The sequence below is a fragment of the Fibrobacter sp. UBA3629 genome (genome assembly GCF_002374005.1).
In the GTDB taxonomy this organism is placed as follows: Bacteria; Fibrobacterota; Fibrobacteria; order Fibrobacterales; family Fibrobacteraceae; genus Fibrobacter.
In genome coordinates, this window is record NZ_DFLC01000002.1 from 1 (window position 1) to 49,372 (window position 49,372).

Annotated in this window: 48 protein-coding genes and 1 tRNA gene; 38 read left to right on the forward strand and 11 right to left on the reverse strand. The window is 54.9% G+C overall.

Going from position 1 to position 49,372, the window contains the following annotated elements; translation table 11 throughout:
• From B2310_RS00215 to B2310_RS00250, 8 genes are all read left to right on the forward strand, one after another.
• Positions 1-204: hypothetical protein (locus B2310_RS00215; RefSeq protein WP_290727816.1), on the forward strand; the 204-nt coding region annotated here is incomplete at its 5' end.
• Positions 201-986, forward strand: coding sequence for a ParA family protein (locus B2310_RS00220; RefSeq protein WP_173366526.1), 786 nt, complete (start codon positions 201-203; stop codon positions 984-986). The genes B2310_RS00215 and B2310_RS00220, both read left to right, overlap by 4 nt.
• A gap of 33 nt (positions 987-1,019) precedes the next feature.
• Positions 1,020-1,964, forward strand: a complete 945-nt coding sequence (locus B2310_RS00225; RefSeq protein WP_290727818.1) for a ParB/RepB/Spo0J family partition protein — start codon at positions 1,020-1,022, stop codon at positions 1,962-1,964.
• A gap of 10 nt (positions 1,965-1,974) precedes the next feature.
• Positions 1,975-2,775, forward strand: a complete 801-nt coding sequence (locus B2310_RS00230; RefSeq protein ID WP_173381333.1) for a M23 family metallopeptidase — start codon at positions 1,975-1,977, stop codon at positions 2,773-2,775.
• Positions 2,776-2,784: 9 nt separating this feature from the next.
• Entirely contained in the window at positions 2,785-3,147 is a 363-nt protein-coding gene (locus tag B2310_RS00235) for a bactofilin family protein (protein WP_173366529.1), read from the forward strand.
• A 356-nt stretch (positions 3,148-3,503) separates the two neighbouring features.
• Positions 3,504-4,238: a metallophosphoesterase gene (locus tag B2310_RS00240; RefSeq protein ID WP_290727820.1), complete on the forward strand. Its 735-nt coding sequence runs from the start codon at positions 3,504-3,506 to the stop codon at positions 4,236-4,238.
• A gap of 59 nt (positions 4,239-4,297) precedes the next feature.
• Positions 4,298-4,369: transfer RNA gene (locus tag B2310_RS00245), tRNA-Met, on the forward strand.
• 18 nt (positions 4,370-4,387) lie between these two features.
• Positions 4,388-4,810, forward strand: a complete 423-nt coding sequence (locus B2310_RS00250) for a hypothetical protein (RefSeq protein ID WP_290727822.1) — start codon at positions 4,388-4,390, stop codon at positions 4,808-4,810.
• 80 nt (positions 4,811-4,890) lie between these two features.
• Here the strand turns inward: B2310_RS00250 and B2310_RS00255 are convergent, their stop codons facing one another.
• Entirely contained in the window at positions 4,891-6,648 is a 1,758-nt protein-coding gene (locus B2310_RS00255; protein ID WP_290727824.1) for a hypothetical protein, read from the reverse strand.
• 10 nt (positions 6,649-6,658) lie between these two features.
• Positions 6,659-7,033 carry a hypothetical protein gene (locus B2310_RS00260; protein ID WP_290727826.1) on the reverse strand — a complete coding sequence of 125 codons (375 nt, stop codon included), beginning with the start codon at positions 7,031-7,033 and terminating at the stop codon, positions 6,659-6,661.
• A 322-nt stretch (positions 7,034-7,355) separates the two neighbouring features.
• Between B2310_RS00260 and B2310_RS00265 the strand changes: the two genes are divergently transcribed.
• Entirely contained in the window at positions 7,356-7,805 is a 450-nt protein-coding gene (locus B2310_RS00265; protein ID WP_290722938.1) for a hypothetical protein, read from the forward strand.
• Positions 7,806-7,869: 64 nt separating this feature from the next.
• Here B2310_RS00265 and rpe read toward each other — a convergent pair whose 3' ends face one another.
• Positions 7,870-8,520 (reverse strand): ribulose-phosphate 3-epimerase, encoded by a 651-nt coding sequence (gene rpe / locus B2310_RS00270; protein ID WP_290727828.1) that lies wholly within the window; start codon positions 8,518-8,520, stop codon positions 7,870-7,872.
• Positions 8,521-8,661: 141 nt separating this feature from the next.
• On the opposite strand from rpe, the gene B2310_RS00275 reads away from it, so the two are divergent.
• The 10 genes from B2310_RS00275 to B2310_RS00320 all read left to right on the forward strand — a co-directional run bounded on the left by B2310_RS00275 (position 8,662) and on the right by B2310_RS00320 (position 19,188).
• On the forward strand, positions 8,662-9,069 hold the full coding sequence (locus B2310_RS00275) for a glycogen-binding domain-containing protein (protein WP_073115016.1): 408 nt from the start codon (positions 8,662-8,664) through the stop codon (positions 9,067-9,069).
• Positions 9,070-9,149: 80 nt separating this feature from the next.
• Positions 9,150-9,674 (forward strand): hypothetical protein, encoded by a 525-nt coding sequence (locus B2310_RS00280; RefSeq protein WP_290727830.1) that lies wholly within the window; start codon positions 9,150-9,152, stop codon positions 9,672-9,674.
• A 177-nt stretch (positions 9,675-9,851) separates the two neighbouring features.
• Entirely contained in the window at positions 9,852-11,114 is a 1,263-nt protein-coding gene (gene lysA / locus B2310_RS00285; RefSeq protein ID WP_290727832.1) for a diaminopimelate decarboxylase, read from the forward strand.
• Between the two features lie 186 nt (positions 11,115-11,300).
• Positions 11,301-12,134 (forward strand): TIGR02147 family protein, encoded by an 834-nt coding sequence (locus B2310_RS00290; RefSeq protein ID WP_290727834.1) that lies wholly within the window; start codon positions 11,301-11,303, stop codon positions 12,132-12,134.
• Between the two features lie 5 nt (positions 12,135-12,139).
• A complete protein-coding gene (locus B2310_RS00295) occupies positions 12,140-13,882 on the forward strand; it encodes a carbohydrate binding domain-containing protein (protein WP_290727836.1) in 1,743 nt (580 codons plus the stop codon).
• A 23-nt stretch (positions 13,883-13,905) separates the two neighbouring features.
• Positions 13,906-15,477 carry a hypothetical protein gene (locus B2310_RS00300; RefSeq protein WP_290727838.1) on the forward strand — a complete coding sequence of 524 codons (1,572 nt, stop codon included), beginning with the start codon at positions 13,906-13,908 and terminating at the stop codon, positions 15,475-15,477.
• A 27-nt stretch (positions 15,478-15,504) separates the two neighbouring features.
• Complete coding sequence (locus B2310_RS00305) at positions 15,505-16,530, forward strand: hypothetical protein (RefSeq protein WP_290727840.1); 1,026 nt, start codon at positions 15,505-15,507, stop codon at positions 16,528-16,530.
• Positions 16,531-16,536: 6 nt separating this feature from the next.
• Positions 16,537-16,791: a hypothetical protein gene (locus tag B2310_RS00310; RefSeq protein WP_290727842.1), complete on the forward strand. Its 255-nt coding sequence runs from the start codon at positions 16,537-16,539 to the stop codon at positions 16,789-16,791.
• 219 nt (positions 16,792-17,010) lie between these two features.
• Positions 17,011-17,325 (forward strand): nucleotidyltransferase domain-containing protein, encoded by a 315-nt coding sequence (locus B2310_RS00315; protein ID WP_173366768.1) that lies wholly within the window; start codon positions 17,011-17,013, stop codon positions 17,323-17,325.
• Positions 17,326-17,367: 42 nt separating this feature from the next.
• A complete protein-coding gene (locus tag B2310_RS00320) occupies positions 17,368-19,188 on the forward strand; it encodes a penicillin-binding protein activator (RefSeq protein WP_290727844.1) in 1,821 nt (606 codons plus the stop codon).
• Positions 19,189-19,255: 67 nt separating this feature from the next.
• Here the strand turns inward: B2310_RS00320 and B2310_RS00325 are convergent, their stop codons facing one another.
• The gene (locus B2310_RS00325; protein WP_290722913.1) at positions 19,256-19,495 is read right to left on the reverse strand and encodes a hypothetical protein; all 240 of its coding nucleotides are present in this window, start codon (positions 19,493-19,495) and stop codon (positions 19,256-19,258) included.
• Between the two features lie 348 nt (positions 19,496-19,843).
• Here B2310_RS00325 and B2310_RS00330 point away from each other — a divergent pair, with 348 nt between their 5' ends.
• Positions 19,844-20,779 carry a tetratricopeptide repeat protein gene (locus B2310_RS00330; RefSeq protein WP_290727846.1) on the forward strand — a complete coding sequence of 312 codons (936 nt, stop codon included), beginning with the start codon at positions 19,844-19,846 and terminating at the stop codon, positions 20,777-20,779.
• Positions 20,780-20,871: 92 nt separating this feature from the next.
• Positions 20,872-21,501: an NYN domain-containing protein gene (locus B2310_RS00335; RefSeq protein ID WP_173366771.1), complete on the forward strand. Its 630-nt coding sequence runs from the start codon at positions 20,872-20,874 to the stop codon at positions 21,499-21,501.
• A 55-nt stretch (positions 21,502-21,556) separates the two neighbouring features.
• Here the strand turns inward: B2310_RS00335 and B2310_RS00340 are convergent, their stop codons facing one another.
• Positions 21,557-22,414 (reverse strand): hypothetical protein, encoded by an 858-nt coding sequence (locus B2310_RS00340; protein ID WP_173381714.1) that lies wholly within the window; start codon positions 22,412-22,414, stop codon positions 21,557-21,559.
• A gap of 170 nt (positions 22,415-22,584) precedes the next feature.
• On the opposite strand from B2310_RS00340, the gene B2310_RS00345 reads away from it, so the two are divergent.
• The 7 genes from B2310_RS00345 (at position 22,585) to B2310_RS00375 (ending at position 30,622) form a co-directional block, all read left to right on the forward strand.
• Positions 22,585-23,901: an ABC transporter substrate-binding protein gene (locus tag B2310_RS00345; RefSeq protein WP_290722905.1), complete on the forward strand. Its 1,317-nt coding sequence runs from the start codon at positions 22,585-22,587 to the stop codon at positions 23,899-23,901.
• Between the two features lie 2 nt (positions 23,902-23,903).
• Positions 23,904-24,707 carry a cyclic nucleotide-binding domain-containing protein gene (locus B2310_RS00350; protein WP_290722903.1) on the forward strand — a complete coding sequence of 268 codons (804 nt, stop codon included), beginning with the start codon at positions 23,904-23,906 and terminating at the stop codon, positions 24,705-24,707.
• 40 nt (positions 24,708-24,747) lie between these two features.
• Positions 24,748-25,773: a phosphoribosylformylglycinamidine cyclo-ligase gene (gene purM / locus B2310_RS00355; protein WP_173381712.1), complete on the forward strand. Its 1,026-nt coding sequence runs from the start codon at positions 24,748-24,750 to the stop codon at positions 25,771-25,773.
• Between the two features lie 231 nt (positions 25,774-26,004).
• A complete protein-coding gene (locus B2310_RS00360) occupies positions 26,005-27,573 on the forward strand; it encodes a glycosyl hydrolase family 5 (protein ID WP_290727848.1) in 1,569 nt (522 codons plus the stop codon).
• A gap of 24 nt (positions 27,574-27,597) precedes the next feature.
• Complete coding sequence (locus tag B2310_RS00365) at positions 27,598-28,977, forward strand: glycosyl hydrolase family 5 (protein ID WP_290727850.1); 1,380 nt, start codon at positions 27,598-27,600, stop codon at positions 28,975-28,977.
• A 134-nt stretch (positions 28,978-29,111) separates the two neighbouring features.
• Entirely contained in the window at positions 29,112-29,468 is a 357-nt protein-coding gene (locus B2310_RS00370) for a hypothetical protein (RefSeq protein WP_173381710.1), read from the forward strand.
• A gap of 104 nt (positions 29,469-29,572) precedes the next feature.
• The gene (locus B2310_RS00375; RefSeq protein WP_290727852.1) at positions 29,573-30,622 is read left to right on the forward strand and encodes a hypothetical protein; all 1,050 of its coding nucleotides are present in this window, start codon (positions 29,573-29,575) and stop codon (positions 30,620-30,622) included.
• Here B2310_RS00375 and B2310_RS00380 read toward each other — a convergent pair.
• Positions 30,581-30,964: a hypothetical protein gene (locus B2310_RS00380; protein ID WP_290727854.1), complete on the reverse strand. Its 384-nt coding sequence runs from the start codon at positions 30,962-30,964 to the stop codon at positions 30,581-30,583. The genes B2310_RS00375 and B2310_RS00380 overlap by 42 nt on opposite strands.
• A gap of 94 nt (positions 30,965-31,058) precedes the next feature.
• A complete protein-coding gene (locus B2310_RS00385) occupies positions 31,059-32,141 on the reverse strand; it encodes a histidine phosphatase family protein (RefSeq protein WP_290727856.1) in 1,083 nt (360 codons plus the stop codon).
• 168 nt (positions 32,142-32,309) lie between these two features.
• Between B2310_RS00385 and B2310_RS00390 the strand changes: the two genes are divergently transcribed.
• Genes B2310_RS00390 through B2310_RS00420 form a run of 7 tightly spaced genes read left to right on the forward strand, consistent with a single transcriptional unit; the run spans position 32,310 to position 42,209 of the window.
• Positions 32,310-33,608: a hypothetical protein gene (locus B2310_RS00390; RefSeq protein ID WP_290727858.1), complete on the forward strand. Its 1,299-nt coding sequence runs from the start codon at positions 32,310-32,312 to the stop codon at positions 33,606-33,608.
• A gap of 53 nt (positions 33,609-33,661) precedes the next feature.
• Positions 33,662-35,902: a hypothetical protein gene (locus tag B2310_RS00395; RefSeq protein ID WP_290727860.1), complete on the forward strand. Its 2,241-nt coding sequence runs from the start codon at positions 33,662-33,664 to the stop codon at positions 35,900-35,902.
• Entirely contained in the window at positions 35,899-38,532 is a 2,634-nt protein-coding gene (locus tag B2310_RS00400) for a hypothetical protein (RefSeq protein WP_290727861.1), read from the forward strand. The genes B2310_RS00395 and B2310_RS00400 overlap by 4 nt, the downstream gene beginning before the upstream one ends.
• Complete coding sequence (locus tag B2310_RS00405) at positions 38,529-39,140, forward strand: hypothetical protein (protein WP_290727863.1); 612 nt, start codon at positions 38,529-38,531, stop codon at positions 39,138-39,140. The genes B2310_RS00400 and B2310_RS00405 overlap by 4 nt, the downstream gene beginning before the upstream one ends.
• Before the next feature lie 2 nt (positions 39,141-39,142).
• Positions 39,143-39,634, forward strand: a complete 492-nt coding sequence (locus tag B2310_RS00410) for a DNA-deoxyinosine glycosylase (protein ID WP_290727865.1) — start codon at positions 39,143-39,145, stop codon at positions 39,632-39,634.
• Positions 39,635-39,673: 39 nt separating this feature from the next.
• Entirely contained in the window at positions 39,674-41,242 is a 1,569-nt protein-coding gene (locus B2310_RS00415; RefSeq protein ID WP_290727867.1) for a phosphomannomutase, read from the forward strand.
• Positions 41,243-41,261: 19 nt separating this feature from the next.
• A complete protein-coding gene (locus B2310_RS00420; RefSeq protein ID WP_290727868.1) occupies positions 41,262-42,209 on the forward strand; it encodes a PorV/PorQ family protein in 948 nt (315 codons plus the stop codon).
• 8 nt (positions 42,210-42,217) lie between these two features.
• Here B2310_RS00420 and B2310_RS00425 read toward each other — a convergent pair whose 3' ends face one another.
• A complete protein-coding gene (locus tag B2310_RS00425; RefSeq protein ID WP_173381699.1) occupies positions 42,218-43,135 on the reverse strand; it encodes a sigma 54-interacting transcriptional regulator in 918 nt (305 codons plus the stop codon).
• Between the two features lie 260 nt (positions 43,136-43,395).
• Here B2310_RS00425 and B2310_RS00430 point away from each other — a divergent pair, with 260 nt between their 5' ends.
• The 3 genes from B2310_RS00430 to B2310_RS00440 all read left to right on the forward strand — a co-directional run bounded on the left by B2310_RS00430 (position 43,396) and on the right by B2310_RS00440 (position 45,949).
• Positions 43,396-44,718, forward strand: coding sequence for an aspartate kinase (locus B2310_RS00430; protein WP_290722874.1), 1,323 nt, complete (start codon positions 43,396-43,398; stop codon positions 44,716-44,718).
• A 179-nt stretch (positions 44,719-44,897) separates the two neighbouring features.
• Positions 44,898-45,149 (forward strand): hypothetical protein, encoded by a 252-nt coding sequence (locus B2310_RS00435; protein ID WP_143151793.1) that lies wholly within the window; start codon positions 44,898-44,900, stop codon positions 45,147-45,149.
• Between the two features lie 8 nt (positions 45,150-45,157).
• Positions 45,158-45,949 carry a hypothetical protein gene (locus B2310_RS00440; protein WP_290727871.1) on the forward strand — a complete coding sequence of 264 codons (792 nt, stop codon included), beginning with the start codon at positions 45,158-45,160 and terminating at the stop codon, positions 45,947-45,949.
• Positions 45,950-46,104: 155 nt separating this feature from the next.
• Here the strand turns inward: B2310_RS00440 and B2310_RS00445 are convergent, their stop codons facing one another.
• The 3 genes from B2310_RS00445 to B2310_RS00455 form a co-directional block, all read right to left on the reverse strand.
• Positions 46,105-47,271: a DUF4434 domain-containing protein gene (locus tag B2310_RS00445; protein ID WP_290727873.1), complete on the reverse strand. Its 1,167-nt coding sequence runs from the start codon at positions 47,269-47,271 to the stop codon at positions 46,105-46,107.
• Positions 47,272-47,380: 109 nt separating this feature from the next.
• Positions 47,381-47,725 (reverse strand): hypothetical protein, encoded by a 345-nt coding sequence (locus B2310_RS00450; protein ID WP_290727875.1) that lies wholly within the window; start codon positions 47,723-47,725, stop codon positions 47,381-47,383.
• A 106-nt stretch (positions 47,726-47,831) separates the two neighbouring features.
• The gene (locus B2310_RS00455; RefSeq protein WP_290727877.1) at positions 47,832-49,256 is read right to left on the reverse strand and encodes an ATP-binding protein; all 1,425 of its coding nucleotides are present in this window, start codon (positions 49,254-49,256) and stop codon (positions 47,832-47,834) included.
• Between the last annotated feature and the right edge of the window lie 116 nt (positions 49,257-49,372).

Below are 49,372 nucleotides of genomic sequence, written 5' to 3' on the forward strand. Positions count from 1 at the left end.
TTCATCAGCTGCCGCGCCCTCTCGACTTTCGAAAACGACTGGGAACGTGCGCAGCCCGCCCTCAAGAAGGGTGGACTCTTCGTCACATTAAAAAGTTTCAACAGCATTTCACACCTGGAAAACGACCCGGCAGTCAACATCTGGAAATACAAGCTGCCGAACGAAGAACAGGATTACGCCTTAGTCACTCGAGGTAATAAATGAGTAAAGTGATAGCAGTATGCAACCAGAAGGGCGGCGTGGGCAAAACCACGACGGCCGTGAACCTGGCTGCAAGTTTTGCCGCTCTCGAAAAGAAGACACTCCTTATCGACATGGACCCGCAGGGCAACGCCTCGCAGGGTCTCGGCTTTACCGAGTCGCAGGAGATGGACATCCACGAAATTTTGGATATGGCCGAAAACCCTGACAACATGACTCTCGAAAACATCATGCCGGCCGTCTCGGATACATCGCTGGATTTCTTGAAAGTCATCACTTCGGGACCGGACCTCGCTGTCATGGAAATTGAACTCGTGAACGCCATGAGCCGCGAACACAGGCTCGAACGCGTCCTCAACGTGCTCAAGAACCAGTTCGAATTCATCATCATCGATGCTCCCCCGAGCCTGAACCTCCTTACGCTGAACGTGCTCACGGCCGCGACCAGCGTGCTCATTCCGGTGCAGTGCGAATACTACGCCCTGCAGGGCATGACCGAACTTTTCAAGACCATCCGCGAGGTGCAGAAGAACCTGAACGGCAACCTCAAAATCGAAGGCGCCCTCCTCACGATGTTCGACAACCGCGTGAGCCTCTCCAAGCAGGTGGCCGAGGAAGTGCGCGAAAACCTCTCCGACACGGTTTTCCAGACGATGATCCCGAGAAACGTCCGACTGAGCGAGGCGCCCAGCCATGGCAAACCGGTTATCCTGTACGATGTGCAGAGCACGGGCTCGCAGGCCTACATGAAGCTCGCAGAGGAAATCCTGAACAAGGGCAAGTAAAACCTACAACCTTTTTCAACACGCATATATATTATGGGAAAAAAATCTTTCGCCCTCGGCCGCGGACTTTCCGCCATCATGAAGGACCACGACATCAATTTCAAAGGTGAACAGACGGACACTATCAACAATCCTGCCGAAAATACCGAAAAGTTCGAGAAGATTGTTGAAATCTCGATCGACCTTATCGACCCGAACCCGTTCCAGCCGCGCAAGGCATTCGACGACGAAGAACTTTCCGAACTGGCCGAGTCCATCAAGCAGCAGGGTCTCATCCAACCGATCGCGCTGCGCAAGGTGGGGGAACGCTACCAGATTATCAGCGGCGAACGCCGTACCCGTGCAAGCAAGCTCGCGGGCCTGTCCACAATCAAGGCGCAGGTTTTCGAAAATCTCGACGACAAGGCGATGGCGGAATGGGCGCTCATCGAGAACATCCAGCGCGTCGACCTGAACCCGGTCGAAATTGCACGTTCCTATCAACAGCTAATCGATAAGCACGGCTATACGCACGAAGACCTCTCCAAGATTGTGAGCAAGTCGCGCTCCGCGATTACCAACAGCCTCCGCCTCCTCAAGCTCCCGGAACAGGTGCTCTTGTGGATAGAGGAAGGAAAGCTGAACAGCGGCGCCGCCCGCGCCCTCTGCAGCGACAAGATCGGCGACCCCGAATCGCTCGCGGAACGCATCATCGAGGAAGGCCTCAACGTGCGCCAGATCGAGGCGATTATCCGTGGCGACGACGACAGGGACGAAGAACAGGGCGACGGACTGGCCAAGAAGCCCGAGACCCCCGCGAAGCCCAAGCCCGAACTCAGCGCCGACATGAAACAGTTCGAGACCAGACTCGAGACGTTCTTCGGCACTAAGGTCCAGCTGAACCCGAGCGCATCGGACAGCGGCAAGGGGACCATCGTCATCAACTACTACTCCATGGACGACCTGACCCGCATCCAGGAAATCATGGAAAACCGCTAACGGTAGAATCGTGAAAGGCAAGTATTACACCATACAAATTATCCCGGAAGATTCGCACGAGATAAAGAAGTTCAAGATATCCACAAGGTGGTTCGTCTTCTTGCGGATTTTCCTCGTGGTGTTCATAGCCGTATCCGGAGTTTTCATCTATAACCTGGGCAAGATGAACAAGATCATCGCAAGCTACGAGAAGATGCGCGTCTCGAATGCCCAAATTATCAAGAAGAACCAGAACTACGAGGAAATGCTCATGCGTCTCGATTCGCTCTGGATAATGGAAAACAGGATCCAGAACATCTTCGAGACCTTCATCGAGAACGATTCCAACAAGATCAACAGCATCATCGACAGGAACCTGTTCACGCATACCCCCTCCAAGAAGAACGAGCTCAACTTCGAGGGCGGCTATACATGGATCCCGCTCGAAGAAAAGCTCAGGATCGAAAAAATCCCGGACATCATCCCGGTCGTCGGGCTTGTCAGCAAGAAGTTTTCCGAAGAGACGGGACACCAAGGAACGGACTTTTCGGCCCAGGCAGGGAGCCCCGTCTTCGCTACGGGCAGCGGGATGGTGGAATCCGCGGGCAAGATGGGCGAACTCGGCAACACGATTGTCATCAACCACGGAAACGGTTTTACGACGAGCTACTCGCACCTCGAGAGCATCAAGACCCGCAAGGGAAGCTCTGTCCGCAAGGGCGACGTCATAGGTTCGGTCGGCCAGACAGGCGCAGCGACCGGGCCGCACCTACACTATTCAATCAAGAAGGACGGAGTTCCCCAGGACCCCGAAACATTTATCAACTACTAAGAGGCTAAAATGGCTACAAAAGAACAGGAAATTACCCAAATCGGCGGCAGTGTCACTATCAAGGGCGACATCAGCGGCAAGAGCGATGTGCGCATTGCAGGCAATGTTAACGGCAGCATCAACATCAACGGCGAGCTCATCGTCGAACGCAGCGGCTATATCGAGGGCGAAATCAAGGCGACCAACACGGTCATTGCCGGTTCCATCAAGGGCAACATCGACGTCGCAGAAAAGCTCATCCTGGAAAGCACGTCCAAGTTTGTGGGCAACATCAAGACCAAGCAGCTCATTATCCAGGAAGGCGCCATCTTCCAGGGCAACTGCCAGATGGGCGTTCCCGCACAGGCAGCCCAGCCCAAGGAGAAGGTATAGCCCTTTACCCACACACCTATCATAATAATCAATCTATTTATATAGAAGATTATGATTATGGTGGAGTGAATAGTGGATAAATATTCCGGCTGTGACGTGTATCTTTGTGCAGGATAACGAGTTATGAAAAAATCACAATCGTTTATAGATGTTGAAAACTCGAATCCTGCTCACATTTTTCAATGTTGACAGATGTTGGACGCGTGTTCTTGACATCTGTCAACAGAAAAGTCACTCCGGGATATTGAAAAAAGGGAATTTTTCGAGCCGCATGTTGAGCAAGGTCACATTTCAATCAAAAAAATTTATTTTCTTGTTTTACATGCTAGTATAATTTATATTATTACAAACGTTGTATGGCAGCTAATTTATTGAAGATAGGTCAGATATCGGATTCTCACATCGGCGAGAATACTGAGCTAGTTCAGGGCATAGATGTCCGTGCCAATTTTTTCAAGGCGCTGAAGTCTGAGTCCATGAAGGATATCGACCTCCTGGTGCTTTCCGGCGACCTCGCCAACGAGGACGCCGAACCTGGAGCATACAAGTTCTTCGTGGATTCGCTCAAGGACTATCCTATCCCGGTCTGCATCATTCCGGGGAATCACGACCGTATCGAAGTCATGCAGCAGTATTTCGACCTCGAAGTCCATAACGGCAAGTGCTATTACCGCTACGACATCAAGGGTCGTTCCATCTTCTTTATCGACAGCGCCTGCGGCGAGGTTTCGCGTGACCAGCTCGACTGGCTCAAGGCGGAAGTCCCGAAAGTGGAAGGCGAAGTGCTCCTGTTCATGCACCATCCGCCATGCTTCTGCGACCACAAGTTCATGGACTTGCGCTATCACCTGAAGAACATGGTCGAGGTGCAGGAAGTCCTGCTCGGTTTCAAGAACCTGAACCATGTGTTCTGCGGCCACTACCACCACGAATTCGAGAAGAGCTTCGGGCACGTGGTTGTCCATGCTGCACCTTCCACCCAGATGCAGATTGATCCGGACAGGCCGTATTTTACTCTCAAGAGCAGCGAACCCGGCTGGTGCGTAATCGAATGGGGAGACGGCACCCTCAAAAACACCGTGCATTTTTAGTTTTTTTGGCCCCGATACCTTGAAAATGATTCCATGCGTTTCTATATTTGCCCCTACATGGCGGTTTAGCTCAGCGGTAGAGCACTGGAATCATAATCCATTGGTCCGGGGTTCAAATCCCTGAACCGCTATTAAAAAAAGAGGCGCATATGTCGAAAAGGATTCTTGCAATTTCAATTCTGGCTATCGCCTCTTTTTTTGTTGCCTGTGAAGACGAACAGGTGACTCCGCAGGTGGTGCAGAACCAGGCGATAGCGCCCAAGAGCGTGCCTATCGTGCAGGTCGATCCGTTCACTGCCCCGGCCGAACCCGTGGTGACGGCCGACCAGGCGAAGCGCTACGTGAAGGCGAGCGCCGCGCTTGTCGAACTCGGTGTCACCTGGTCCAAGAAAATCGAAGAAGCGAGCGAGGGCGAGAAGGTCCAGATTCTCGATGCCTACAATGTCGCCCGCGACCAGTTGTGTGCCCGAATCGGTCTTGCCGGCATCGCGGAATACAACTGGATTACCGAGGTTGCGCTCCCCAATCCGCGCAATATACCGTTCTTTGAAGCGGCAGGCCTCAAGCGCTAGGCTTCTTAAGGTTTTAAAACAAAAGAACCGCTTTCAGGGGCGGTTCTTTTTGTACATGCCGGAATGTGGCGGCGTGGACGCTACCAGGCGAAGTCGGCAACGATGCGCCATGTCTTGTCGGCGTCGTAGTTGTGGCTGTGGCCCGTGGTGAGGTAGCCCATGTTCAGCTGGTATTCGATGGAGAGGTGGTGCGTGATTTCTAGGCCGAAGCCGAGCCATACGGCGTATTCGAAATGCGGATGCCTGTTCATGGAATAGTCCCAGTCGCCGAGGACCATCTTCGACATGTCGACTGTTCCGGAGAACGGGTCGACCGCATTTTCATCTTCGTCTTCGAGCCCTTCGACCTTGAATACCTCGACCACGTTCCAGCGCATGGTGAACGTTTCGCTCACAAACGGCTTGAGGATGGGGACGACGGGAGCGCCGAGCCTGAACGAGACGGGCATTTCGAGTCCCGCGTTGTGGTAGGTAATCTTGAAGTCGGGCGCTTCGGTATAGTAGCCCGAGTCGGGTTCGAGGACGTTGTAGTGGTAGAAGGTCCCGAGGCCTATGCTGAAGGCGCCGCCGTCGTAGAAGTAGAAGCGCAGCAGGTAGGCGATTCCGATTTCAAGTCCGTTTCCGTGCAGGTTGTTGACGCGGTCGAGGTCGATGTTGTAGTAGTCGTTCTCGCCGAATTTGCCGTAGGTGATTTCCATGGCCTTGTAGAAGATGCGCCTTTCTTTTTCCTTTTTCGCCTTTTCGGCTTCGGCTGCGGAATCGACGGGCGCGGCTTCCGGCTGGATGCAGGCTTCGGCAGGCGCGGGTGCTGCAGTGTCTGCGCTTGTTGCGGCAGGTTCGGGTTCTGCGGTTGCCTGCGGTTCGGGCTCCGGTGCGGGCGCGGGTTTTACCGTGTCGAGCGCGGTGTCGTGCATTTCGAGCAGGGCGAGTTCCTTGTTCGTGAAGGTGACCGTGTAGCTGCACTTGGCGGCCGCCTTGCACTTTTCGCGCACCTGGTCGGCGATGCTGCGCGCCATCTCGGTGCGGAGGATTTCGGGGCGGTTCTTTTCGAGGCTGTCGAGGCGCGATGTCCTGATGGCGAGGACACTGTCGAGCGATACGATGTCGCGTTCGTTCTGTTCATGCGCCTTGCACTGGCATTTCGATTCGGTGAGCTGGCAGAAGGCCTTGCGCTGTGTCGCCGCTGCCTTCGCGATGGAATCGGCGATGGCGGCGGAATCGACTGCGGGAACGGGGGTCGCCTTTGCCGTGGTGTCGGAAGCGGCAGCGGAGTCGGTGGCCGGTTCGGGCACGGGTGCGGGCTGTGCGCTTGCCGGGGTCATTGCGGGTATTGCGGCGTTCGGGTCGGCGCAGGTCTTGCAGTTGTCGTTGCACTCCATGGACATGGGCGCAATCGGAAGCACGCTCTGCCTGCGGGTGAGGGAATCGACGGTGAACCTTGCGGCCTTGATTTCGAGCGGCAGCTGCTGGGCCGCCCTCTGCGCGGCATCGCTCACCCCTGTCGTGAGTTCGAGCTTGCTGAGCGGTGTGCGTCCCTTCTCCATCTTTTTGAAGATGCCGTTCTCGAACGTGATGCTGCTGGCGCAGGTGGGCTTGTCGCAACCCGCGAAGATTTCCTTGGCGAGCTTGCGCTGGTTGATTTCGATGGCGGTGTTCGCTGACTTGATGCTGTCGAGGAGCATCTTGCATTGGCATGCGGCCTCGATCTTGTTGCAGGTGCTGTCGCCTGGCGTACATGCCTGGCAGAGGTTTACGCATGCCGGGTCCTCGGCCATGGCGGGCGCGGCAAGCATGGCGAACGTCGCGACGGTCATTATTACTTTGTACAAACTACGCATGACGGCCTCCTCAGAAGATGATGGCGAGGACGACAAATGCAATCGTCGCGATGGAAGAAAGGACTATGGGGAATACGGGAATCTTGCTGCCGGAATCCTGGGCGGGCGCGGGCTCGCACGGTGCGGGTTCGCTTGCCTGTTTGCTTGTGGCGGTCTCCTTGGATTCCGTCTTTTGTTGCGGTGCAGCCTTTTCGGCGGGCTTTGCCTGTACCGGTGCAGGTTCGGGTGCCGCGGGTGCGGGCGCCTCGTCGACGAGGGCGGACTTGTCGCTTTCGGGAGTGGCATTTGCGCTTGCGGGCTGCGCATTCGCAGTGGCTGCCATGAAGGCGAGCGCCAGGACGGAAATCCCGTATGCGGTTGTTGTGGAAATGACTTTGCGATTCATATGGTAAAATCTATATCCTTTTTTGCAAATCGGCAGAATTTTTTTGCGAGATGTCCATGGTTTTACGTTCCGGCGGTGCATTTTTGGATAAAAAGGTTTCGCTTTCGATGCGCCTCTGCGATACGAACCCGAGGCTGCTACCGGTCTTGTGACATAACCCGAACACAAGCCTGACAAAACATTGCAATTAGCTTGAATTTAGAACAAAGTAATAGCCAGCTATTCCAAGCTGTACTACGAATAAAGTGGTTTCTGCATGGTGGACTTTGTAACTTGATTTACAGGGACGGAGGTTCCGTTCCTCAAACAAGGGAGGTCCATCATGAAACGCGTAATGTTGATGATGATTGTTGCCCTCGCTTTGTCGGTCTCGTTTTCGTTTGCAACTGCGACGGGGACGGTGAAGTCCAAAAGGGGAGATCTCGATGTCATGTCCCACAGGGGCGGTGGCAGCGTGGTCTGCACGGCTGGCTTCAACGACGAGTTGGTCATTGTACAGGATGCAGAGACGGAGGTGCTCGTCAAGGGCCGTTGCGGTCAGGGATGGGTGGAGAAGTCGAAAGTCGAGTACGTGGCGAAGGGGCCGGGAAATAATTCCATCGTGCTAACGGAATTCGATATCCGTGGCTGGATCGATAACCCGTCGGCCGTGTTTGTCCTCAAGGACGACAACATGGATTTCGACGGAGTGAAGATCGACCGGGATTTCAAGGAATATCTGACACGGACGGTGGATCGCGAAGAGACCGAAAGGCGTCATGGCGAAAACTAAAATAACGGCCCGCTCATGCGGGCCGTTTCTGTTTTCAAAGGGGAAGATTATTTGGATGGGGAGCCTAGCCGCCGACCTTCGCCACGAACTCGCGGCACACGGTCTCGGGGTCGCTCTTCCCGAAAATCGCGGAGCCCACTACGAACACGTTCGCACCCGCTTCCTTGCAGGCGAGAATGTTGTCGAGTTTTACGCCGCCGTCAATCTGGATATCGAGTTCCGGCTTCATGGCGCGCAGTTCGCGGATCTTGTCGAGGCAGTACGGGATAAGGCTCTGGCCGCCAAAGCCGGGGTTCACCGACATGATGAGCACCATGTCCACGATGTCGAGCACGTACTTTATGCTTTCGAGAGGGGTCGCCGGGTTGATGGCCACTGCGGGCTTTACGCCGAGCTCCCTTATCTGGTGCAGCAGGCGGTCGAGGTGGTTTGTGGTTTCGGCGTGCACGCTGATGATGCTTGCACCCGCCTTCGCAAATTCGCCCACGTAGTTCTCGGGATTCTCGATCATCAGGTGGCAATCGAGCGGGAGCTTGGTGCCCTTGCCCACGCAGGCCGAAATTCCCGGGCCGAAACTGATGTTCGGAACGAAGTGCCCGTCCATGATGTCGAGGTGCACGAGGCCTGCGCCGCCGTTTTCGATGGCCTTGAGGCCGTTACCGAGTTCGAGGAAGTTAGCGTTCAGCACGCTGGGGGCGATAATTTGCTTCAACATGCCTGAAAAGGTAGAAAAAAGCCTGGTTGGGCGTGCGCCGCTATCGGGAAAATCGATAATAAACCATAATATTTTATACCTAGCCACGAAACTTATTTTTTACTAACTTTGAGCCCGTACTCAACATTAGGAGATAAAATCATGGCTAAGACTACTGCAAACAAGGTCGCAAAGGCCCCTGCAAAGAAGGCCGCCGCCAAGCCGGCTGCCGAAAAGAAGGCTTGCGCTAAGGCTTGTGCAAAGCCCGCCGCCAAGAAGGCTGCCCCGAAGGCTGCTGCCAAGCCGGCCGCCGAAAAGAAGGCCGCTCCGAAGGCCGCCGCCGCGAAGAAGGTCGCCGTCGAATTCGTCGCCGACTGCCCGCTCGCAACGACCGTTTCCGTCGCCGGTTCCTTCAACAACTGGGCTGTCGACAAGGACATGCTCAAGAAGGACAAGAAGACTGGCCTCTGGACCGCGAAGATTTCCCTCGCCGCTGGCGACTACGAATACAAGTTCGTGTGCGACGGCAAGAACTGGGACGCTGGCGACAACAAGATCAAGCACGTCTAATCGCGCGTTTTTGTTCGTTTATCGGAAGGCTCCGGGTTACCGGGGCCTTTTTTTTTGCAAATAACATATATTCATGGTATATGAAAAAGCTTATCGCCATATTGTTCCTGGCGCTTTGTTCGCCCCTCCTTGCTGCGCCGGGCGAACCTGCTGCACCCCCCACTGCGGATAACGTAACCATTGCGGATAGCGTGGTTATTGACAGCGCCGTATACTACGACTCGCTGGCGGCACGTCTGCAGCTTGAAGGTGACTCGCTGATGAGCGAGGCTACGTCGAGTATCGGTTTTGGCTTGCTGATGGGTGTTGTGGGCGGTGTTGGCACCATATGGTCTACTGGGCATAGCGGCTCGCTGGAGGGCGGCGGTGTCGCCGTGGTCATTGTCGGGATTCCGAGCGTTATCCTTTTGATAGGTGGCGTGCTGGGAATTGCTGAAGGTATCGGTCTCGGCGTCAAAAGCGACATGAGGATCAGGAAGGCGGAGGAGTATCGCAATACGGCGGGGCGGTATCGAACAAAGCCGCAGCAAGTCAAGGTGGATTTTGTCCCGCTCGTCGATCCTTTCAATAAGTCGGTGGGTGCAAGACTGGCGATGAGCCTGTAGAACTTGTGAGGAATGTGCCGGGCCAATCGCTCGGGAATGTGCTGGGCAAATCGCTCGTCATTTTTCATTTTGTGTAAAGCTTGCAGCGGAGCCAGCCCGAGGGCTGCGGCTTTAGGCAATCATTCCCTCGACTAACATTCCACATTACGCACTACACATTTTCTAAATTTTCTCCGTATGGCAAATTATTCTATTCCTCAAAAAGTTTTCGTGAAGGCTGCCGAACAGTACGGCACCCCCCTCTGGCTCTATGACCGCGCCACCATCGAGAAGCGCGTCAAGGAAGTTCAGGTTTTCGACACCGTGCGCTTTGCCCAGAAGGCATGCCCGAACCTCTCCATCGTGGCGCTTGTGCGCAAGCTCGGCGGCGTAGTGGATGCCGTCTCTGCAGGCGAAATCGTCCGCGCGTTGAAGGCGGGCTTCAAGGGCGGAGTCCAGAAAGGCAAGGCCCCCGAGATTGTTTACACCGCAGACATCTTCGACCGCGACGCGCTTGAACTCGTGAAGAAGTACGACATCGCGGTGAACGTGGGTTCGCCCGACATGATCCAGCAACTCGCCGATTTCGGCGTGAAGTCGGAACTTACGCTCCGCGTGAATCCGGGTTTCGGTCACGGGCATTCAAGCAAGGTGAATACCGGTGGCCCGCTCAGCAAGCACGGCGTGTGGCACGAGCAGATCAAGGACTGCGTCAAGCTCGCGCAGGCAAACGGGATGTGGATTACCGGGCTCCACATGCACATCGGTTCCGGCTCCGACTTCGAGCACCTCTCGCAGGTTTGCGACGCCATGGTGGACGCTAGCCGCCGCCTGGGCTCTCACCTCCGCACCATCAGTGCAGGGGGCGGCCTCCCGATTCCGTATCACGAAGAAGACAAGGGCAACCGCATCGACATGCAGGCCTACTACGACCTGTGGGACAAGGCCCGCAAGAACATCCAGCAGAGCATCGGCCACGAGGTTCACCTGGAAGTCGAACCCGGTCGCTACCTGGTGGCCGAAAGCGGTTACCTGATGGCCGAAATCCGCGCCGTCAAAAAACAGGGCGACAATTTATTCTACCTGCTTGACGCGGGCTTTACCGATCTCGTCCGCCCGAGCTTCTACGGCAGTTATCACGGCATTTCCATCATCGCCCGCGACGGTCGCGAAATGAACGAGATGGTGGACGCAGTGGTGGCGGGCCCGCTCTGCGAATCCGGTGACGTGTTCACGCAGGAAGAAGGTGGCTTCGTGGTGACGCGCAAGCTCCCGAAGGCAAAGGTCGGCGACTTGCTGATTCTCCATGATGCTGGTGCCTACGGTGCCGCCATGAGCAGCAACTACAACAGCCGCCGCTACGCCGCCGAGACCATGTACACGAACGGCGAACTGAAGGTCATCCGCGAAAGGCAGACGTTCGAACAATTGCTCCAGAACGACAGGGTAATCGACCTGTAGTTTTGTAAATTTTTGAAAAAATTATTTATAAAGAAAAGTGGAAATTTCCACTTTTCTTTTGTTTTAGGCTTTTTTGTATCATAAAAAAGTAAATTTTTGTGATGTTGTCGTAAATTAGTTGTTTTTTGGCGATTCTGTATCTATTGTCACATCGCTTTTCGTAGCAAGCGTATATATTCCTAGTAAATGAATTCCGTAATCACATACCAGGACTATCACGCCTTTATGCGCGACTGGTTCAGCGACAAGAAAACGCACACGGCGATAACGTGGCGCGAGTTCTCGAAACTTGCGGGCTTCCGCTCGCCGGTTTACCTGAAGCTGGTATGTGAAGGAAAGTCGGGACTCCGCGGGCCCGGAATATTGCGTGTTGCGCGGGCCATGGGGCTGGAAGGCTTCGAGCTTGCGTATTTCAGGTCGCTCGTGGCGTTCAATCAGGCAAGGCGCGAAGCCATAAGGCAGAAGCATTTCGACGAGATGCAGGCACTATCGAAGGCGCACCGCGTCAATGTGCTCGGGCAGAAGTCCATGGGGTATTTCGAGTCGTGGCTGAACCCCGTGCTCAGGGAGCTGGTGCCCCACATGCCCGGCAAAAAACCGAAGCAGGTGGCGGTACAGTGCATGCCGAAAATCACCGCGAAGCAGGTGTCTGCGACTATAGAGTACCTGACGGCTATGGGGCTCCTGAAAAAGGCCGGCAAGAATAAGTTTAAACAAACTAACAAGACGATTTCTACGGGCAAGATGGATTTTGTGCCCCTCGCGGTACAGCAGATGCACCTGCAGATGGGTGCCTTCGCGCTTGACGCCATCAAGAACGTGCCGCTTTCCGAGCGCTCCGTTTCGGGCCTTACGCTAGGGCTCACGCAGAAGTCGTTCCAGAAGATAGTGAAAGAACTTGCGGATTTTAGAAGGCGTATTATCGCCATCGCTACCGAAGACGACGACATGGAACGCGTCTATCGACTGAACTTGCAACTTTTCCCGCTCACATGGAGCGTGAAGCCGAAGAAGGATTAAACTTTATGAAGAAGTTTTTGGAAATAGCCAGTTACACTGCCCTTGCGTTTACCGCGTTCGGATTGTGCGCATGCTCCTCCGACGATAAAGACAAGCATACGGGCGGTGCTACCGAAGAGACGCAGATTGCCATCGAGGACAAGACCATTGCGGGCGTGTCCGAGAAGGGGCCTTTCGTGAAGGGTTCTGCGGTAAGGCTCTACGAACTGAACGTGGATAACTTGGGGCAGACCGGTCGTGCCTTTACGGGAAAGATTGCGAGCGATCGCGGTGACTTCCGCTTCACGCATCTCAATCTGGAATCGCAGTATGTGTTGCTGGAGGCAAACGGTTTCTACCGCAACGAGGTGAGCGGCAAGAATTCAGTGGCATCCATCTCGCTCAATGCGCTGGTGGACGTATCCGACAGGGAGACGGCGAACATCAACCTGCTCACGCACCTTGCTTACGAACGCATGCAGCACTTGGTAGATGACGGTTCCTCCGTGGCCGAGGCGAAAAAGCAGGCGGAACAGGAAATCCTCAAGGCGTTCCGTGTCGCGGATGAATCCATCGAGGGGTTCGAGGGCCTGTCCATATTCGAGTCCGGCAAGGGAAACGCGGCCTTGCTCGCCATCAGCATCCTCATGCAGGGAGACCTCTCCGAGGCCGGGTTCTCGGAGAGACTTGCGGATTTCGCATACGACATCGAGGATGACGGCGTGTGGGACGATAGCGTGACTGCGACGAAGGTTGCGGACTGGGCAAGCGCACGAAGCGAAGGGGATTACTATGCCTCTATCCGCAAGAACATGGAGGACTGGGAACTCTCCGATACGATTCCGGAATTCGAGAAGTCGGTTGACAAGTTCTGGTGGGAAAACTACGGACTCGGCGACTGCGACAAGAAGACGGAAGGCGAATTGAGGGATAACAAGAACAGCCTGAGCGAACTTGCGCATGCGACATTCAGGTGCAAGGATGGCCGCTGGCTCAAGAAAATCTATGATGACTGGAAAGCCTATACGGACTCGGTGGACAGAGGTGTCTCCACTATTTCGTATAGGAACGCTGGCGATACCATCAAGGCGTCGTTTGATATCGGGAAAAAGATAGGTTACGACTATGCGGGTTTGGGCTATTGGCTGAACGAGCGCGGCGAACCGGAGGACTATTCTGATTGCGAAGTCATAAAATACTCCTACAAGGGGAACGGTCACAAGTTTGTTGCGGGATCGCCCTTGGGTGGCGAAGATGGCGACTACTACATATATATTACGGACAGTGATGAGTGGAAAACTGTCTATATTCCCTGGGATTACTTGCAATATGAATGTTGGGGCCGTGTTTGCGGCGAAGAAACTATCGAAGGGGTCAACGGGCAGGTGACGAACTTTACCTGGCATTTCGAGAAAACGGGTTCGATTGAGATTACGGGTATCGGCTGCATAGATAGAAAGGGATACCTTGAAGCTGAAAAGCTCGAGGAGCCTTGTGAATCAGGCGAGATGAAAATAGCTGCCGCTAGCGAGAGGATGGTTCTTTGCACGGATAAGGTGTGGAAACCGGCCAGGTGTGGCGATGAAGGGACAGAAGGCAAGATTCTGGGAAATCAGATATGCCTTGGTTCCAGTTGGTACGAGAAGGACTGCGACAAGTATTTGGAAAGTGCTGGAGACCTGCCTGCGGGTTATTGCTGCACTGAAGGCAAATGGACCAACGCGACCCTTGCAGAAGATGAAAAGGGCTTTATCTGCCCGGAAAAATAATCAGGTAAAGATTGGGTGTAATCATGTCGAATACTTTTGTAGCACAGTTAGATGGCGCGGATTTCATGTTTTCTAAGAACGAGAACATGAAAGAGGGATTATTCAAGCAATATGAACGAGTCATTGTAAGAAGCATCATTACGTCTTTCGGCCTGGATTTTCTGGTTTCCGATAGAAATGGAGGAGATGTCGATACCGTACACAATATCCGCAGCAACCCTAATGATTACAAGAGCGAAAGAAATCGACAGAACTACCAGAATCGAGGCGAATACAACTCCTATGAATATCATGGGGATTCCCAGTACATAGAGACGAACAGGTTTTACAGCAGGCAGAAGAAAGCCGGAACGCTCAATGATTCCTATACTGGGAAGAAGATTACTCCCAATGAAAAAATGGATTTGGACCATGTCGTTTCTGCAAAAGAAATTCATGATGATCCTGGTCGAGTATTGTCGGGGCTGTCTGGGGTGGAGTTGGCGAATAGTCCAGAAAACCTGAAGCCCACTAATCCGCATACCAACCGGCAGAAGAAAGCCGAATCAATGGATAGCTACCTTGAGAAGCATGGAGATGAATATTCTGAAAGTGAAAAGTCGAGAATGCGGGAGGCCGATAAAAAGGCGAGGGCGTCTCAAGAAGCCAGGATTAACATGACGTACTATACCAGTCCCGCATTTTGGCAGGATTCTGCGATTGCTGCCGGAAAAGTAGGCGTCAAGATGGGATTAAGGCAAGCGCTAGGCTTTGTTTTTGTAGAAATATGGTTTGCTATAAAGGAAGAGTTCGAAAAAGTTGATTCTGTCCTGAATATGGATGCCGGGGAATTTTTCAATGCATTGGGCACCGCCGTAAAAAGGGGTATTGAAAACTGCAAGAAAAAATACAGGCAACTGTTGGAATCTTTTAAGGAAGGAGCCTTGGCCGGTATTTTGTCTAGTCTGACAACGACCTTGTGCAACATATTCTTCACTACGGGGAAAAATATAGTCTGCATTATTCGACAGGCATGGACGTCGATAGTCGAAGCGTTGAAGATATTGTTTATCAATCCGGACCAGTTGCCATTCGGGGACCGCATGCTGGCCTTTACCAAGGTTATTGCGACAGGTGCGAGCGTTGTCATTGGCGTGTTGGTCAACGAGGTGGTTTCTTCGACGGCGTTGGGCCAGGTACCTGTTGTTGGCGAGGTCGTTTCCGTTTTTTGCGGAGCTTTTGTAACCGGCATCATGAGCTGTACCCTGCTCTATATTCTGGATACGAATCCGCTGGTGAAAAAGCTTGTTGCCATGCTGAATTCTTTTAAATCTTCATATGACATTTATATGGAAAAATTAAAAGAAGAGGTCGCATGTCTGGAACAGTATGCTGCCGAGTTGATGCAGATAGATATCGAGTCCTTCAAAAAGGAAGTCAAGGCGTTTTCCTCTGTTTGTGAAGAAATTGGCTCTGCAACGGATGAATTTTCCCTGAATGCAATCTTGGAGAGGGCATACGAAAAAATGGGTTTCCAGAAGCCTTGGGAAAAGGCGGGATTTGATTCACTGGATGACTTTATGGCTGATGAGAATGCCGAATTAGTCTTTTGTTAAATACATCAATATAAAAAGGAGGCTATTATGCCAATACCACTGATTTTTGGAATAGGTGCTGCTGCCGCAGCTGCGCTCGGCGTCGGGGCTGGTGTCAAGGGCGGAATGAAAATGAAGGAAGCCAATGACTCCATAAAGGCGTCCGAGGCAAGAAACAAACAAAATATTGAACAAATGGAAAAACGTCAGGGACCGGCGCAGCAGGCGCTGGAATCCTTGGGACGTTCCGAGAAGGAGATTGAAAAAAGTTTTGGTGAATTTGCGAATGTCTTTGAAAAGATTAAAAATAGGCCCAAGTTTAGTGAAATAGAAAATGAAAATTTCAAGTGCCCTGAATGCGATCTAGCCAAGCTGAAGGACACATCCGTTGCTGCAGAGGCTTTTATAGGAAGTGCCGGAAGTGTTGGGGCCGGTGTCGCGGGTGGTGCGGCTGCTTCTTCCGGTTTATTCGCTCTTGTTGCCGCTGCAGGGACAACGACAGGTGGCACTGCTATTGCCGGACTTTCTGGAGCTGCTGCGACAAATGCTACATTGGCATGGATTGGTGGCGGCAGCTTGGCTGCGGGTGGTGGAGGAATGGCCCTAGGTTCTGCACTCCTGACGGGTGCAACGGCGGGAGTGGGCCTCCTGGCTGCAGGAATCATATTCAATGTGACTGGTTCCAAGCTTGAGGACAAGGCTGCAAATATCAGAAGGCAGGTGGATAAGGCCGAAGAGCAGATAAATAAAATCATCTATTTCCTGGAAGATTTAAAGAAGGCCGCACTGGAGTATGATGCAATATTGCTCCAGGTGGATTCCCGCTACAAGGATCATCTGACACGCCTGAGGACTGTCGTTATTGATAACGGGAAAGATGATTATATGCAATTCTCGGCTGCGGAAAAATTGCTGCTGAAAAATACGGTTCTGCTGGTTGGGCTCTTGTACGAGATGTGCAAGGTCAAGTTGGTGAATCAGGCTGATTCCGAGGAAGAAGTAGGGACGGTCAATAATTCAGAAATATGGGAGAAGAGAAAAAAGGCTAATGAATTCCTAAGCACGCTCAATTAAGATATAATGCCGTTCAAATGTGACTGTTGCGGTTGCTGCTGCCGCTCCCTGAAAAAAGTCCCCGCCTTGGCGGACTTTGACAGGGGCGATGGCGTCTGCGTGCATCTGCAGGATGACAATCTCTGCGCCATATATGACCATCGTCCCGAAATCTGCAATGTGGAGTTGATGTACGAGAAATTCTTTTCTTCGGTCTATACGAAGGAGGAGTTTTTTTGTCTGAACGAGAAACTGTGCGAAACGATAAAGAGCTGGTTTTAAAAGCTTTCGGGCTATTTAATAGACTTTTTATAATAAGTCCGTAAAAATTGACAAAAACAGGGGCCCGGAAGGGCACGATTGCCGTTTTTGGACGAATTTCGCAATGTTTTCTGCAAAAATATGTGATTTTCATCACGTCTTAATCTTCGCCGTTTTTGGCACGCATGCCAACTTCCGTGCCGGCTTGGACCGCCCCCATTTAACTATATTTGGCGCACTATGGCACTTTGCTTAGAAACAGAACAACTGGAAACCGTCCAGCGCATCCTCTCCCTCCACTTCGAGGGGCTGGAAGTCTGGGCATACGGCCCCCGCCTCACGGGGGTTGACTTGACTCCCGAAACGGAACTCGACCTCGCGGTTATCGCCGAGAGGCCCCTTTCCTTCGAGGCCATGACTGCCGTGGAGAAGGCGTTCGCCGAAAGCGGGCTCCCCTTCCGGGTCGATGTCATCGACTGGGTCAAGCTTCCGGAATCCATGCAGAAACAGATCAAGAAAGAGCACGACGTGGTTCAGGCTGCCGCCGAGGACTAGCGCGGTAAGGTTACGATGAATCGTCTAATTCCATTTTTCCTGGTGGCATCCCTCTGTGCGTCGGCTTTCGCGCAGGGCGAAGTCGCGAAGGCCAAGGCGCTTGTCGGCGAGGGCAAGTGCGCCGAAGCCGTTCCTCTCCTCCAGAAAGTTTCGAAGTCCAGCTTCCGCAAGCACGAGGGCGCCCAGGCGTCCGTCATCCTCACGGAATGCTACCTGCGCGAACACAAGCGCCCCGAAGCCCTCAATCTCGCGTCGAGGTTCCTCGAATACCACGTGTCCTCGGAATACCGCGAGCGCATGGAACTCGCCCGTGCTATCGTGCTTATCGAGCAGGGCTCCGTCTACGACGGTGTCGAGGCCATGCTCCGTATCCTCGCCTATTCCAAGAATCCGGCCGCCCGTAGCCACACCAAGGATGTCGCCATCCAGACACTTGCGGCAAGCCTCCTGAATGCCGACCAGCTGCAGGCGCTCCTCGAAAAGTATCCGGTGGACAAGGACGTGGTGGGCTGGATGCAGCTCCAGATTGGCCGCGAATGCCAGAACGCGAAGCGCTACCGTGCCGCCCGCTACTGGTACAAGAAGGTCGTGAACGGCGGTGTTGCCGAAAACCTCAGCTCTACGGCCCAGCAGGGTCTCGAATCGCTGGACGGTCTCGGTGCCGGCCAGCCCACGGTGCTCGTACTCGCCCCGCTTTCGGGTGACTTTGCGGAATTCGGTGCCGCCGCCGTGCAGGGTGTCTACCTTGCCCACGAGCAGGCCGGCCTCCAGGGGAAGGTCCGCATCCGGATCGCCGATACCCATGCCGATGCGGGCATCGCGCTCATGCGTACGCAGCAGGCCGTGAACCAGGACAGCATTGTCGCCGTCATCGGCCCCATCATGAGCGCTCCGGCGGCAACTGTCGCCGCATGGCTTGGCAGCAACTTCCAGAATATCCCGATGCTTACCCCGACGGCTACCGACGACGGCATCGCGAAGATGGGCCCGAACATCTTCCAGGTGAACATCACTATGGACAACCTCGCCCAGAAGATTGCCGACTTTGCGACCAAGTGTCTCGACATCCGCGAGTTCGCCGTCCTGAGCCCGCTGGGCGATTACGGATCGGCCATGTCCCAGAGCTTTACCCGCGCTGTCGAACGCCGTGGCGGAAGCGTCGTTGCTTTCGGCAGCTACGAGGAAGGGCGCCCTGATTACGCGACCGAGTTCAAGCTTCTGCGCGATGTCCGCTACAAGCAGGAAAACCGCCGCAGGAATATCGCGAAAGGCGCCTCCGACCTTGATGCCGTGAATGCGAACGAGCGTCGCAGGTACCTGGCCGATTCGACGATGAGTATTCCCGGCGTGTTCATCCCGTCGACAAACCCTGGCGATGCGGGCCTCATGGTGGGCCAGGTGGCCTACAACAAGATCAAGGGGACCATGCTCGGGACGTCCGGCTGGTATGGCCGGGAGCTCCTGATCCAGGGCAAGCATCTCGTGGACAGCACCTACTTCAGCGTGCCGGGGCTTGACCTTTCGAGCAACAAGGAAGCCTACGACAAGTTTGCCAAGGCGTTCGAGGAAAAGTGGGGCACCGCCCCTGCCGAGGACAAGGTGAGCGGACTCAGCTACGATGCCGCGAAGATCGTGTTCTCCGGCATTTTGAATAACGTCGAGAGCCTCACCAAGTATATCAATAATGCAGGATCCTTCGAAAGCGTCTATGGCGATATCAAGTTCGTGCGCGGCATGAACACCAACACCAAGGTGGTGACGGTCCGCAAGAGCAAGTTCTACGTGATGAACGGCTGCAACCTTCCCGCAGAGGCGCTCCCTTCCGACAAGAAGGAAGAGAAGAAGGACGACAAGAAGAAATAAATTAGCTGCTGACCGCGTACGCTTGCGTAAGCGCGAGGCGGACTTGATTGCCGAAGTTTTTTTTTAATTACCCTGCGTCGGCGTATTCGTCGTCGAAATCGAAGTTTGTTCCCGCGATGCTCGCCGCCACGAATTCGGCGGATTCCCCGCTGCGGTAATACGAGTAGAGGCTCGCGTCGTCGATGACGGAGTCGAGGGTGAAGCGGCTGACGGTGCTGAGCTCTTCCCTGATGCGGTCCTTGAAGGTCTGGAAGCCGGTGTGGAAGAGGCGGAAGGAGATGGCGGATGTTTTATGGATGAGTCTCATAATTGCCTCCATTCGATTTCGCAATTATTAATTCACGTTTCGTACCGGTCTCGTCCCCTTGTCCGACAGTTGGTGGCACGAATGTTGAAAGCTTGTGAAATTCCTGTTTTTATTATAGATTTTGATTGCGCCCCCGGACCACTCCCGCCGTTTTAATACGATTATCGTAAGATTCGCCCCGTGGCAGAAACTGCCTGTGAAACCCCATGGCGTAACGGGCTGCTGCCGGAGGTAATCTGTTGAATGTCAATAAATTACACTTTCCGTGGAATCTGCGCATGGCGCGCATTGGGCTCCGGCTCCCGCATATTCCACATTGGAATGCGATTTTTGTATCTTTGGCGTGTTATGTCCTTGCGTCCGTTGCTTGTAGCCGCTTTCCTTGCGGTATCCGCCTTTGCCGATGGCCTCTCACTTTCGCTCCCCGCTCCGCTCATGGAACTTGCGGAGAAGGCGACCGAGCGTTCCATGGCCCTGGATTACGGTGGCGCCCTCTCGCTTGCGGGACAGGTGCGCGCGAAGGATGCGGGAGTCGGCTGTGTTCTCGAGAACGTGGTGCTTGTGAGCCGCTACGACGACCTGGGCGATACGCTTTCGCTACAGCGTGCGGGCGCGAACCTCGAGAAATGTTCGTCGTCGGGCCTGTGGGAGGCGCTTCGCAAGTTCGAGATTGGCTACGTGCAGAACGAGACGGGACATTCCGTGAAGGGCGCCATGACGACGCGTTCGGCCGCAAAGCTTTTCGAGGAATCCGCGGAGCTCGAAGCTCGCGCGTTCTACGCCATCTACGCCTACTACGTGGACAAGAGTTTCAGCTGGGTTCCTTTCAAGTCTGACCGCCGCGGCGAATACCTCGCCGTTCTCGATTCCGCGTCGTCATCCTCGAAGCGGTTCTGGCCGTTGTTCCTCACCTCGCTCGTGTGGATGTATTACGACAAGGGCGATTTCAACGCGGGGCTCAAGCTTTCGCTACGCGGGCTTTCCAAGGCGCCGAACCATCCGGTGCTCCTGCAGGTCAAGGCCGACATGCTCTACAAGCTCCGCCGCTACAAGGAAGCCGCCGCCATCTACGAGAAGAGCGCCGCGGATTACAGGTCGCGGACGGGCAAGTCCATCCGCTACTGGTGCGCCGTGATGAACCTCGTACGCATCTATGCCGACCAGGGCGACAGGCAGAAGATGGATGCGTGGCGCAAGGAACTTTCGGATCCGGATTTCGCAAAGTGGCGCGGCTGGATGCCCGCCTCGCTGGTCGACGATCTCGAGTCGCGCGACCTGCTCTAATGTAAAAAATGGCGCGTAAATAACTTTTTACGGCTTGTTTCGGGGGGTATCTCCGTTTTTAGGAATAGAAACCCTAAAAATGGAGAAAATACATGACGCGCAAGAGGCCGTTCCGTCCTTTTTTCTTTGTCGATGGATATACCCTCAAGAAGGTGAACGAGTTCTACAGGTTCTACCATCCTTTCCATTCGCGTATCGATTTCCGTTCGCTCAAGAACTGGGCGCGCCGCGAGGCCGTGCGCCTGTTTTCGCCGCAGGAGAGCTATGCGCTGATGGAATGCCACTATTACCATCCTTACAAGGATCCGGGACGGTGCGCCAAGAGTTACGGGATGCTGTCGTTTATGCGTGAACTCCGGCACGTGGGGTTCCAGGTGCATTTCAACGAGCGCGTGATGGACGGCCTCGGGCCGAACATGGGGCTTTTCAACGACGCCCTTCTCTTTGCGGACTACGGCAGGATGGATGCCGCCGTGCTGCTCAGTACGCAGGGGGAGTTCGCGCAGCTGCCCGATCGCCTGCAGATGAGGGGCATCCCCACGCTGCTCCTGGGCTGGAATTTTTCGTATCCGAAGGATGACCGCATCGTCCGCTGGAAGACGGATTCCGGGCTCATGGAAACGAGCACCTACTACGTGACGATGGACCGGGTGGCGGAACGGAACGCTCCCTATTATGCGGCTCCGGGATGCCTGTTCGGTAGCCGTGTGATTGTGCCATAAAAAAGCCCCGCGGATTGCGGGACTTTAGTTTGTTTGTAAAATCGTGCTCGGGGGATTAGAGCTTGTCTGCCTGCTTGCGTTCCCAGTCGCTCATGAATGTCCAGGTGAGGCGGAGACCGACAAACCATGTGTCGCCGCAGTTGTCGGTGTCGTAGGCGTAGTTCGTGAGTCTCTTGCCTTCGACTTCGAGCTCGTTATAGTCGATGTAGCGGTAGCCGCCGTAGATGCCGATGCCGAAGGGCCCGAATTCCAGGCGGAACTCGAGTTCGGCGGCAAGGGAGAGCGCCATGGTGCTGTAGTAGCGGTCGCGCATCTTTACCACGTTGGAACTGGACTGGTCCTTGATGTCGAAGATGGAGGCCATGTGGAAGTTGATGAGGTTGAAGCCGAAGCCGACCGAGGGAATCAGGTTGATGAAGGTGTTCTCGCCGAAGAGCTTCCAGCCGAACATCCAGTCGGCGCCGTAGGTGAACCACTTGACGTCGAACAGGGGCATTTTCGCGCTATTGCCGCTTTCGGAAGAGACGGTGTAGGTATCGGAGGACTTCTCGGAAATCTGGGTCGGCATGAAGTTGATGTTGAACCAGGTGAGGAACTGCTTGTACTGGGCACCGATGTTCACGTGCAGCCCGATGTACCAGTTGTCGAATTGCGGATACGAGAACGTGCCGGAGAAGTGTTCCGTCGTGGTGGCCGAGTCGTTGGCCTTGAGCTCGTGGCCGTCGTTCCAGAAGGCTGTCGAGTTCACGTATTTCTGGAATGCGTCCAGCATGCCGCGGTAGTCACCGCCGATGGAGATGAATCCACGGATGTGGTCCTTTTCGTAGAAACCGGTTTCGGCATCTGCGAATGCGCTTGTTGAAAATGTAAGGGCGCACAGGAGGGCGACCAAGTAAACTATCTTTGTCTTCATACAAGACTCCTAAAAAGGAAATTCCGAGTTATAAAATACATTATCTTTGGCGAATGTGCAGGGAAAATTTTCATAAGATGTTAAAAATCAACGATTTACGTGCATTTTTTTGCTCGTTCCTGGGGTGCCGGTTGGGCTTCCCCCGTTTTTTTTGCCTCGGACTTCTGGTTTTGAGCGCCGCGCTCGCGGGTTGTGGGACCGGCGAACGTGATGGCGATCGGGGTGCTGCCGAAGGCGATGCCCAGGCGGCACCGGTTCCGCAGCCGAGGCCCCTGCCGCAGGCCTGCGCGGAGGCTCCGGAGTATTTCAACTCGATGAGCCGCCTGTTGCGGATGGGAAGGCTCTGCGGCGTCGACGTGACGGAAATCCGTGCCATTGTCGGTCGCGACACCGTCGTGAAGCGTTTCGTGATGCTCGATTCCGCCGAGGCTGCGGGCGACGGTTCCGACTTGCACAGGCGCCGCTTCCCCGTGGGGTGGACGGACGCGACCGTCTTGCGGCTGCCTATCCGTAAGGTGGTGGCGCTCTCCTCGACGCATATCGGTTACCTTGTCCGCCTTGGCGCTGCCGACCGCATTGTGGCTGTGGGCGAAGGCGACTATGTTGCGGACAGCGCCCTGTATGCCCGCGTGGCTTCCGGTGCGGTGGCCGAGGTCGGGAACGGCCCCTCGATTTCGCTCGAGAAGGTGGTGGCGCTTGAACCCGACCTGGTGATGACTTTTGCTACGGGCGGCAGCAACGACGACTACGAGAGGCTCGGTGCCCTCGGGCTCCCGCTGATGCTCACTTCCGAATGGCAGGAGTCCGATCCGGTGGCCAAGGCGGAATGGATTAACTTGTTCGTCAAGCTCTTTGACCTGGACGACCGCAGCAAATCGGGACTTTCGCTCTTTGGCGATATCCGCGTGGGCTACCTCATGGAGACTTTCGAGATAATGCAGTTTTTGGGACGGATGGGGGATGTCAAGGTATCGCCCGATACGCTTCCCGCATCGAGGAAGAAAGCCGCGAAGGCTCCGGGAGCGAAGCGCTGCGTGCGCGTGCTTGCGGGCATGGCTTACGGCGGCGTGTGGCATGCCCCGGGCGCGGACAGCTACACGGCGCGGCTCATCAGGGACGCGGGCGGCTGCTACCTGTGGGATTCCGAGGCGGGCAGCGAATTGCGCCTCCCGCTCGAGAAGGTGCTTGCCGTCGCGGACAGCGCCGACGTGTGGGTGAACCCCGGGATGTTCTCCTCGCCCAAGGAGATGCTCGCCGCCGAACCCCGGATCAAGAAGATCCGTGCGTTCAGGAACAGGAAGGTGTTCCAGAACGACGCCCGCAGGGGGCCGGGCGGCGGCAACGACTTCTTCGAAAGCGCCCCGACGCGCCCGGTGGAGCTCCTGTGGAACATGGCGAGGTGCTTTTACCCCGACATTCCGGCCCCAAAGAACATAAATTCGGTGGACACCACTTACAAGTGGTATAGAAATATTTATAATTTTTGATTATGATGAAGACTCCTACAGGTATTGGCGGTTGGATTGCTTCCAGCTACGAGGCGCGGGTTCCGTTCTTGCAGCAGGTGCCGCGTGAATGTGCCGACTTTTTACTTTTGAATGCCCAGATTCGCGAATATGACGCTGGCGAAATCATTATCCAGGGCGGCGTGGAAGGACAGTCCTTCTGCGTGATGCAGAGTGGGCGCGCCGAGGTGTGCGGCCAGATTCTGCCCGATGGGCACTACAGCGTGCTCGCCTACATCGAGAGCGGCGCATGCTTCGCCGAGATGTCCATCCTCTGCAACGAGCTTACGAGCAATACGATTATCGCGGCCGAGGACGGCTGCACGGTGCTCCACATCCCGAAGGCCGAATTCGTGAAGTTCCTCGACAAGAACCCGAATATCATGGTGTTTTTGTACAAGGTGGTGTGCGACAGCCTCCGCGCGAAGAACAAGGCGTTCGACGAGTTCCAGCGCCTCTCGCTCCTTGCATCGGGCAAGGTGCTCCCGTTTATCGATTTCGCGCAGACCATGGAAAAGAGCCGCATCACGGGTACGGTGATTTGTGAATCCGGACAGGGCAAGGGCTTTGTCGCGTTCCAGGACGGCCGCATCTGCTGTGCCAAGTGCGGCAAACTGGCAGGGCCGGATGCGCTTGAGGAAATCCTTGCGTGGGGCGACGACTCCATGTACAAGCTCGATACGCACCTGATGCCCGAGACGACGAACATCAACCAGATGGCCGATACCACGAGCCTTATCCTGGATGCTCTCAGAAATATTGATGAAAAACAAGGTGCCCGTAAATAGGGCAAAACAAAATGCCCGACTCTAGGGCAAAGGAAAAAAGATGAATTACGCAGACGCAGGAGTTTCTCTGGCCAGGGCCGACGAGGCGATGGTCGGTGTCAAGAAATCCGTACGTACTACATTCAATCAGGGCGTTCTAGGCGACGTCGGCAATTTCGGCGGCCTCTTCACGCTCAACCACCTCGGCATGAAGGACCCTGTCCTCGTGAGTTCCGTCGACGGCGTGGGCACGAAGCTCAAGGTCGATATCGAGATGGGCACGCACGAACTGCCGGGCCAGGACATCGTGAACCACTGCTGCGACGATATCCTCGTGCAGGGTGCACGTCCGCTGTTCTTCTTGGACTACGTGGCTACGGGCCGCCTGGAACCGGGTGTCATGGACAAGCTTGTTGCCGGTATGGCCAAGGCCTGCCGCGAGAACGACCTCGTGCTCATCGGCGGCGAGACTGCCGAAATGCCGGGCTTCTACGGTCCGGGCGACTACGACATCTCCGGCACCATCGTGGGTGTCGTGGAACGCGAGAACATCATTGACGGCAAGAAGATCAAGCCGGGTACCATCATCCTCGGTCTGCCTTCTACCGGTTTGCATACAAACGGCTATTCGCTCGCCCGCAAGGTGCTCTTCGACGTGGCAGGCTACAAGGTCGACACCATGGTCGACGGCATGGACAAGTCCATCGGCGAAGCGCTCGCGATGCCGCACAGGAGTTACTACCCGAGTCTCATCGACCTCTGCAACAAGAAGATTATCCAGGGCCTCGCCCATATCACGGGTTCGGGCTACCAGGGCAACATCCCGCGCATCCTCCCGGACAACGTCGACGTGATTATCGACCGCACCACGTGGGACCCGCCGATGATCTTCAAACTCATCCAGCAGGCAGGCTCCGTCGAGAAGGACGAGATGTACAATACCTTCAACATGGGTATGGGCATGCTCATCTTCATCGACCCGGCAGACAAGGCCGAAGTCGTTGCACACCTCGAAGCCAAGGGCGAGAAGTGGACGCAGATCGGTGAAGTCGTTGCCGGCACCAAGCAGGTGAAGTTCCGCGACTAATCGCGCTTCTGCATCGTCGCTCTCACGATTCTAAATCGTCACCCTCGATATTTTATATCGTCACCCTCGCGAAGGCGAGGGTCTTTTTTTGTGGCGAAAAGTCGCACAATCCTGTGAGATGACGCACGTTCGGGCACAGTTTGGGAACATTAATATGTTCCAAATAACTTTTTTTCGTGCATGAGCGGTGCCATAAATATATTTTTAAAGTCAAAAGTGAAAAGGAGACCTATGAAAAAGAAGGTTTTGAACGTTGTGGTGGCGATGGGTGTCGCCGCTGTTTTTTCGGCATGTGGTGACGACCCTGCAGGCCCGGCTCCCGGCCCGACATCTTCGACTTCGAACGACCCGTGCGCAAATGTCACGGTTCTTTCCGATGCATGGCTTTTCAATGCGGACAAGGCTTACTTGATTTATCCGGACGGCAGGGTGACCGATGCTGCCGGGAATGTCGTCGCGCAGTTTGTCGATGGCAATGTCGTTGGCGTTGACGGTGGGCAGATTGCTACGGGTGTCGATGTCGGTGCGCTCCAGGTTTGCCAGGTGCAGCCGGTCGGTTCCAGCGCGGACGCTGTTGACCCGAACTCCAGCACAGGAGCCATTGACCCGACCTCGAGCGACGCCATGCTCCCCGGTTCCAGTGCGGGGATTGTCGATCCGAATTCGAGCGATGCCGTGAATCCCGGTTCTAGCGCGTCCGTGGATCCTGAGTCGAGTGCGGAAGTGGTCCCCGAAAGCTCGAGCAGCGTCAAGAATTCTGGCAACCCCGAAGAGGATATCAAGAACTATCCCGTGCCCACGCTCAAGAACATTCTCGGTAACGGTACCAGCGGCTGGAATACCCGCTACTGGGATGCCTGCAAGCCCCACTGCTCCCAGACGAGTACCGATGGCGCAGAAGGCAAGCCTGTAATCAATTCTCAGGCAGAATATGAGGCTAGCCACTACACGGCACGTGTCTGCAATATTCACGATATTGAAATTCCGACCTTCACTTACAGCAAGGGCCTGGAACGTTACTGGATCGGTTTCCAGAATACTCCTAACGCATGCGACGAAGCCCAGCCTGCAACGGGCGGCGGCTTTACTTGCACCGACATGGCTCCGGTGGCTGTGAACGACACGTTGGCATACGCCTTCGTTGCCGGCAGTGCCTCGACAACCTCTTGCGGTAAGTGCTTCCACTTGCAGTATGACGGTTCCTTCAAGGATGCCAGCGGGACTAACGCTCCCAAGGAAACCCACAAGGCGCTCAAGGGCAAGCACATCATCGTCATGGCGTCCAATATCGGTCACGACGTGAAGCCTGGCCAGTTCGACCTCATGGTACCGGGCGGTGGTCCGGGCATCTTCAATGCGCTCAACCTCATGATCGACCGCAACGATATTGAATGGGGTGCCCAGTACGGTGGTTTCTTGACATATTGCCAGCAGAAACTCGGCTATGACAAGGGCCTCACGGATTATCAGTCCTGCGTTACGGAAATGTGTAATGCGGCCTTCGGTGATTCCAAGTACCCGAACCTGCTCCGCGGTTGCCTCTGGTTCTCCAATTGGTACATGGCTGCCGACAATCCGACCTACCAGTGGGAAGAAGTCGAATGCCCGCAGTACTTGCTTGACAAGTATTCTACGACCATCAGCACTTCCATTGAAACCAATATCCTCTTCCAGTCCGACTGGTCCAAGTACAAGGGCGGAGACTTTATCACTACGGATGCCTGCAGCAAGACCCCGAATGCACAGGGCGAATACTGCAATCCGGAACAGTTGGCTGCTGACAAGGCCAAGACGTACTAGTCCTTCGCTCCGTAAAGAGGTGCTATGAAACGTAAACTGTTCAAGTCGATAGTTGCGGCCGGTGCGGTCGCCATGGTTTGCGCTTGCGGAGACGATCCGTCGTCTCCGGATAATCAGCAGCCCGGCTTCTCGAGCGCGGTAATCGACCCGACGTCCAGCGCGGTTGTCGGCCCGAACTCCAGTGGCTCCGTGAATTTCGGCTCGAGCGGTATGGAGAATCCTGGTTCGTCCGCGAATCCGGATAATCCGCTATCGAGCGGTACGGTTATTCCGGGTTCCAGTGCCGGAGTGGCTCCTGAAGGTTCCAGCAGTTCCGCGAATACGGAACCGGAACTTGACGCGAACGGTTTCCCGACTCTTGAATCTTACGGGCCTCCTCCGGCCGAATACACCAAGGACATCAGCGCTACGGCAAAACGCGGTTGGAATACCCGTTACTGGGACGCCTGCAAGCCGCACTGTTCCTGGCTTAAGGAAAGTTCGAGCGACAAGACTCGTGCCGATACTTCTTCTGACGAGGCGTACCTTGCCGAATTTGCCACTGCGCGCAACTGCAACATTCACGATGTCGAAGTCCCTACCTTTACCGTGGGTAACGTGTCAAAGGCTTGGCGCAGTTACGAAGGCACGCGCAGCGCCTGCGGCGAAGAAAAGGAAAAGGGCGTGTTCACCTGCACCGACATGGCGCCGATTGCCGTGAACGATACTCTTTCCTATGCATACGTGGCGGGCACTGCCGACAGCAAGTGCGGCAAGTGCTATCACTTGCAGTACGACGGCCACTTTAAGGATGAGTTCGAGAATAACCCGCCCAAGGCGACCCATAAGGCGCTCAAGGGAAAACACCTGGTGGTGATGGCCTCCAATATCGGTAACGATGTGGCGGGCGGTGACGCCAAGTTGCCTGCGGGCCAGTTCGACTTGATGGTCCCGGGCGGTGGCGTGGGCGCCTTTGACGCTCTCTCTACCCAGGTGAACAAGGGTGCCGGCTTTAACTGGGGCGCGGGCTTTGGCGGGTTCCTTACGGAATGCCAGAAAAACACGAACTGCGGCACCGAGGGCTCCCTGGAATGTTACCAGACGTGCGTGAAGGACATGTGCAACGCGGCCTTCGGCGATGCCGGCCTCCCGAACCTGTTGCGCGGTTGCCACTGGTTTGCTGACTGGTACATGGCTGCGGACAATCCGACCTACTACATCGAGGAAGTTGAATGCCCGCAGTACTTGATCGACCATTACATGACCCGATACAACACTTCTTTGGAAAACAACTACAGGAAGGTTGAGGACTGGTCCACTTTCAAGAAAGGCGACGTGCTTGACACACTCCATTGCTGGAAGGCGGGCGAGGCTCCCCCGGAAGAGGGCTGGGTAAATCCGAGCGCCGGTTGCGAAATTCCGTAAGCTTGAAAAAATTTGGATGAAGTCCCGTGCGTGCGCGGGGCTTTTCTGTATTCTATCCTTGTTTTTTGCTGGATTATCACTAATTGTAAATTAAGTTATTGGCAAATGGATTCTTTGACTTTATATTACGGAACATGAGAGTGTTGAAAGCTGTTGTTTGTGTATTGCTTGCCTTGAGCCTCGTGGGTTGCGCCATGAGCAGGAACCCGAACCCCATGATTCGTTATGGGGTGAATACTGGTGCTGCTTTGGCGGGTCCGGGCCTTGTCGCCTTGTGCGTGGGCGGGGCCGTGGCGGAAGAAACTGGTTCGGATTCAGAATGGGGTGAGCTTGCCTTTTGGGGAATTGCTGCCGCTGCCGGCGGTTTTGTTGTGGGCGCCGTATTGGGCGGGACGGTAGGCTTTTTCAAGTGGATGTTTAACGGGTTTAAAGACGACAATGTTGATTCGGCTTACGACTTGCCAGAAGAAATCATGCCGCCTGCTGAGTGACGTGCTCGACACGCTCCATTGCTGGAAGGCGGGCGCGGGGCTTTTTTGCGACGGATTTTCTATCTTTGTCTCCGGATTTTTTATGACCTTTGAGGAGTAGGACTATGGCATCGGAAAATGCGATTATCGAGCGTGCTGAAATGTATCTGCGGAAACTTTCTTGCGGAGTGAATCCGCTGACGGACGAGATATTGCCCGAAGGAGATTCCTGCCGCCAGGAGCGCATCTGCAAGTGCCTTGCCTATGTCGCCTCCCTGTTGCAGCAGCGCCTGAACCACGACGAGGTGGCCCCGGTGCAGGAACTTCCGCGCAAGCAGCAGGTACCGCGTGCGCAAAAGCAGATGCCTTCGCTGAAGGAACTCGCCATCGATTCCGAGATGCTTTCGCATTACCGCTTTTTCGACTACCCTGTTTCTATCTCGCGCGTGGTGCGTAACGTGAACGAGCTCCTGCCGAGGGGCATGAATACGCTCGCCTATGCCGACGTGGCGAACTTCCTGGTACAGGAGGGAATCCTTTCGCGCCAGGAGACGGAAAACGGCAAGGAAGCGAACCTGCCGACGGCCCTCGGCGAAAGCTACGGCTTCGAGAAGGGTGAATCCGAACTCCGCGGACACCACAACATCTACACGCAGTGCTGGCAGCGCGCGCAGCAGTTTATCCTCGACAATATCCAGAAGTGTGTCGCTATCGCGAACGAACGCATCGCCCGTATGGGGGATGCTCCCGTGAAGGAACGCCCCGCCCGCAGGGAAAAGCAGAAGTTCCATCTGGATGGTGAACAGCTCGCGAAATATCCCGCCGACGAGACTGCCGTTCCCGTGAGCGAGATTGCGCGGCGCCTCAATGCGCTCCTGGAACCGGAAGGGGACATCGCGAAGATATACTACAAGACGATCCGTGACTGGTATGTGTCGGAAGGCTACCTTGAATTCAGGAACAACGGCGATGGGAAACCCGCGTTCCTCCCGACCGAGAAGGGCTCCGTGGCGGGGCTCCTCGTGGAATCGAGGACGGCATACAATGGTGAAATCTACGACGTGGTCATGTACGACCAGCCGGCCCAGAGGCTCTTCCTGGATTACCTGAGTCGCGCGGGCGGCTCTATGGAATTAGCCGTAGAGGAAGCCGAGGGTGACGGCCACGGCGGTTAACAGCACAATCTGCCTTACGATGTGAAGCTCGTGGGAATTCATGGGCATAAAATACAAAGTTGACCTCCAAAAGGCCAACTCCGTAAGCAATGAATAATTTTCGGGGTGCGGAAGTGTGATTTCCCGCATGTTTTTTGCGCTTTTTAGGAATTCGGAACTTGCCGGGGCGTAGCAGAAGCCTCCGCTATAGTTTTTGCCGACGCACAGGTGCTGGTAATCCCTGGTGTTGGTTTTGCGGCCCTCCTCGAGTTCCGCCCATTCCTTGAGCGATGGCAGGTGGAACCCTTCCGGGCATGCCTTCTGGGCTCCGTCCCAGTTTACCTTCCGTAGGGGAATCCGCATTGTCGACCATCCAGGTCTGGTTCCCGATGGTGGCGCATCCGGCCAGCAGGAGCGCCGCTAACGCGGATATGGCCCGGAAAAATTTCATGGAGACTTAGTTGGTGCCGCTATTGAGTCCCTTGACGGGCACGAGGGTCTGCTTGCCGTCGGCGCCGATGACCACGGCGATGCCGGCGAGGTAGTTGATCCAATGGCGGTCTTCGAAATAGCGGAGCCCGATTTTCCTGTTGGAGATGGAGATCACGAGCGGGACGAGGAACTGGTCATGCGAGCACACGACGCTGATGCGGCTTTTCTTCGAGATGACGCCCACCAGGAAGTCGTCGACAAACTGCTTGGTACGTTCGTCCAGGTCGTAGAAGGCGTCGGCATATTCGCCGTTGTATGCCCAGCCCGTGGTCACCATGTAGTTCATGTCGGTGCCCTGGGACTTGTATTCGTCGTACTTCGCGTTGTCCTTGATGTACCAGCTGCCGTTGAGGATGGGGTAGGCGTCGTGGACAAATTCGGTTTCTCCGCGGCCGACGGCGATGTTCTCGAGGGTTTCGCGCGTGCGGACGTATTCGGAGTGGGCGTAGTAGGCGCCTTCGGCGGATGCAATCTTTTCGCCTACGCTACGGGCCTGGTAAATGCCTACGTCGGTCAGGTGGGAGGTGCGTCCGGAACTTGCTTGCCTGTCGGCATGGCGCAACACGAACACGACCTTGTCGTCGGCTTTCAGGGAGGCGAAAACTTTGTTGATGCTGACGAAGGTGGAACCGAAATCGGCGGCGGTCGGGTCGTAGGCGCTCTCGTCGGTATCGTAGAAGATGGGGCCCGCGTAGGTGGTGTCGCAGTAGACGGCGTCGCCCTTGCCGTCTTCGAGGGGCTTCACGGTGCAGGTCGTCTTGTAAGAAGGTTCATCGACGTCCGTCCCTACGGCATAGGGATCGACGGGGGTAGCTGCGGAGGATTCGGGCTGCAGTGCGACCGACGAACTGCTCTCCGTCGGGCTCTGCGTCGCGGAGTCGGAAGAGCCGGTCTGGCTATCCGGGCTGGTGGAGGATGTTTCCGCGGCGGTGGAACTCTGGGGCTGGTTGCTGTCGGAACTTGTGGTCGGGGCGCTCGGCGAATCGTCGCCGCAGGCCGACAGGGAAAGCGCGAGACATGCGGTTGCTGCAAGGTAGGACAGTTTCATATGGAACCTCTCGGGTAGATCTCTACTTGTATTTACTTTGAAAAATACATAAAAAAATAAAGGAGGGGTATTTTTTTGCCCATTTTACCCTCCAAAAACCGATAAAGTGCAAAAACTGCTGAGGAACGTTATTGCGGAAAATGTCCCCTGAATCTATATTTTGAGTAAATGAAATGGTTAGGATGCATAATCGGGTGCCTCGCCCTTGCGCTGTCTGTCGCCTGTTCGGACGATATCAGTTCTATCGACCCGGATAGCGAGGGAACGCAAAATAAATGGCTGACGTTCAGTGCCATGGTATCCTTCGATAAGCAAATCCATCATGATTCGGTAACCTTGACCCTGCTGGATTCGTCCTTGACCGAAATCCGGACATACCCGATGATTCCCAGCACCATGCTGTATTACGAATCGTACCAAACGGAGCCGCTGAGGCTGCCGAAGACGACTCCGGTTCCCTATGTCAAGATAACCTTGCATACCTCCGCTTCCATCCACGGCAAAAAGGCGAAACTGTTGTTCTCGCGGTTTGCGTCGGTCGACGAATATGCGCCGGCGCTCAATATTTATACGGCGCTGGCCGCGAAACCCATAAGGCGCCTGATGCTGTCGGATTCCCTGTCTCTCGATTCCGCGACTGCGCTCGCCTACGCAGGTATCGACGATTTTTTCGGTATCGAGAATTACAACTTCGAAAGCGGGTATTTCACAAACAGCCCCGAGTATTTGCTGCCCTATGTCTACTGCCGCTACTTCATTTCGGATTCCATATTCTACAGCGATTTCCACGAGCTCGAAGACGCCATCGACAGGGGGGAATGGGGCGATACGCTTTTCCGCGTGCGCGCCGCCGACGCCTTGATGCGCTACTACGACAAGGGCGGATGGATTGACGCCCGTGGCATGGAGCTTCTAACCAACGGTTACAATTCCCCTATAATAAATTTCCGCGAAAATGCACTCGGAATTGAATCCTGCTCCATCGAACGGAGCGGGGACACGATTGCCATTGCGAACCGCCGGAGCGAATTCTATGACAGCGTGCTCGTATGCGACTATACAGGCAACAATATCATGAACCCCAAGATTCCCTACTGGCGGCGCATCACCCCCGACGAACGAAAATACGGGTACTGCATTAACGGCAAGGAAACCCTCATCGAAAAGGATTCGACATTCTACCTTTGCAGCGGGAACGGCTGGCAAGAAGTCAATGACATGAACACCGTGCTCAAGTCCATATACAAGGAATGCTACAGGTGGAACCAGCAAAGCATCTGCGAATTCAGGGGCACGCCATACATCTGCAGTTCCTACCTGTATATCGATTCGACATACGCCAGCATGGGCTACACGGAAGAAAAGACAGGATACGCCTGGATGAACGACACCGCGGCCATAAACAAATACTATCCTGAAGGTATTCCGGATACGATTGTCAAGGTCGAATACAGCGAGGAACCATGAGGATGTTCCGGGCTCCATATTCCATAGCGATCCTGTTGCTTATATGCATGGCCATGATGGCCGCATGCACTACCGACACGTACTATGCGGACGATTACAGGAATTGCGACAGGGAATTCGGCCTCAAGGAAGCAGATTCCGGCGCAGTCGAAAAAGTCGCTGTCGATACCCTCCGCTCGATCGAGGGGGGATTCAACCTGGCATCCTTCCTGGAACCGGTAAAGCTCGAAATCGGCTCCCTGGACAAGGACCTGGAAAAACAGGAATCGGTCACGGCACGAATCGAGCGGAACAGGATTGACTTTACCTACAAGGTAAAGGAGATGTTCTTCACGGAACCGTATGTGGAATTCGACCTCACCTGCAGATTCCGCGATTCGAAGGACACGACCGAGATGCAATTCCGCTCCATTGCGAAGCTCTCTGACAAAAGCGCGAGAAACATCAACCTGTATCGACTTCTCGAAAGCGAGTACCTGAAAAACCTCATACAGAAGGAGGGCGAGTCGTTTGACCTTGCGCAGAAGCATACGCACCAGGCGATTCACGATTTGCTCGACCCGGAGACGGAATTCAAATACGGTATCGGGAACGCCCCCTACGGATACGACACGCTCGAAACCTTCGCATATCTCTACAGCCTGTTCTTTATGAAGGACACGACTTTCTACAAGAATTTCAAGAAACTCTCCAAGGCGGTCGGCGGCGAGAAAAAGTGGGACGAGGTCCTTTCCCGGAAGAAGATTTCGGACAAGCTAATCGAGTATTACAGGCTCGGGCAATCGCAGTGCGACACGACTGTCCGCAACGAACTGAAGAAGGATATCGACTGGACACTGCTTCGCTACAACATGGCGCGGCGGATTGTAGACGATACCTTGACCTGCACGGCGGATACGGTGGCCCCGCGCGATACCGCCGATGTTCCCGATACAACGGCGAAGGATTCCTTGCACGAAGTGACCGCCGCCGAAAAGTTCGGGGAGTGTACCATCAACCGCGAACAGCAGAAGGTGATGCTCGATACGGGAAAGTACTACATGTGCAAGGGCAAGGAATGGGTTCCCATCATGTCGCCCGCCTATTACGAAGACTACGGGGAAGAGGGCGATATCATGATCCGCGACGGGGAATATTTTAGATGTGACGGTGGATTTATGTGGATCCGCATTCCGGACGAGTTCGTCGTTCCTCCGGTCAAGGATTTGCAGCGGTGCGTTCTGGGAAACATAGCGCAATACGGTGACAAGGTTTACAGGTGCCACGGGTATTATCGCGACGGCGAATATGTCGGCACGTTCTGGTACGAACTGGCCGCGGACACCATTCCCGCTGTCCAGAGGAACGGCTTGTTCTGCGTCGATTCTACAAGCGGGCGCAAGGAAGAAGTCAACGGCCGCTACTGGACCTGTGTCCATGACGGTGCGCGCTATGCGTGGAGGGAAATGACTTTCACCAAGTCCATCGTTTACGCGTTCAGCCGGGAACACAAGGACGAATGCAAGAATGGCCCTGTAGGAACGACCATTTACTGGAACGAGGCGATAAGCAATTACTATTCGTCGAACGCCTACTCTGCATGCAGCGATGAGGCGCCTGAATGGGACTACATGGAGCTCGATGAACGGAATAATTACGGGATAGGCATTCTTGACGGGGGAGTATTCGTGGATTCTTCCACCATCGTCGCCCGGCATGGGGATTTTACGTATACCGTCAAGAGGATGCGTCCCTGGTACAAGCTCTTCGGTGTCGTCAATGTCGAGGCGGATATCGGCGGCAAGGAATACGGGGCGATTTTCAGGAACAAGGTTCCGTACCTTTCCGGCAAGAAGGGGACCGATTCCATAGCAGTCGAGTCCTTCCCCGGAAAGAGCGCAAGTTTCGATAGCTTTGTTGCGCAGTATATGCATTCGGATGGGGTGCTCCCCGCTTTCGGCGTGCGGTTCGTGCGCGTTGGCGAAGATTCGTTCATGGATTTCGGGAAGGCGGCGGGCTTCTGCCCGGATGGTTTCCACCTGCCCGATACGACCGAGTGGACGGAAGATCTGCTGAAGAGTTTCCCGGTGGAAGAGCGCTATAGCCAGGACAGTCCGCTGAAGGTCCGCTACGATGGGACGACCTACCTCTACGATATCTACTGGACTTCGGCTTCGAAGGATTCGGAAACGCATTACTGCTATGAGGTACGCTACGAGGGCAATACCGGTCCGCTGGGCCGCACCGTCGAATGTCCGGACGATCTCTATCCGGGCGTGCAGACGTTGTGCTTCAAGGACGGGGAGGAGGAATGATGCGGAACTTTAAGAAAATGCTCCTGCTGATGGCATCCCTCCTGGTGCCTGTATTCCTTGTTGCCTGTGGCGATACCCCTAGCGATGTCGAATCGGCTTCGGGCGGCAGGTATATTGAGGGAAGCATCTATCCTGAAAGCCGCTGGACCGCCCTGCAGGGGGGATTCTACCTGCATGTGCGCCTTGTCCCCGTCGCTGTCGAGGTGACGCTGCTTGACGAGCGTCTCGATTCCATCGGGACGGTCGACGTGAAACTCGTGCGCCACCGTAACGGTGCGACTTCCTTTGCCTCCGACTCGTTGGATCTCGCTTCGTCGCTATTGCGCATAAAGTTTACCTGCGTCTACGCGGATTCTTCCAGCGGACTCAAGATGGACTTTGTGCAGTATGCCGATATTGACAAGGATAGCGTGACGGTGCTTTCCCTGTCGGACGCCCTGCAAAGCAAGCGCATCGAATTCCTGGTGCAGGAGGATGGGTTCGATCTCGAGGGCGCAAGGCGGAAAGCGAACCGTGAAGCCCGCTCGCTGCTCGATTACGACGCCCAGGGCGATTTATCCATGACGGTCTATATCAACCAGATATGCATTATCGAAAAGCCCGATACCGCCTTCTTTGCCAATTACATGAAACTGCGCGATGCCATGGGCGAAGACAAGACTTGGCGAGACTTCTTTTCGGAAACCGAGATTGGGGACACCCTCTTCAACCGCAACAGGTGGGAGGATTTCTGGATAAAGTCGTTCGGGCTCCCGGCATGTGACAGCTCGAACTACAAGGATACTGCGAGCGTAAAGAACAAGGAGAGCGTCCATTACGGGAAGGTATTTGTATGCGACAATCCTGAATACGAGAACAAGTACAAGTGGCGCCTGATGACGGATTTCGAGATGGATATTGGCGTGTGCACTCCCGCCCTGCGTGATACGGCCGGTTTCGGGCACGTGGTGTACGTGTGCGACTCTGCAAGGGCGGAATGGAAGAAGATGCCCGAAAAGCAGGGCGTCCCCTACCTTTACGGCGAATGCGGGAGCGAAGTCGAAGGCGACAGCGTCCTTTACGATTCGGTTTACTATGTCTGCGCCATGCATGAGGACTGGTTGTCCAGGGTCATTTACGAGTGGAAGATTCCCTCGAATGACAAGTTGAGCGATCCGGTGAACATCTTTGTCCGTAAGCACGAGGGCATCTGTGATGCCAAACGCTCCGGCGAAATGACCGCTATCGACGGCAAGTATTACGTGTGCAAGGATTCGGCGTGGAAAGAAATCGACAGGGCTACCTATTTCTTGGGCGAATGCGACAGCCTGGGATGGGACAAGAAAAGGGCGCATCACGACTCGGTCGGATACTTTATATGCAAGCAGGGACATTGGCCCGAGTATGGTTCGGTGTGGGTCGAGGCCCTGATTCCGGATTACTATGGCGATGCGTGCACGCCGGAACTTGCCGGCTATGTGAAGAAGTACGATGGAACCCTGTATATCTGCAGGGCCAGGGCTGGATTCTCGGGTTCCCACTGGGAAGTCCCGTCTTATACGGACATTGCGGAACCTGTAAGGAACGGCAACCTTTGCGAGATGGCGAACGAGGGCGAGGTCGTCGAATATGGCGGCGTGGGCTACAAGTGCGGCTTCCCGGTATGGGAGAAGGCCACCGATTATGAGCTCAAGGTGCACAGGGCGATAGTGCGCAACAAGTACAAGCCGGACCTTTGCTTCAATGGCACGGACCGGACATCCATCTTCTGGGACGAAGCTGACACTGCGCTTTACGGCTGCGTCGAAAAGTTCACGGAGGCGAACTACGGATGGGGACAGGTGCGCTACGAAATGAAGTATGCAGCCTTTGCGGATATCCATGATCCGAGAGACGTGGCCGGCGGCATATACGAGAATGGTGACTATATCATAACCAGGAACGGATGGAAATACTCGTTCTACATTAGCGGTCTGAGCAGCAGCGGAGACAAATACGGGTTATTGGTCCTCCAGTCGGTCGTTCCGGAAACAGGTGTGCCGTTCGAAATCACGGGTGGCATGACATTGAACGATCTTAGGGGGGAGATGGTGATTCGTGCCGCGATCGGCGACAGTGCCGTAGCGCTTGACGCGATCGACGGAAAAAGCGCATCGTTCGATGCCTACTTTACGGACTGGAAGCAGCAGGTGGTGGAATCGACCGGTTGCCCGGATGCGACTATCACCGGAATCAGTTGCGTTTCGGACTGGGGCACGTCTACGGTCGACGTGGTATTCAACCATTACAACGAGAATTCCTACACGACCTGGGAACAGGCGAAGGACTTCTGCCCCGAGGGGTCGCACATCCCGAGCGCGGATGAATGGCTGTACCAGAATTATGCGGATTGGTTCAGTATCGCGAAGGATCGCGCGCTGCGGGTAAGGCAGAAGAAGGATTCCGGCGATTACGGGACTTTCGATGTAGAGTACAGCTTCGTGTGGACCAGCACGGAAAAGGATTCGGAGACGCAGTACTGCTTTGAATATGCCAAGGCGGACAACGGCTGGTATGGAGAGAAGGGCATTATGAGCGGGATTGTCGAATGCCCCAAGGACCTCTACCCGATGGTGCAGGCGATTTGCGTTAGCGACAGGAGGGAAGAATGAGAAATGCTCGCTTCGTGAAGTTCCTGTCGTTTACCGCATTCCTGTGCGCAGCGTTATTGACAGGCTGCTCCATGACGGATTATGAAATCGAGAAAGAAAGCCATACCTGGAGATTCGTAGGTCTCGTCGACGATTCTACGGCCCTCGTGAGCGTAGCGCTCGAGCAATGGGGGGAGGAACACGACCACCACCTGATGGGATGGGACGACGATTTCCACTGGACGAAGGATGCAAGCTACTATCCGGTAAAAATGAATTCGTACTGGCGTGGAAAGGGAAGCAGTTCCGTGCAGGACACTTTACCCCAGAAGGCCGAAACGGACGACTATACCATTCGCTACGAAAAACTCGACAAGTACTCCTCGACCTGCGGGGCGATACTGAGCGACAGGAAGGGCAATGATCTCGATACCCTGGAACTGGAGCGGTGCAGTTCCGATTCGGCAAGGTTCGTCGGGAGCTATGTCAAGATAGACAACGGCTTCTATCTTGTACAGGATGACCGGTTCCCCAGACAAAGGCCCGCCTACCGTTTTGAACATACGGGAGGGGCAATCAAGTTTACCGACGCGAACGGCGACTATATTATCTATGGCGGGAAGCCGTAACGATGGCGCTTGAACGGGAAAGGGTGTCGCACGAGTTTCCGGCGGTTTACGACCGGGAATCGCGTGTGCTTCTGCTGGGGTCGATTCCGTCTCCCAAGTCGCGCGAGGTGGGGTTCTATTACGGGCATCCGCAGAACCGGTTCTGGAAAGTGCTTGCCGCCGTCCTGGGCGAAGATGCCCCCGCAACCATTCCGCAGAAAAAAGTCATGCTCAAAAAGCACCATGTTGCGCTCTGGGATGTGCTGGAAAGCTGCACTATCGTAGGCGCGAGCGACACGAGCATCGAGGACGTGGTTCCGAACAAAATAAGCGGTCTCGTGAAGGCCTCGAAGGTTTCGCGCATCTTTTGCACGGGCGCCACGGCTTACAGGCTGTACCAGAAATACTGCGCTGCCGAAGTGGGAATCGATGCCGTGAAGCTGCCCTCGACATCGCCCGCGAACTGCGCCGTCTCGATGGAAAAGCTTGTCGAGGCTTATCGGGCGATTCTGTAGCGACCGCAAATTTGTATTTTTGTTCCCGAGAGGTTTTTTATGAGCATTTCGATGCAAGATGTGATGAAAGAGTCCGGCGTGGCATTCGGTACGAGCGGTGCGCGCGGCTTGGTGACGGCGATGACGGACCGCGTGTGCTACGTTTACGCGCGCTGCTTTATCAAGTACTGCGAGGCGAGCTACAAGTGCGAACACACGATTGCGATTGCGGGTGACCTGCGCCCGAGTACGGAACGCATTTTGAAGGCGCTCGTGAAGGCGGGCGAGGACAGCGCGTGGAAGGTCGTGTACTGCGGCCGCATCCCGAGCCCGGCGATTGCGCTGTACGGTATCGACAAGGCGCTCCCGACCATCATGGTGACGGGTAGCCATATCCCCGCCGACCGCAACGGCATCAAGTTCAACCACCCGAAGGGCGAAATTTCCAAGAAGGACGAACAGGGAATCGTCTCGCAGTCGGTGGATTTCGACGAATCGATTTTTGACGCGGCTGGCATGCTGAAGGATGCGCCCGCGCTCCCGGCGGTCGAGATGGAAGCCGAGGAAAACTACCTGAAGCGCTATCCGGCGTTCTTCGGCAGCAAGGCTTTGCAAGGCCTCACCATCGGCGTGTACCAGCATTCCGCCGTGGGCCGCGACATCGTAGTGAAGGTGCTCGAGAGCCTGGGTGCCGCGGTGAAGCCGTTCGCACGTAGCGAGACGTTCATCCCGGTCGATACCGAGGCCATCCGCAAGGAAGACGAGGAACTCGCCCGCGAATTTGCGCACAAGGATTTTGTCGATGCGATCTTCAGCACCGACGGCGACAGCGACCGCCCGCTCCTGGCAGACGATACCGGCATGTGGCTGCGTGGCGACGTGCTGGGCATTTTGGCTGCCCAGGCGCTTGGCATCAAGCGCATTGCAACTCCGGTGAGTTGCAACACGTCGCTCGAAAAATGCGGCAGCTTCGAGAAAATTTGCCGCACCCGCATCGGCAGCCCCTACGTGATTGCCGGCATGGAAAGCCTGGTGGATGCAAACGATGCAAACGTCTCTGTCGCTGGCTACGAGGCGAACGGCGGGTTCCTGCTGCAGACCGACCTCACGCGTGAATTCGTGGATAGCGATGGCCGCGGCGGCGAGATGCGTGCAACCCGCACGCTGCCCGCACTTCCGACACGCGACGCCCTGCTCCCGATGCTTGCCGTGATGGTGCGCGTGCGCGAAGAACGCCTCTGCGTCGTCGACCTCCTGAAGAAACTCCCGAAGCGCTTTACGCTCAGCGACCGCCTCAAGGAATTCCCGACCGCGACATCGAAGGCGAAGCTTGCCGAAATCCGCGAACAGAAGCTCGGGCACAAGCTCTTCGGTGCGCTTACTGCCAAGCCGAACCGTTTCGCGAAACCCGGTGCCGACGGCAAGATGCCCGCACCCTTCCACGGCGACATCGTCTCCATCGACGAGACCGACGGCTACCGCATGGAGTTCGATTCCGGCGATATCGTGCACCTGCGCCCGAGCGGTAACGCTCCCGAGTTCCGTTGCTACGTGGAAACGGGCGACAAGGAACGTTCCGCCGAGCTCCTTGCCGGCTGCATGAAGATCATGGAAGGCTGGCGCGGCTAATTTTTGTATCTTGTTCAGTATGTCGAAGAAAATCCTCCTGTCCCTGTTGCTGTTTAGTGCCGCTGCCCTTGCGGCAAGCGGCCGCTATTGGAACACGGGACTTGGCGGGACGACGATGAAGTTCCTTTCGATGCAGGCTTCGCCCCGTAGCGCGGCTCTTTCCGGGGCGGGAGTCGCTTCTCCCGTGCGCCTCTCCGAACTGACGCGCAACCCGCTTGCCGCCACGTCTGTCTCGCAGGCGGAGATAGGGTTCAGCCAGATTGTCTTTGGCGATGCGGGTGCAGACAACTTTGTCTCCATCTACTACGGGCTTCCGCTCAATGACCTGTTCGTGCTTTCGATGGGGCTCGAGTTCCTGGGCTATGGCGATATCGAGGGCCGCGACGAGGAAGGGTTCGTCACGTCGGACTATTCGGCCTATGCTTGGGCGGCCCAGGCGGGAATCGGCAATCACGGCCGCCCGTTCGCATGGTCGTTGCAGACGCGTTTTGCCTACCAGGCGATCGACGATGAATCGACGCTAGGCATTTTGGCCGATGCGGGCGCATCCTACCGCGTGAATCGCTTTGTCGCGTTCGGTGCGGCGGTTACGAATTTCGGCTACGTGACCGAAAGCGAATACAGCGGCGAACATGAAGCCGCCCCGATGGCCTTGCAGGCGGGAATCACGGGTTCCATTCCTGTAGGTAGCCTCCTGCACCTGGAAAGCATGTGGAATGTGCACCTCTCCGCCGATATCTACAGGCGTGCCGACATGGAAGATTTTGAATGGCGCTTCGGTGGCGAAATTTCGTATCAGGAATTCGTTTCGCTTCGCGCAGGCTATGCGCTACGTCCCGAAACCGAGGACGGTCTGAGTGCGGGTATCGGCATTGCCTTCGGTTCCTGCGTGTTCGATTACGGTTATTCGCCGCGTCCGGCTCTCGCTTCGGGCAACCACTACCTTGGCGTGGGCTACAGGTTCTAGCCTCCTCGCTATCCGTGCTTCTGTATCTGGTAGCAGAGGCAGCCCCTGCTGATACCGAGTTTCCTTGAAGCCTTGCACTTGTTCCAGTCGCATGAATCCAGGGCGTCCTTGATGATGTCCCAGTCGGGGGCGTTTTTGCGGCGCCTTGTCCAGATGCGCATGATGTTCTTTTTGGAATCGAATACCGCCGGCGTGGCGAATTCTTCTTCGAGGATTTCTTCGAGCTTGATTCCGTGCGGACAGAGGAGGGCGAACCGCTGCAATACGTTTTTCAGCTGCCGCACGTTTCCGGGCCAGCTGAACCGCTGTAGCGCCGCGAGGTTGTAGGCGGTGAGTTTGTTTGGAATCTCTTCGAGGGTGGCTGTGCTTACGTTATCGAGAATACCGTTCCATATTGACGTGGCGATGTCGTCGAAATCGTCGCGTTCGCGTAGGGGAAGGATCTGCACCGGGAATACGTTCAACCTGAAAAAGAGGTCTTCGCGGAATCGCTTTGCGGAGATTTCCTCCTTGAGGTTCCTGTTGGTGGCGCAGACGAGCCTGAAATCGACGGGGATGCTCCGGGTGCTTCCGACGGGCATTACCGTGCGTTCCTGCAGTATCCGCAGCAGCTTGCTTTGCGCCTCCAGGGGCAGCTCCCCGATTTCGTCGAGGAAAAGGGTTCCGCCGTTCGCGGCTCGCACGATTCCCTTCTGGTCGCTTTCGGAGCCGGTGTATGCACCCTTTATCGAACCTTCCAGGGTGCTCTCGATCAGGTTCTGCGAAAGCGCCGCACAGTTGACGGCGATGAAGGGGCCGTGCTTGCGGTGGCCGTGTTCGTGGATGTAGCGTGCGGCGACCTCCTTCCCGGCACCCGATTCCCCCTGGATGAGGACGGGGACGGAGGATTTTGCGGCGATGTTCAGCAGTTCGTTCGGTTGTTTCATGGGTGTCTCCTACCCTAAAAACGATTGAAACGCCATTTTGTTCCCTGCCGATGCCGTTTTTTTACATTTGCGTCGCAATTTTTACAAAACCTTGCCGCACTTTCTCCGTTTTTCTATCTTTGTCCGCGCTCGGGGATTCTCCTCGGCAGACATAGACACAAAAACCAAGTGGCTGGCCAGATGGGTAGGCTTGGGCACGACGACCGTGAGGAAAGCGGTTGCGCTCGAAGCCGAGAGGTTTGGTGGCCCGAAAGGAAAAAATGAGTCAAAGAATCGTATGCAAGTTCGGCGGCAGCTCTGTCGCCGATGCCGGCCAGTTCAAGAAGATCAAGGCCATCGTTGAATCCGACAAGAACCGCAAGGTCATCGTCGTTTCCGCACCCGGCAAGCGCAATCCTAAGGAAACCAAGCTTACCGACCTCCTCTACAGCACCTACGACCTCGCCTCCAAGGGCCTCGACTTTTCGACCCCGTGGAACCTGATCCGTCAGCGCTATGACGAAATCTGCAAGGACCTGGGTCTCGAAGACAAGCTGACCGAAGACCTGGACAGCCTCGAAGACAAGCTGAAGAACCAGCCTGAATCCGTGAGCACGGACTTCCTCGTGAGCCGTGGCGAATTCCTCTGCGCACGCCTCATGGCCAAGTACCTGGGCGCAAACTTCGTCGACACCTTTCCGCTGATTACCTTCGACGACAAGTATCGCATTGTCCCGAAGACCTACGAAGACATCGCGAAGACCTTGTCTGACGAAAACCAGCTCTATGTGCTGCCGGGCTTCTATGGTGCAAACCTCCGTGGCGAAGTCAAGACCTTCAGCCGTGGCGGTTCCGACATTACGGGCGCCATCCTTGCCAACGGCATCGATGCCGCCAAGTACGAAAACTGGACCGACGTTTCGGGCATGCTCATGGCTGACCCGCGCATCGTCGAAAATCCGCTGCCCATCGAATACGTGAGCTACCGCGAAATCCGCGAACTCGCCTACTCCGGCGCCAGCGTGCTCCACGACGAATCCATCGCCCCGTGCCGCGCGAAGAAGATTCCTATCAACATCCGCAACACGAACCGCCCCGAAGACGCTGGCACCATCATCGGCCCCACTCCGGAAGAAGCAAAGCTCCCGATTACGGGTGTCGCCGGCCGCAAGGGCTTCTCCATGATCTACATCGAAAAGTCCATGATGAACAAGGAAGTCGGTTTCGGCCGCCGCGTGCTCGCCGTGCTCGAAAGCGAAGGTCTCTCCTACGAACTGTGCCCGAGCGCCATCGACTCCATGAGCATCGTGGTGGATAGCAAGGCTCTCGACGCCGTGCAGGACGTGGTTCTCGAAGACATCACGCAGCAGATGCGCCCCGACCGTATCAAGGTGTTCCCGGGCATCTCGCTCATCGCGACTGTGGGTCACGGCATGACGAACAAGATCGGTGTGGCTGCAAAGCTCTTCACCGCTCTCGCCGAGAACAAGGTGAACGTCCGCATCATCGACCAGGGTTCTTCGCAGATCAACATCATCACCGGTGTTGACGAAGCCGATACCGAGAAGGCCATCAAGGCCATCTACGGCGCGTTCGTGAAATAAAGGTCCCTGAGCCTGCCGAAGGGCCTTTGCGAACGTCATCCTGGGTGACATGCTTATGGTGTCATCCTGAGCGGAGGCGCATAGCGCCGAAGTCGAAGGATCCAGACCCGCATTAAACCGCCCCCGACTATCACGGCCGGGGGTGTTTTTTATATATATTACAATCAGAGGTACAAACCATGTCACATTGTCGTTTTTGCGGTTCATCCAGTCACGGGAGCGGTTGCTCCTACAGCCCCACCGGCAAGCATGTCCATATCGCGGACTCTTCGAGTTGCATCTACTGCGGCTCGTCCAGTTATGGCTCGTGCAGCTATAGCCCCACCGGCAATCACAAGCATGGTCACGGCAACGACAAGTGCGCCTACTGCGGCTCGACTAGTTATGGCTCCGGCTGTAGTTATAGCCCGACAGGGAAACACGAGCATTAGGACTTGTGATGAACCTTGCCTTGCTTAGAGTTTTCGGCATCCTGATTGCCGTGCACGAGTTAAATAGACTCGTGAGGCTCTTGTTGCAGGTTACTATGGTGGGGTTTGAAGAGGGCGAGTCCTTTACGGATATTGCTCCGATGATTCTCGCAAGTGTCGCCATTATTCTCGTGGGGATAATCGTGTTCGCAAAAAAGAGCGCGAAACTCCTGAGAGTCTTTTCCGCAATCATGATAATAGTGAGTATTGTTGGCGGTATAAACTTCGCGCGTGTGTATTTGGGCCTTCAATATTCGCCGGGTGTCGGGTTCCTGCTGCAAAGGCTGGCCGACCACTTTATAAACATGTTTATGGTAGTCTATTTCGTTTCGTTGTTTATGGGGAACATGAAGACTCAGGAAGGGAGCCACGTGAATCTGAGCCTGCTCCGGTTCTGCGCCGTAGTCTTTTTGGTAGACGGGTTTGGCTTCTTGGTGCATATCGGGTACGACCATTCCGTGCCAGTCGTAATCATGACTGCGGCTTCGATTGCGGCGGGCGTTGTTGCCCTTGCCAAGAATAACACGCTGGTCCTGAAGGCCTTTGCGGTATGTTCAATTCTCTGGCTCCTGTGGACTCACATTGAATTTGTCCGTACTAACATGTTTGGCGCGTATCACGTTGCCAATGCTATCGTGGGCATAGTTCTCAGTGCGCACCTTGTGGTGTGCATTGCCACGTTCTTTATAGATGTAGAAGAAAGCAAGTTCTACCTCCAGAAAATGAAGGCGCTTTTCTTCAAGTGGAAGAATCTTACCTGATTTATTCCGATTTGTTACGTTAGACAATTTTTTGCTATAGTACATTTTATGTGCTATAATTCTCTAAATGTGCTAAAAAATATAAGATTTAGAGCGTTATAAGCACTTTTTAGCGTTATAATTCTCTAAATATGTATTTTTCTGAATTCTAAACTTTACCGCTTCTTCACTGTCCTGACGGCAGGGCTGATTTTCTTTTCGCCGGTGCCGAGGTAGCGGCCCTGCATATCGAACATGCGGGCATCACCCTTTAGGAGTGGCATGGTTTCGCTGTGCGTCTCGCAAGGGACCGCAATTGCGGTTGTCGGCTCCGCGCTGGATTCCAGTTCCCACTTCTCGAGCGAGTCGAGGCCCGCGTTCCCGAGCACGGCCAAGTCATAGCCGATGACCTTCGCTGCACCTGCGGCGTATGCGGTATCGAGCTGTGCCGAAATTCTTGCACTGTCTGCGAGTGCGTGCGAGTCGTCGGTGCGGAACAGTTCCATATCTACCCAGAACTCAATACCGTATTGCTTGCAGGCCTGTGCCACCGCGCGTTCGTAGTTGCCCACGTTCGTAGTTTCGGCGTGGTGCTTGCCTGCGTCGCTTGCGCCCACGCCGTCCTGCACGGCGATAATGTCGGGCTTGAATCCTGCGGCAAAAAGTTTCTCGAAAAACGTTTGCAGTTTCTCGGGAGTTTCCAGGTTCTGGTTGTAGAATGGGGCCGCCATCACCTTCCAGCCCATAGCCTGTGCGGCCTCGGTAACGGGTTTCAAGAAATGTTCTACGAGCATTTCCGGCGTCGCGTCGCTGCGCAGGCCGTCCCAGTAGTAGCGAGCGATCTCTTGCGGGATGTACACGCCCTCGACGACAGTCTCGCTCCCGTATAGCGCGTAAATTTCTTCAAGCACTTTCAGGTTGCGTGCAGACAAAGTATCAAGCTGCTCGGCGGTCGGTGGCGTGTACCAGTTGTCGCCATTGTAGTAAAGCCCGAGCCAGACCCTGGTTCCGGTAGCCTTTGCCGCCTCGATGCTTTTGGGGAAAAGTTCGTTGTTCTTGTACTGTGTGTTCTGCAAAAAGTCCAGTTGCGAGGGGTAGTACAAGTGCGTCGCCTCGACCGCGGCGTACTGCAACACGACCTCGTCCATCCCGCGCGCGTGCAGGCGCTGGTGCATGTGCGTGATGGAATCCTGCGGGTAGTAGGCAGTGGACCAGCCCGCGTCGAAAACACCCGCGAATCCCGCCGCATGAACTGCGCCGGCAAACGGCCCCGCTACAAGCGAAAACGCTCCGCACAGGAGCGCGGGGAGAGCGAGTCGGAATGTGGGCCGCGAGATTGCCATACCTGTAATATATATTCTTTTAAATCAAAAATCTAGATGCTGAAAAATAGGGTAAAAAAATCCGGCCTTGCGGCCGGACTTCAGTTACTACCCTTCGCACATTGCTGTTTTAATTTTCTTGCGTATCGTCCTTGGCGGGGGTGTCGTCCTTGCTGTCCATTGCGCCCGTCATGAAGTCGTAGCACATTTCGTCGGCCATGTTTCCAACGTCGTCGAGCGTCATGCCGCCTGCCGGAGTAGTTTCGCTCTCGCCGTCCTTGGTCATTACGAGGTTGTCGCCATCAAGGGCGTACACGATTTCTTCCGTCTGGCCGTCCTTGGTCATGGTTATGGTCACCTTGCTGCCCTTGTTGATGGTGCAGGTCGGGGAATTGGAAGCCGAAGAGGAGTCGTCGCCACATGCGGTGAAGAGAGCACTTGCGCAGATAACGGCCGCGAGGAACATTTTTTTCATTATAGTATTCCTTGGAATTTTAGACACAAGTAATATATACCATGAAACCCGCGCGGGAGCAATTTTTTTAGTTGCCCCGAGCGGGAGTGATTTGCTTCACAGGATTTCACGCAAACAGGTCATCCTTCGTAACGACGCCTTGTGCAATGTTGGAATACATTCCTTGCGAAAGGCCTTCGCTTACAATCATTGTAATCCAAGGTGAATGGCGAAGTCCTGTTTCCTTGGAAAACGCCTCCCTGCGATTCAGCAACTTTTGGTATTCGTCCTTGTCAATAGAATAAGGTGTCTGGCTGTATTTGATTTCGCAAAGGTTGACGATTTTGTCCGCTCGTTCAATCACCAAGTCAATTTGTGCTCCTGGTGTAGAGTTTTTACTGCGCCAAGCGTAGCTGATTGTTGAAATGCCGTCGATTCGCAAAGCCTTTTTGATTTGCAGAATGTGCGACATGCAGATACGTTCAAACGACAGGCCCATCCAGGTATTGATTTCGGGCGTGTTGATATGGTGCTGCCAATAATTGTTTTCCAGTTCGGCCTTTTGGATAAATGTCAACCAGAAAATGCAAAAGAAATCCGCCAGTTGAAAAACGAAATCATTTTTCTTGATTTTCTTTTCGCGGACGGGAATCTTACGCAGCAGATCACAATGCACAAGGTCGTCTAGCTTTTTACCGAGGAATGCGTTGTTCGAAACCTTGAGTGATTCGGCGAGTTCCTTACGAGTTACGCCGTGCTTGCTTTCGCAAAGTTTCTTGACAATTTCAATGTAGCCTTCTGGACGATTGTAGAGGGTTGCAAAAAGGCGCTTGAACTCGCGGCGCATTTTTTCATCGGGACCGAAGAAAAGCCTGTCAATATTTTGCGCAAAGCTCTCCCTTGGCGAAAGAAGGCTCAGATAGTAGGGGATGCCGCCCAACGCCATGTAGGCCTGTAATACGATATCGCGATTCCATTGGAATCCGTTTTCGTTAAAGTACTCTTCGGTTTCTTTTAAGCAGAACGGACGAACGTGAATCTCTTGCGTGATACGGTCGTGAAGCCCGCCCTTGCTATCGACAATATTCGTAATCATCCAGCTTGTAGCACTGCCGCAAACGATCAAGGTGACATTACTGAACAGAGATGCCCAGCTGTTCCAGAAATAACCGACAGCCTTGGCGATGCCGGATTTTTTTGCGTCCATTGCAGGGAGTTCGTCCAAAAAGATGACGCACGGGGCCCCGCTTTCGACGCGGGGCTTCAAGGCTCTTTTTAGCAACTTGAAAGCTTCCATCCAGTCCTTGGGCTTTTCTTCCATGTCGTAACCGAAATCGTCCATGGAGTCGGAAAATGCAGCTAGTTGATCCTTTAGGGATCCGTCAAGGACTCCCGTCATCTTGAATGCAAAGTCGCCTCCGAAGAGCTGGTTTATCAAAAATGTCTTCCCGACGCGTCGGCGGCCATAAAGGGCGACGAATTCAGCTTTAGGGCTGTCCTTTAGCGAAAGGAGTAATTTTTGCTCTTCTATTCTTCCGACAATCTTTTCCATACCTCTAAAATAGCATTTTTTCGTTAAAAAAGTGCTAAAATGATTAAAAATTGTGTCGGTTTAGCACTTTTTATTCATTTTATTGCTAAAACTGATTATTCCGGCGTACTTTGAGC

Excerpts from the sequence above, each read along its gene's own strand:
- B2310_RS00405 (WP_290727863.1), top strand. The coding sequence starts at position 38,529 with ATGAGAAATGCTCGCTTCGTGAAGTTCCTGTCGTTTACCGCATTCCTG.
- B2310_RS00380 (WP_290727854.1), bottom strand. The coding sequence starts at position 30,964 with ATGCGGATTCCCCTACGGAAGGTAAACTGGGACGGAGCCCAGAAGGCA.
- B2310_RS00265 (WP_290722938.1), top strand. The coding sequence starts at position 7,356 with ATGAAACGCGTAATGTTGATGATGATTGTTGCCCTCGCTTTGTCGGTC.
- B2310_RS00390 (WP_290727858.1), top strand. The coding sequence starts at position 32,310 with ATGAAATGGTTAGGATGCATAATCGGGTGCCTCGCCCTTGCGCTGTCT.
- B2310_RS00260 (WP_290727826.1), bottom strand. The coding sequence starts at position 7,033 with ATGAATCGCAAAGTCATTTCCACAACAACCGCATACGGGATTTCCGTC.
- B2310_RS00220 (WP_173366526.1), top strand. The coding sequence starts at position 201 with ATGAGTAAAGTGATAGCAGTATGCAACCAGAAGGGCGGCGTGGGCAAA.
- B2310_RS00350 (WP_290722903.1), top strand. The coding sequence starts at position 23,904 with ATGATGAAGACTCCTACAGGTATTGGCGGTTGGATTGCTTCCAGCTAC.
- B2310_RS00410 (WP_290727865.1), top strand. The coding sequence starts at position 39,143 with ATGGCGCTTGAACGGGAAAGGGTGTCGCACGAGTTTCCGGCGGTTTAC.
- B2310_RS00330 (WP_290727846.1), top strand. The coding sequence starts at position 19,844 with ATGTCCTTGCGTCCGTTGCTTGTAGCCGCTTTCCTTGCGGTATCCGCC.
- rpe (WP_290727828.1), bottom strand. The coding sequence starts at position 8,520 with ATGTTGAAGCAAATTATCGCCCCCAGCGTGCTGAACGCTAACTTCCTC.
- B2310_RS00305 (WP_290727840.1), top strand. The coding sequence starts at position 15,505 with ATGCCAATACCACTGATTTTTGGAATAGGTGCTGCTGCCGCAGCTGCG.
- B2310_RS00435 (WP_143151793.1), top strand. The coding sequence starts at position 44,898 with ATGTCACATTGTCGTTTTTGCGGTTCATCCAGTCACGGGAGCGGTTGC.
- B2310_RS00400 (WP_290727861.1), top strand. The coding sequence starts at position 35,899 with ATGATGCGGAACTTTAAGAAAATGCTCCTGCTGATGGCATCCCTCCTG.
- B2310_RS00225 (WP_290727818.1), top strand. The coding sequence starts at position 1,020 with ATGGGAAAAAAATCTTTCGCCCTCGGCCGCGGACTTTCCGCCATCATG.
- B2310_RS00455 (WP_290727877.1), bottom strand. The coding sequence starts at position 49,256 with ATGGAAAAGATTGTCGGAAGAATAGAAGAGCAAAAATTACTCCTTTCG.
- B2310_RS00315 (WP_173366768.1), top strand. The coding sequence starts at position 17,011 with ATGGCACTTTGCTTAGAAACAGAACAACTGGAAACCGTCCAGCGCATC.
- B2310_RS00365 (WP_290727850.1), top strand. The coding sequence starts at position 27,598 with ATGAAACGTAAACTGTTCAAGTCGATAGTTGCGGCCGGTGCGGTCGCC.
- B2310_RS00340 (WP_173381714.1), bottom strand. The coding sequence starts at position 22,414 with ATGAAGACAAAGATAGTTTACTTGGTCGCCCTCCTGTGCGCCCTTACA.
- B2310_RS00425 (WP_173381699.1), bottom strand. The coding sequence starts at position 43,135 with ATGAAACAACCGAACGAACTGCTGAACATCGCCGCAAAATCCTCCGTC.
- B2310_RS00335 (WP_173366771.1), top strand. The coding sequence starts at position 20,872 with ATGACGCGCAAGAGGCCGTTCCGTCCTTTTTTCTTTGTCGATGGATAT.
- B2310_RS00310 (WP_290727842.1), top strand. The coding sequence starts at position 16,537 with ATGCCGTTCAAATGTGACTGTTGCGGTTGCTGCTGCCGCTCCCTGAAA.
- B2310_RS00275 (WP_073115016.1), top strand. The coding sequence starts at position 8,662 with ATGGCTAAGACTACTGCAAACAAGGTCGCAAAGGCCCCTGCAAAGAAG.
- B2310_RS00450 (WP_290727875.1), bottom strand. The coding sequence starts at position 47,725 with ATGAAAAAAATGTTCCTCGCGGCCGTTATCTGCGCAAGTGCTCTCTTC.
- B2310_RS00420 (WP_290727868.1), top strand. The coding sequence starts at position 41,262 with ATGTCGAAGAAAATCCTCCTGTCCCTGTTGCTGTTTAGTGCCGCTGCC.
- B2310_RS00240 (WP_290727820.1), top strand. The coding sequence starts at position 3,504 with ATGGCAGCTAATTTATTGAAGATAGGTCAGATATCGGATTCTCACATC.
- B2310_RS00235 (WP_173366529.1), top strand. The coding sequence starts at position 2,785 with ATGGCTACAAAAGAACAGGAAATTACCCAAATCGGCGGCAGTGTCACT.
- B2310_RS00255 (WP_290727824.1), bottom strand. The coding sequence starts at position 6,648 with ATGCGTAGTTTGTACAAAGTAATAATGACCGTCGCGACGTTCGCCATG.
- B2310_RS00385 (WP_290727856.1), bottom strand. The coding sequence starts at position 32,141 with ATGAAACTGTCCTACCTTGCAGCAACCGCATGTCTCGCGCTTTCCCTG.
- B2310_RS00395 (WP_290727860.1), top strand. The coding sequence starts at position 33,662 with ATGATGGCCGCATGCACTACCGACACGTACTATGCGGACGATTACAGG.
- B2310_RS00300 (WP_290727838.1), top strand. The coding sequence starts at position 13,906 with ATGTCGAATACTTTTGTAGCACAGTTAGATGGCGCGGATTTCATGTTT.
- B2310_RS00250 (WP_290727822.1), top strand. The coding sequence starts at position 4,388 with ATGTCGAAAAGGATTCTTGCAATTTCAATTCTGGCTATCGCCTCTTTT.
- B2310_RS00295 (WP_290727836.1), top strand. The coding sequence starts at position 12,140 with ATGAAGAAGTTTTTGGAAATAGCCAGTTACACTGCCCTTGCGTTTACC.
- B2310_RS00375 (WP_290727852.1), top strand. The coding sequence starts at position 29,573 with ATGGCATCGGAAAATGCGATTATCGAGCGTGCTGAAATGTATCTGCGG.
- B2310_RS00360 (WP_290727848.1), top strand. The coding sequence starts at position 26,005 with ATGAAAAAGAAGGTTTTGAACGTTGTGGTGGCGATGGGTGTCGCCGCT.
- B2310_RS00290 (WP_290727834.1), top strand. The coding sequence starts at position 11,301 with ATGAATTCCGTAATCACATACCAGGACTATCACGCCTTTATGCGCGAC.
- B2310_RS00445 (WP_290727873.1), bottom strand. The coding sequence starts at position 47,271 with ATGGCAATCTCGCGGCCCACATTCCGACTCGCTCTCCCCGCGCTCCTG.
- lysA (WP_290727832.1), top strand. The coding sequence starts at position 9,852 with ATGGCAAATTATTCTATTCCTCAAAAAGTTTTCGTGAAGGCTGCCGAA.
- B2310_RS00370 (WP_173381710.1), top strand. The coding sequence starts at position 29,112 with ATGAGAGTGTTGAAAGCTGTTGTTTGTGTATTGCTTGCCTTGAGCCTC.
- purM (WP_173381712.1), top strand. The coding sequence starts at position 24,748 with ATGAATTACGCAGACGCAGGAGTTTCTCTGGCCAGGGCCGACGAGGCG.
- B2310_RS00430 (WP_290722874.1), top strand. The coding sequence starts at position 43,396 with ATGAGTCAAAGAATCGTATGCAAGTTCGGCGGCAGCTCTGTCGCCGAT.
- B2310_RS00415 (WP_290727867.1), top strand. The coding sequence starts at position 39,674 with ATGAGCATTTCGATGCAAGATGTGATGAAAGAGTCCGGCGTGGCATTC.
- B2310_RS00325 (WP_290722913.1), bottom strand. The coding sequence starts at position 19,495 with ATGAGACTCATCCATAAAACATCCGCCATCTCCTTCCGCCTCTTCCAC.
- B2310_RS00440 (WP_290727871.1), top strand. The coding sequence starts at position 45,158 with ATGAACCTTGCCTTGCTTAGAGTTTTCGGCATCCTGATTGCCGTGCAC.
- B2310_RS00280 (WP_290727830.1), top strand. The coding sequence starts at position 9,150 with ATGAAAAAGCTTATCGCCATATTGTTCCTGGCGCTTTGTTCGCCCCTC.